50 protein-coding genes and 1 pseudogene (2 of these 51 cut by a window edge) are annotated in these 56672 nt (G+C 68.5%); 18 read left to right on the forward strand and 33 right to left on the reverse strand.

The window, feature by feature from the left end; genetic code table 11:
* The 4 genes from DIE22_RS17625 to DIE22_RS17640 form a co-directional block, all read right to left on the reverse strand.
* On the reverse strand, positions 1-437 hold the beginning of the coding sequence (locus DIE22_RS17625) for a porin (protein WP_124605684.1). Its footprint begins 655 nt before the window's first position; 437 of the gene's 1092 nt are visible here — the first part of the coding sequence; it begins with the start codon at positions 435-437; the stop codon falls past the left edge of the window.
* A gap of 159 nt (positions 438-596) precedes the next feature.
* Positions 597-1664, reverse strand: coding sequence for an ABC transporter ATP-binding protein (locus DIE22_RS17630; protein WP_124498014.1), 1068 nt, complete (start codon positions 1662-1664; stop codon positions 597-599).
* A complete protein-coding gene (locus DIE22_RS17635; RefSeq protein WP_124498015.1) occupies positions 1657-3429 on the reverse strand; it encodes an iron ABC transporter permease in 1773 nt (590 codons plus the stop codon). Before DIE22_RS17635 ends, DIE22_RS17630 begins: the two co-directional genes overlap by 8 nt.
* Positions 3430-3529: 100 nt before the next feature.
* On the reverse strand, positions 3530-4630 hold the full coding sequence (locus DIE22_RS17640; RefSeq protein ID WP_124498016.1) for an ABC transporter substrate-binding protein: 1101 nt from the start codon (positions 4628-4630) through the stop codon (positions 3530-3532).
* Positions 4631-4755: 125 nt separating this feature from the next.
* Between DIE22_RS17640 and DIE22_RS17645 the strand changes: the two genes are divergently transcribed.
* Positions 4756-5430 (forward strand): response regulator, encoded by a 675-nt coding sequence (locus tag DIE22_RS17645; RefSeq protein ID WP_124605685.1) that lies wholly within the window; start codon positions 4756-4758, stop codon positions 5428-5430.
* Positions 5427-6902 carry a sensor histidine kinase gene (locus tag DIE22_RS17650; RefSeq protein WP_260426703.1) on the forward strand — a complete coding sequence of 492 codons (1476 nt, stop codon included), beginning with the start codon at positions 5427-5429 and terminating at the stop codon, positions 6900-6902. The genes DIE22_RS17645 and DIE22_RS17650 overlap by 4 nt, the downstream gene beginning before the upstream one ends.
* Before the next feature lie 80 nt (positions 6903-6982).
* On the opposite strand, the gene DIE22_RS17655 is transcribed toward DIE22_RS17650, so the two are convergent.
* The 8 genes from DIE22_RS17655 to DIE22_RS17690 all read right to left on the reverse strand — a co-directional run bounded on the left by DIE22_RS17655 (position 6983) and on the right by DIE22_RS17690 (position 15127).
* The gene (locus tag DIE22_RS17655) at positions 6983-7849 is read right to left on the reverse strand and encodes an MOSC domain-containing protein (protein ID WP_124498018.1); all 867 of its coding nucleotides are present in this window, start codon (positions 7847-7849) and stop codon (positions 6983-6985) included.
* 92 nt (positions 7850-7941) lie between these two features.
* Positions 7942-8895, reverse strand: coding sequence for an ABC transporter substrate-binding protein (locus DIE22_RS17660; protein WP_124498019.1), 954 nt, complete (start codon positions 8893-8895; stop codon positions 7942-7944).
* 49 nt (positions 8896-8944) lie between these two features.
* Positions 8945-10126: a c-type cytochrome gene (locus tag DIE22_RS17665; protein WP_124605686.1), complete on the reverse strand. Its 1182-nt coding sequence runs from the start codon at positions 10124-10126 to the stop codon at positions 8945-8947.
* A 50-nt stretch (positions 10127-10176) separates the two neighbouring features.
* Positions 10177-11001 (reverse strand): ABC transporter ATP-binding protein, encoded by an 825-nt coding sequence (locus DIE22_RS17670; RefSeq protein WP_124498021.1) that lies wholly within the window; start codon positions 10999-11001, stop codon positions 10177-10179.
* Positions 10995-12101 carry an ABC transporter permease gene (locus DIE22_RS17675; RefSeq protein WP_124498022.1) on the reverse strand — a complete coding sequence of 369 codons (1107 nt, stop codon included), beginning with the start codon at positions 12099-12101 and terminating at the stop codon, positions 10995-10997. Before DIE22_RS17675 ends, DIE22_RS17670 begins: the two co-directional genes overlap by 7 nt.
* Positions 12102-12105: 4 nt before the next feature.
* A complete protein-coding gene (locus DIE22_RS17680; RefSeq protein WP_124498023.1) occupies positions 12106-13140 on the reverse strand; it encodes an ABC transporter substrate-binding protein in 1035 nt (344 codons plus the stop codon).
* 35 nt (positions 13141-13175) lie between these two features.
* Positions 13176-14021 carry a class II aldolase/adducin family protein gene (locus DIE22_RS17685; protein ID WP_124498024.1) on the reverse strand — a complete coding sequence of 282 codons (846 nt, stop codon included), beginning with the start codon at positions 14019-14021 and terminating at the stop codon, positions 13176-13178.
* A gap of 20 nt (positions 14022-14041) precedes the next feature.
* The gene (locus DIE22_RS17690; RefSeq protein WP_124498025.1) at positions 14042-15127 is read right to left on the reverse strand and encodes an LLM class flavin-dependent oxidoreductase; all 1086 of its coding nucleotides are present in this window, start codon (positions 15125-15127) and stop codon (positions 14042-14044) included.
* A 440-nt stretch (positions 15128-15567) separates the two neighbouring features.
* Between DIE22_RS17690 and DIE22_RS17695 the strand changes: the two genes are divergently transcribed.
* Positions 15568-16947 (forward strand): acyl-CoA dehydrogenase family protein, encoded by a 1380-nt coding sequence (locus tag DIE22_RS17695; protein WP_124498026.1) that lies wholly within the window; start codon positions 15568-15570, stop codon positions 16945-16947.
* A gap of 61 nt (positions 16948-17008) precedes the next feature.
* Here DIE22_RS17695 and DIE22_RS17700 read toward each other — a convergent pair whose 3' ends face one another.
* Positions 17009-17932: a LysR family transcriptional regulator gene (locus DIE22_RS17700; RefSeq protein WP_124498027.1), complete on the reverse strand. Its 924-nt coding sequence runs from the start codon at positions 17930-17932 to the stop codon at positions 17009-17011.
* A gap of 74 nt (positions 17933-18006) precedes the next feature.
* Between DIE22_RS17700 and DIE22_RS17705 the strand changes: the two genes are divergently transcribed.
* On the forward strand, positions 18007-18573 hold the full coding sequence (locus DIE22_RS17705; protein WP_124605687.1) for a cysteine dioxygenase: 567 nt from the start codon (positions 18007-18009) through the stop codon (positions 18571-18573).
* Between the two features lie 106 nt (positions 18574-18679).
* Positions 18680-20305, forward strand: a complete 1626-nt coding sequence (locus DIE22_RS17710; protein ID WP_124498029.1) for a rhodanese-related sulfurtransferase — start codon at positions 18680-18682, stop codon at positions 20303-20305.
* An 83-nt stretch (positions 20306-20388) separates the two neighbouring features.
* On the opposite strand, the gene DIE22_RS17715 is transcribed toward DIE22_RS17710, so the two are convergent.
* Positions 20389-21534, reverse strand: coding sequence for a glycerophosphodiester phosphodiesterase (locus DIE22_RS17715; protein WP_124498030.1), 1146 nt, complete (start codon positions 21532-21534; stop codon positions 20389-20391).
* 370 nt (positions 21535-21904) lie between these two features.
* Here DIE22_RS17715 and DIE22_RS17720 point away from each other — a divergent pair, with 370 nt between their 5' ends.
* Both DIE22_RS17720 and DIE22_RS17730 read left to right on the forward strand, forming a co-directional pair.
* Positions 21905-22969, forward strand: coding sequence for a phytoene/squalene synthase family protein (locus DIE22_RS17720; RefSeq protein WP_124498031.1), 1065 nt, complete (start codon positions 21905-21907; stop codon positions 22967-22969).
* A gap of 489 nt (positions 22970-23458) precedes the next feature.
* Complete coding sequence (locus tag DIE22_RS17730; RefSeq protein WP_124498033.1) at positions 23459-24673, forward strand: porin; 1215 nt, start codon at positions 23459-23461, stop codon at positions 24671-24673.
* Between the two features lie 156 nt (positions 24674-24829).
* On the opposite strand, the gene DIE22_RS17735 is transcribed toward DIE22_RS17730, so the two are convergent.
* The 8 genes from DIE22_RS17735 to DIE22_RS17770 form a co-directional block, all read right to left on the reverse strand.
* Entirely contained in the window at positions 24830-26323 is a 1494-nt protein-coding gene (locus tag DIE22_RS17735; RefSeq protein ID WP_124498034.1) for an efflux transporter outer membrane subunit, read from the reverse strand.
* Between the two features lie 10 nt (positions 26324-26333).
* Positions 26334-27488, reverse strand: coding sequence for an ABC transporter permease (locus DIE22_RS17740; RefSeq protein ID WP_124498035.1), 1155 nt, complete (start codon positions 27486-27488; stop codon positions 26334-26336).
* Positions 27485-28456, reverse strand: a complete 972-nt coding sequence (locus DIE22_RS17745) for an ABC transporter ATP-binding protein (RefSeq protein WP_124605688.1) — start codon at positions 28454-28456, stop codon at positions 27485-27487. Before DIE22_RS17745 ends, DIE22_RS17740 begins: the two co-directional genes overlap by 4 nt.
* Positions 28453-29418: an HlyD family secretion protein gene (locus DIE22_RS17750; protein ID WP_124605689.1), complete on the reverse strand. Its 966-nt coding sequence runs from the start codon at positions 29416-29418 to the stop codon at positions 28453-28455. Before DIE22_RS17750 ends, DIE22_RS17745 begins: the two co-directional genes overlap by 4 nt.
* A complete protein-coding gene (locus DIE22_RS17755) occupies positions 29415-30113 on the reverse strand; it encodes a TetR/AcrR family transcriptional regulator (protein ID WP_124498059.1) in 699 nt (232 codons plus the stop codon). Before DIE22_RS17755 ends, DIE22_RS17750 begins: the two co-directional genes overlap by 4 nt.
* A 296-nt stretch (positions 30114-30409) precedes the next feature.
* Positions 30410-30838, reverse strand: a complete 429-nt coding sequence (locus tag DIE22_RS17760; RefSeq protein WP_185640639.1) for a cupin domain-containing protein — start codon at positions 30836-30838, stop codon at positions 30410-30412.
* A 10-nt stretch (positions 30839-30848) separates the two neighbouring features.
* The gene (locus DIE22_RS17765) at positions 30849-31286 is read right to left on the reverse strand and encodes a carboxymuconolactone decarboxylase family protein (protein ID WP_124605690.1); all 438 of its coding nucleotides are present in this window, start codon (positions 31284-31286) and stop codon (positions 30849-30851) included.
* Between the two features lie 95 nt (positions 31287-31381).
* Positions 31382-32866 carry a PLP-dependent aminotransferase family protein gene (locus tag DIE22_RS17770; RefSeq protein WP_124605691.1) on the reverse strand — a complete coding sequence of 495 codons (1485 nt, stop codon included), beginning with the start codon at positions 32864-32866 and terminating at the stop codon, positions 31382-31384.
* 292 nt (positions 32867-33158) lie between these two features.
* Between DIE22_RS17770 and DIE22_RS17775 the strand changes: the two genes are divergently transcribed.
* Together DIE22_RS17775 and DIE22_RS17780 are read left to right on the forward strand one after the other, a co-directional pair.
* Positions 33159-34076, forward strand: a complete 918-nt coding sequence (locus DIE22_RS17775; protein ID WP_124605692.1) for a LysR family transcriptional regulator — start codon at positions 33159-33161, stop codon at positions 34074-34076.
* Positions 34077-34221: 145 nt separating this feature from the next.
* Positions 34222-34971: an SDR family oxidoreductase gene (locus DIE22_RS17780; RefSeq protein WP_124498041.1), complete on the forward strand. Its 750-nt coding sequence runs from the start codon at positions 34222-34224 to the stop codon at positions 34969-34971.
* A gap of 71 nt (positions 34972-35042) precedes the next feature.
* Here DIE22_RS17780 and DIE22_RS17785 read toward each other — a convergent pair whose 3' ends face one another.
* Positions 35043-36695, reverse strand: coding sequence for a glycoside hydrolase family 32 protein (locus DIE22_RS17785; protein WP_124605693.1), 1653 nt, complete (start codon positions 36693-36695; stop codon positions 35043-35045).
* A 154-nt stretch (positions 36696-36849) separates the two neighbouring features.
* Positions 36850-38427, reverse strand: coding sequence for a glycoside hydrolase family 68 protein (locus DIE22_RS17790; RefSeq protein ID WP_124605694.1), 1578 nt, complete (start codon positions 38425-38427; stop codon positions 36850-36852).
* Positions 38428-38614: 187 nt separating this feature from the next.
* Here DIE22_RS17790 and DIE22_RS17795 point away from each other — a divergent pair, with 187 nt between their 5' ends.
* The 5 genes from DIE22_RS17795 to DIE22_RS17815 all read left to right on the forward strand — a co-directional run bounded on the left by DIE22_RS17795 (position 38615) and on the right by DIE22_RS17815 (position 43814).
* Entirely contained in the window at positions 38615-39628 is a 1014-nt protein-coding gene (locus DIE22_RS17795; RefSeq protein WP_124498044.1) for a substrate-binding domain-containing protein, read from the forward strand.
* A gap of 415 nt (positions 39629-40043) precedes the next feature.
* The gene (locus DIE22_RS17800) at positions 40044-40730 is read left to right on the forward strand and encodes a type 1 glutamine amidotransferase domain-containing protein (RefSeq protein WP_124498045.1); all 687 of its coding nucleotides are present in this window, start codon (positions 40044-40046) and stop codon (positions 40728-40730) included.
* 144 nt (positions 40731-40874) lie between these two features.
* Positions 40875-41984 carry an NADH:flavin oxidoreductase/NADH oxidase gene (locus tag DIE22_RS17805; protein ID WP_124605695.1) on the forward strand — a complete coding sequence of 370 codons (1110 nt, stop codon included), beginning with the start codon at positions 40875-40877 and terminating at the stop codon, positions 41982-41984.
* Between the two features lie 161 nt (positions 41985-42145).
* The gene (locus tag DIE22_RS17810; RefSeq protein WP_124498047.1) at positions 42146-43216 is read left to right on the forward strand and encodes an AI-2E family transporter; all 1071 of its coding nucleotides are present in this window, start codon (positions 42146-42148) and stop codon (positions 43214-43216) included.
* 223 nt (positions 43217-43439) lie between these two features.
* The gene (locus DIE22_RS17815) at positions 43440-43814 is read left to right on the forward strand and encodes a hypothetical protein (protein ID WP_124498048.1); all 375 of its coding nucleotides are present in this window, start codon (positions 43440-43442) and stop codon (positions 43812-43814) included.
* A 54-nt stretch (positions 43815-43868) separates the two neighbouring features.
* On the opposite strand, the pseudogene DIE22_RS17820 reads toward DIE22_RS17815, so the two are convergent.
* Positions 43869-44063 (reverse strand): annotated as a pseudogene (locus tag DIE22_RS17820) (SDR family oxidoreductase); the annotation flags it as partial.
* Positions 44064-44262: 199 nt separating this feature from the next.
* Between DIE22_RS17820 and DIE22_RS17825 the strand changes: the two are divergent.
* Genes DIE22_RS17825 through DIE22_RS17835 form a run of 3 tightly spaced genes read left to right on the forward strand, consistent with a single transcriptional unit; the run spans position 44263 to position 47179 of the window.
* A complete protein-coding gene (locus DIE22_RS17825; RefSeq protein ID WP_260426704.1) occupies positions 44263-44469 on the forward strand; it encodes a DUF2345 domain-containing protein in 207 nt (68 codons plus the stop codon).
* A gap of 5 nt (positions 44470-44474) precedes the next feature.
* Positions 44475-46703, forward strand: coding sequence for a M23 family metallopeptidase (locus DIE22_RS17830; RefSeq protein WP_124605696.1), 2229 nt, complete (start codon positions 44475-44477; stop codon positions 46701-46703).
* Positions 46700-47179 (forward strand): hypothetical protein, encoded by a 480-nt coding sequence (locus tag DIE22_RS17835; RefSeq protein WP_124605697.1) that lies wholly within the window; start codon positions 46700-46702, stop codon positions 47177-47179. The genes DIE22_RS17830 and DIE22_RS17835 overlap by 4 nt, the downstream gene beginning before the upstream one ends.
* Before the next feature lie 68 nt (positions 47180-47247).
* On the opposite strand, the gene DIE22_RS17840 is transcribed toward DIE22_RS17835, so the two are convergent.
* Both DIE22_RS17840 and DIE22_RS17845 read right to left on the reverse strand, forming a co-directional pair.
* Complete coding sequence (locus tag DIE22_RS17840) at positions 47248-47472, reverse strand: hypothetical protein (RefSeq protein ID WP_124502178.1); 225 nt, start codon at positions 47470-47472, stop codon at positions 47248-47250.
* A gap of 299 nt (positions 47473-47771) precedes the next feature.
* The gene (locus tag DIE22_RS17845) at positions 47772-48566 is read right to left on the reverse strand and encodes an SDR family NAD(P)-dependent oxidoreductase (RefSeq protein ID WP_124605698.1); all 795 of its coding nucleotides are present in this window, start codon (positions 48564-48566) and stop codon (positions 47772-47774) included.
* 161 nt (positions 48567-48727) lie between these two features.
* On the opposite strand from DIE22_RS17845, the gene DIE22_RS17850 reads away from it, so the two are divergent.
* Positions 48728-49576: an AraC family transcriptional regulator gene (locus DIE22_RS17850; protein WP_124605699.1), complete on the forward strand. Its 849-nt coding sequence runs from the start codon at positions 48728-48730 to the stop codon at positions 49574-49576.
* Between the two features lie 92 nt (positions 49577-49668).
* Here the strand turns inward: DIE22_RS17850 and DIE22_RS17855 are convergent, their stop codons facing one another.
* The 6 genes from DIE22_RS17855 to DIE22_RS17880 all read right to left on the reverse strand — a co-directional run.
* Positions 49669-50274 carry a LysE family translocator gene (locus DIE22_RS17855; protein ID WP_124605700.1) on the reverse strand — a complete coding sequence of 202 codons (606 nt, stop codon included), beginning with the start codon at positions 50272-50274 and terminating at the stop codon, positions 49669-49671.
* Between the two features lie 95 nt (positions 50275-50369).
* Positions 50370-51818, reverse strand: a complete 1449-nt coding sequence (locus tag DIE22_RS17860; RefSeq protein WP_124605701.1) for a heavy metal sensor histidine kinase — start codon at positions 51816-51818, stop codon at positions 50370-50372.
* The gene (locus DIE22_RS17865; protein ID WP_057930191.1) at positions 51815-52510 is read right to left on the reverse strand and encodes a heavy metal response regulator transcription factor; all 696 of its coding nucleotides are present in this window, start codon (positions 52508-52510) and stop codon (positions 51815-51817) included. The genes DIE22_RS17860 and DIE22_RS17865 overlap by 4 nt, the downstream gene beginning before the upstream one ends.
* A 22-nt stretch (positions 52511-52532) precedes the next feature.
* A complete protein-coding gene (locus tag DIE22_RS17870; protein ID WP_124501302.1) occupies positions 52533-54038 on the reverse strand; it encodes an efflux transporter outer membrane subunit in 1506 nt (501 codons plus the stop codon).
* Between the two features lie 5 nt (positions 54039-54043).
* A complete protein-coding gene (locus DIE22_RS17875; RefSeq protein WP_124501297.1) occupies positions 54044-55276 on the reverse strand; it encodes an efflux RND transporter periplasmic adaptor subunit in 1233 nt (410 codons plus the stop codon).
* Positions 55277-55309: 33 nt separating this feature from the next.
* Positions 55310-56672, reverse strand: the 3' portion of a protein-coding gene (locus DIE22_RS17880; RefSeq protein WP_124605702.1) for an efflux RND transporter permease subunit. It continues 1805 nt past the right edge of the window; 1363 of the gene's 3168 nt are visible here — the last part of the coding sequence; its start codon lies off the right edge, out of view; it ends in the stop codon at positions 55310-55312.

Genomic DNA, 56672 nt, shown 5'->3' on the forward strand with positions numbered 1-56672 from the left:
TTCTGCGCGTAGCCCATCGGGTCGAACGGCAGCATGTAGTCGTAGGTGACGGTGAAGTTGCGGCCGAGCGAGACTTCGCCCCATTTGCCTTTCAGGCCGACCGTCGCGCGGCGCGCGAAGATCGAGTCGGGGCCGTCGTCGGACGCGCCGTTCGCGAGATCGATCCCGCTTTCGAGGCGGAACACGGCCTTCAGCCCGCCGCCGAGATCCTCGACGCCGCGCAGGCCCCAGCGCGACGTATTCTTGTTGCCGGATTTCAGCTTGAACGAATTGCCGCCTTCCGGCGCCGTATGGTTCGTGTATTCGATGCCGGCATCCATGATCCCGTACATCGTGACCGACGACTGCGCGTGCGCGGCGCCTGCCGCGAGGCCGGCTGCGACGGCGGATCCGGTGAGGATGGCGGTGCGAAGGGAACGTTCTGCGCGTGACTTCATTGACGGTGTCTCCTTGGTTTTTTGTGGGTGGGTGAAACAGGGTGAAGCGGATGCAGCGCGCAGTACGCCACGGCGGACGCCCGAAGACGTCCGCCGGACAGACCTGTCATCACCTGACGGAAAGCGCGCGAGCGGCGGGCGCGGTGCCCGCCGCGTGGGTCAGCTCGCCTTGGCGAACGCCCAGCAGTCGTTGGCCGGGAATTCGATCCAGTGCTTGCCGGCCGCGCGCGGCACGTGGCCGAACGCGCGCAGGCGCATCTCGCCGCAATGGAACAGGTATTCCCAGCGGTCGCCGAGATACATCGACGTGACGAGGTCGGCCTGCAGCCGGTTCGCGCCCGGGCCGTCGGCGACCTGCACGCGTTCGAGCCGGATCACGGCCTGCGCGTGCTGGCCCGGCGCGAACGTGTCGCGCGCGAGCGCCTGCAGTTCCCAGCCGTCGCCGGCGAGCGTCACGCGTTCGCCGTCGACGGCCGCGACGCGCGCGTCGATGCGGTTGTTGCTGCCCATGAATTCGGCCGTGTACAGCGAGCGCGGCGCGCCGTACAGCTCGGCCGGCGTGCCTTCCTGCTCGATGCGGCCGTTGCGCAGCAGCAGGATGCGATCGGACATCGCCATCGCCTCGGTCTGGTCGTGCGTCACGCAGAGCGCCGACAGCCCGAGCGACACGATCAGCTCGCGCAGCCATGCACGCGCTTCCTCGCGCAGCTTCGCGTCGAGGTTCGACAGCGGCTCGTCGAGCAGGATGACCGGCGGGTTGTAGACGAGCGCGCGCGCGATCGCGACGCGCTGCTGCTGGCCGCCCGACAATTGATGCGGAAAGCGTTCGGCGAGATGGCCGAGGCCGAGCTGGTCGAGCGCGGCCTGTACGCGGCGTTTCTGTTCGGCCGGCGCGACCCGCCGCAGCTTGAGCCCGTAGCCGACGTTGTCGGCGACGGTGCGATGCGGCCACAGCGCGTACGACTGGAACACGAGGCCGAGCGAACGCTGTTCGACGGGCAGGTCGACGTGTTTCGCGCCGTCGAAGAACACGCGGTCGTCGAGCTGGATGCGCCCGTCGGACGGCTGTTCGAGGCCGGCCACCGCGCGCAGCAGCGTGGTCTTGCCGCTGCCCGACGCGCCGAGCAGGCACACGACTTCGCCGGCCTTCAGTTCGAACGACACGCCCTTGAGGATCGGGTTGGCGCCGTAGCTGAGATGCAGGTCGTCGACGATGAGCTTATCCATGAAGTTTCACTCCGAAGCGCAGGGCCACGCCGAGACCGGCGCCGACCATCGCGATGTTGATGACAGAGAGCGCGGCAACCTGGTCGACGGCGCCGGTCGCCCACAGCGACACGAGCAGCGCGCCGATCACTTCGGTGCCGGGCGACAGCAGGTAGACGGCGGTCGAGTATTCGCGCTCGAAGATCATGAAGATCAGGAGCCACGCGGCGAGCAGGCCGAAGCGCACGAGCGGCAGCGTCACGTCGAGCGACACGCGGCTGCGCGTGGCGCCGACGCTGCGGCCGGCCTCCTCGAGCTCCGGGCCGACCTGCAGCAGCGCGCTCTGGATGAGCCGCATCCCGTATGCGAGCCATACGACCGTGTACGCGATCCAGATGCTCCACATCGAGTTCTTCAGCTCGCGCAGGCCCGGAACGAACAGGAAGATCCACAGGAACGCGAGACCGGCGAGCAGCCCCGGCACCGCGCGCGGCAGCAGCACGAGGTAGTCGAGCAGCTTGGTCGCCCAGTCGTGGCGGCGGTGGCCGGCGAACGCGACGAGCGAGTAGAAGCCGATCGCGAGCGCGCCGCCGATCACGCCGATGCCGAGCGTGTTGACGATTGCGCGCACGAGGTTGTCCTGCTCGAACAGCTCGACGAAGTTCGACAGCGTCAGCACTTCGGTGAGCGGCACGCCTTCGCCCCAGTTGGTCACGAACGCGCGCAGCACGATGCCGGAGATCGGCACGATCACGGTCAGCACGAGCCACAGCGCGACGATCGCGAGCGCGACCCAGCGCCACACGCCGAGCGGCAGCACGGTCGAGCGGCCGGCCTTGCCCTTCACGGTGACGAAGCGGTTCGCGGTCTTCAGCAGGCGGCGCTGCAGCAGCACGAGCGGGAACGTGATCGCGACGATGCACACCGCGACCGCGGCCATCAGGTGATACGACGGCACGCCGAGCTTGTTGGTCAGCTTGTACAGGTAGGTCGCGAGCACGAGATGGCCTTCCGGATCGCCGAGCACGAGCGGCAGCCCGAATACCTCGAAGCCGAGGAAGAACACGAGCACGCCGGCGAACAGCAGCGCGGGCATCGTCATCGGCAGGCTCACGTCGAGCGCGACGCGGAACGGCCGGGCGCCCGTCACGCGCGCGGCTTCCTCGACGTCCGAGCCGAGGTTGCGCAGCGCGGCCGACGAGTACAGGTACACGTGCGGCACGTGCGTGAGGCCGACGATCACCGTGATCGCGAAGATCGAGTAGACGTTCCAGGGCACGTTCTGCACCCCGAACAGTTCCTTGAACCACACCGAGTAGAATCCGACGGGGCCGGCCGCGACCACGTAGCCGAACGCGAGCACCATCGGCGACACGAACACGGGCGTGAGCAGCAGCGGTTCGAGCCAGCGGCGGCCGGGCAGGTCGGTGCGCACCATCAGGAACGCGAGGATGCCGCCGAGCGGGATCGAGATGAACAGCATCCCGCCGGCGATGATGAACGAGTTCTTCACGGCCGACCAGAAGTCCGGGTCGGTGAAGATGAAGCGGAAGCCCTCGATGCCGAGCGTCTTGTTCGCGTCGAAGAACGGCGCGGACAGCAGGCTCTGGAACAGGATGAAGCCGAGCGGCAGCGCGACCGCGATGGTCAGCACCGCGACGACGATCCAGCGCAGCATGCCGGCGAGCGGCTGCAGGCTGTTGGCCGGCAGCGCGGGGATCGCGCCGGCCTGGCCGGCGGTGGGTGGAACGGCCGACGCCGTTCCGCGTGTGCTGGTTGAAAGCATGAGTTCACCCCTGCGGCCATCCGGATGGCCGCCTCTAGGAAGTCGGTAAGGGGAAGGGGCCGTCCGCGCGGTGTGCGGCGGACGGCCGGAGGTCAGCGGATCAGCGCTTGATCGCCTGCTGCCATTGCTTCAGGAACGCGAGCCGCTTCGACTGGTCGAGATAGACGAGCAGGCCGGTGCCGATCTGGATCGGCTTCAGCGAATCGCCGAGTTCCTTCGTGAGGCTCGCGGCCGACGTCTCGCCGGTCACGTCCGCGCGGATCGCGTACAGGTTCGCCTGGTTCGCGATCAGCGTCTGGCCGCGCTTCGACAGCAGGTAGTCGACCCACAGCTTCGCGGCGTTCGGGTTCCTCGCCTTCCTCGAGATCGTCGCGAGGCGGCTCACGACCTGCGTGTAGTCCTTCGGAAACACGTAGCCGATCGACTTGTCCTTCTTCGCCTTCGCGTACGCATACGAGCCGATGATGTTGTAGCCGATCAGGTTCTCGCCGGACGAGATCCGCTCCATCATCGCGCCGGTGCTCGACTGCAGTTTCGGGTTGGTCGCACCGATCGCCTTCACGAGCTCCCAGGTGACCTGCTCGTTTACGTGTGCGTCCTGCGTCAGGTAGTTGAAGCCGACGCCCGACTTCTCGATGTCGTAGGTCGTGACCTTGCCCTTGAACTTGTCGGCTTGCGTGGTGAGCAGCTTGATCAGGTCGGCGCGCGTTTTCGGCACCTCGTTCTCGGGAATCAGGCGCTTGTTGTAGACGATCGCGAGCGGCTCGAACGTCGTGCCGTACGCCTGCTTCTGGTATTGCGCCCATTGCGGCACGTTCGCGCTTTCGGGCGAATCGTACGACGCCATCAGGCCGTCGTTGACGAGCTTGACCTGCAGGTCCATCGCCGAGCTCCACAGCACGTCGGCGCTGGTGCTGCTGGCCGCGTTCTCGCTGATGTAGCGGTTGTACAGCTCGGTGCTGTTCATGTCGTTGTACTCGACCTTCACGCCGTACAGGCTTTCGAAGTCCTTGATCAGCGGGCGCACGAGGCCCGTGTCGGTCGTCGAGTAGACGATCAGCTTGCCTTCCTTCTTCGCGGCGTCGACGACACCCTGGTAGTTACCCGGATATCCGGCCGGAACCTGCGCGACGGCGCCGGCGGCGGCGGTGCCCAGGACGATCGCCAGCGCGGCGGCGAGCTGCTTCGGTGCAAACGGCATGTCTTCCTCCAGTGATGCGTGTGTGTTGTTCGAGTGATGCGGATGTTAGTTGCGAGGCACTTTCAGCCTGCTTTCATTTCGGTTCACAATAGCGTTCTTTGTGTCATGGATTTCCCGAGGTCCCCATGCGTGTGCTGCTCGTCGAAGACAATCCGAACCTGGCCCAGTCGTTGAGCGACGCGCTGAGCGCCGCGCGCTTCGCGGTCGATCACATGGCGGACGGGGAGGCGGCGGATCACGTGCTGCGCACGCAGGACTACGCGTTGGTGATCCTCGATCTCGGGCTGCCGAAGCTCGACGGGCTCGAGGTGCTGCGGCGGCTGCGCGCGCGCCGCAATCCGGTGCCGGTGCTGATCCTCACCGCGCACGGCTCGGTCGAGGACCGCGTGAAGGGGCTCGATCTCGGCGCCGACGATTATCTGGCGAAGCCGTTCGAGCTGACCGAGCTGGAGGCGCGCGCCCGCGCGCTGATCCGGCGCAGCCTCGGCCACGAGCATTCGCGGGTCGCATGCGGGCCGCTTTCGTATGACAGTGTCGACCGCAGCTTTCACCTCGCGGGCGAACCGCTGCCGCTCACGCCGCGCGAGCGTTCGGTGCTCGAAGTGCTGATCCTGCGCAACGGCCGCGCGATCAACAAGGAGACGCTGTCGGAGAAGATCTTCGGGATCGACGAGTCGGTCAACGCGGATGCGATCGAGATCTACGTGTACCGGCTGCGCAAGAAGCTCGAGAACACCGGCGTCGCGATCGTCACGCTGCGCGGGCTCGGGTATCTGCTCGAAGCGAAGGCGGCCGGATGAGCCACCCCCGCGCCGACCTTCGTTCGCGGCCCCCCGAGGGGGCGCATGCCCATCTCGGGGCGGCCCGGCGGAGGGCATGGCACCGCCCGAACCTGCGCACGCAGGTCGCGCTGTGGCTGCTGCTGCCGCTGCTTGGGCTGCTCGCGCTCGACTCGTGGCTGACGTACCAGCGCGCGATGAGCGCCGCGCACGTCGCGTTCGACCGCACGCTGTCGTCGTCGCTGAAGTCGATCCGCGAAGGCGTGCGCCTCAACAAGGGCGAGATCGAGGTCGACCTGCCGTATCTCGCGCTCGAGATGTTCGAGTCGGGCGACGGCGGCAAGATCTACTACCTGATCCGCGAGGACAACGGCCACACGATCACCGGCTATCCGGACCTGCCGCTGCCGCAGGGTGACGGTGCGCTGTTCGTCACGCGCTACTACGACGTCGTCTATCGCGGCGATCAGTTGCGCATGGCCGCGCTGCGCGTGCCGGTGCACGACGTGCCGACCGCGCAGACGCGCATCGTATGGGTGATGGTCGGCGAGACGATCGAGGCGCGCCACGCGCTCGCGCGCGAGATCCTGGTGGGCTCGCTGCTGCAGGAAGGGCTGCTCGTCGTGCTCGCGCTCGGGATCGTGTGGCTCGGCGTCGGGCGCGGGCTGCGGCCGCTGAACCGGCTGTCGGCGACGGTCGCCGCGCGCAGCGACGGCGACCCGACGCCGCTCGGCACCGGCGGCATGCCGAGCGAGCTCGCGCCGCTCGTCGACTCGATCAACCAGTACATCGGCCGCACGCAGCGGATGCAGGTCGCGCGGCGGCGCTTCTTCGCGGATGCGGCCCATCAGCTGAAAACGCCGCTCGCGGCCGTGCAGGCCGGCGTCGAGCTCGCGCTGCGGCCGGACGAGCAGCCGCGCGTGAACGTGCATCTGCGGCGTGTGAACGGCGCGGTGCGGCAGGCGGCGAAGATCGTCCAGCAACTGCTGTCGCTGTCGCGGCTCGATTCGGACAGCGGCCATGCGATTGCGCACCAGCCGGTCGCGCTGCAGCGGCTCGCGCGCAGCGTGACGCTCGACTGGTCGCCCGTCGCGCGCGCGCGCGACATCGACCTGGGTTTCGAGCACGAGGCCGATGTCGACGTGCTCGGGCAGCCGGACCTGCTCGGCGAAATGATCGGAAACCTGATCGACAACGCGATCCGTTACTCGGGCGACCGCGCGGTGATCACGGTGCGCGTGTCGCGCGACGGCGACCATGCGCGGCTCGACGTGATCGACAACGGGCCGGGCATTCCGGCCGGCGAGCGCGACGCGGTGTTCGAGCGCTTTCATCGCGGCAGCAAGACGCAGACGGTCGAAGGCACGGGGCTCGGGCTGTCGATCGTGCGGGAGATCGCGCGCGTGCATCAGGGCAGCGTGACGCTGGACGATGCGACGGGCGGCGGATTGATCGTGACGGTGATGCTGCCGGCGGTTCAGGCAGCGCGGTAGACGGGCCGCCGCGATCGGCGCAGCCGCGGCGGCGGGTGGCGACGCAAGCGACGCGCCGCCCGCCGCTTCGGTGAGCCGGGTCAGTCGCCGAACCCGATCTCCGCTTCGACCGACTGCCCGACCTCGAGCCACGCGCCCGCGCCTTCGACGACGATCGCGTTGATGCCGAACGTCAGCGCATTGTCGTAGTTCGGGTTCGCGCGATAGGTCTGCATCGTGTCGGTCGGCTCGTGCGGCCAGTCCGGGTTCGGCGCGCCCGTCACCTGGTCGATCGTCGGCATCGGGCAGCGCGTGCACAGCTTCACGAGCCGCAGCCGCACGGGCGTCTCGCCGTCGGCGTCGAGATGCTCGAGGAAATCCTCTTCATACGCGTCGAGATCCGACACGACGATGTTCGGGCGGAAGCGGTTCATCGGGATCGCCGGCACGCCTTTCGCGACGAGCTTCGCGTTCAGGTCGTCGAGCGACGACTGGCCGATCACGAGCAGCGGATAGCCGTCCGCGAACTGCGTGTGCGTATCGATGTCGCCGGTCCATTTGCGGTTGCAGCCGCGGCGTGCGTCGGCGCCGAAGCGCGCGAGCTTCAACGGCGTGCCGAGGAATTCGGTGAGCCACGCGGCGGTTTCGGCGCCCGTGTCGATCGCGTCGACGGTGTCGCGCCAGACGGTCGCGGCCACCTTCGGCGTGGCGGGTGTCGCGTCGCCGTCGAGCGGCGTGCGGAGCTCGGCCATGCCCGGCGCGTTCAGCACGAGCGCATCGCTGTCGAGCGCGGTGCGGATCAGCGCGAGGCGCGGGTGCGTGCGCTGCGTGATCATCATCCCGTCCGGGGTGGTGATCAGCCAGTGGCGATCGTATGCGAGGCCCGTTTCGAGCAGCTGCGCGCGTGACAGCGCGATGCCGGCGCAGGATTTGATCGGGTAGACGAAGAGTTCGGAGATGGCTGGCATGACGCTGGCTGACAAAGGCGGGATGGTCGAATCGCGATTGTGCCAGATCGGGCGAAAGCCGTTTGGGCGGTTGCATGCCGCCGCGCGGCCGCTCACGCCAACGGAAAGCCGAGGTCGAAGGTCGTGCGCACGTCGAGCGGCTGGCGCAGCAGCCCGGCCTTCAGGTAGAAGTCGGCCGTGCGCTGCTGCCCGGCGATCACCGTCGCGTCGATCGGCAGCCAGCGCGTGTTGCGGCGCTCGAACTGCAGCTTCGCGGCCGCCGGCGGGATGCCGATGATGCGCGCGAGCGCCGCGGAATACGCGTCGACGTGCCGGTACGACCAGACCTGCGCGCGCACGACGCGTTGCAGGAAGTCGCGCAGCACGTCGTGCTTCGATGCGATCGCCGCGTCGGTCGCCGCGACGTAGCTGAGGCCCGACCACAGGCCGCGGCCGTTGACGAGCACGCGCGCGCGGCCGCTCGTCTCGGCGAGCGCGGTGTAGGGTTCCCACGTCGCCCACGCGTCGATCGAACCGGTTGCAAGTGCAAGCATCGTGTCGGCCGGCGGCAGGAAGCGGAACGACACGGCGTCGGGCGGCAGGCCGGCCGCGTCGAGCGCCTTCAGCGTGACGAAATGGCCGATCGAGCCGCGCGTGGTGCCGATGCGCTTGCCTTTCAGGTCGGCGGCGTCTTTCAGCGTCGCGTCGGGCCGCACGAGCAGCGCGGTGCCATATGGGTCGGAGCGATTCGCGCCGATCACCTTGATGCGGGCGCCCGACGCGAGCGCAAAGATCACCGGCGCGTCGCCGATCGGCCCGCAGTCGACGGCTGCCGCGTTCAGCGCTTCGGCGAGCGGCGCGGCGGCCGGGAATTCGGTCCACGCGATGTCGTACGCGAGGCCGTTCAGTTCGCCCGCCGCTTCGAGCAGCGCGCGCAGCCCGCCTTTCTGGTCGCCGGCACGCAGCAGCGGTCGCGCGCCCGATTGCGCATGAAGCGCGGCCGGCGCGGTTGCGGCGGCGGCGAGGGCGGTTGCTTGCGCGAGGAAGTGGCGTCGGGTCGGATTCATCGTGAGTTCGGTCGAGCGGGGAAACGGTTCAGGGATTCAGTTCGGGGATTCAGTGCGGGAGCCCGGCCTGCACGTCGCGCACGGGTTCGGCGTCCACGCGCAGCAGCAGCGCGGTCAGCGGATCGACGCTCGCGGCGGCCGCCGGTGGTCGCGCGGCGGCATCGGAGCGGCACAGCAGGTCGGATGCCGACCAGCCTGCACTGCCCGGCAACGCACGCGCCCGCAGCCAGCCGTGCCGGTCGGCGAGCAGTTGCGTGCCGCCGAACGCATCGGGCGGCACGCCCGCGATCGTCGCGAACGCCTGCCATGCATCGGGTGTCGCTGCGACGCAGTTCGCGCGCACGCCGGTGGCAAGCGGCGCGGGCGTGTCGCCGGCAACGACCAGCAGCGTCTGCCAGCGCGGGTCTTCCTGCGGCACCGTGCCGCCCGGCGCGAGCGCGACGACGTGCACGCGCTGGCCTTCGCGCCAGCGCTCCAGCGGTTGCGGCGCGGCGCTGCCGCAGCGCACGTCGAGCGCTGGCAGCGGGACGGGCACGGGCCACGCCCCTTCCGCCTGCGCGCCGCTGCCGGCCGACAGCGCTTTCAGGTAGTCGAGCACGGCCCAGGTTTCGGCCGGGCCGAGCGTTGCGGCAAAGCCCGGCATCGATGCCGCGCCGCGTGCGTCGCGTGTACCGTGCCGCACGCGCCAGTACAGTTCGCCGTCGAGCCGCCGGGCGAGCAGCGCGCCCGCGAAGGTCGGCGGCCAGTGCGCGAGCGTTGCCGCGAGCGGTCCTTCGCCGCGGCCGTCCGCGCCGTGACAGGCCGCGCAATGCTGCGCATACAGGTGCGCACCGCGCATCACGTTCGCGACGGAAAACGGCGCGGGATTGCGCTGGAAACTGGTCGCCACCGCAGGCGTGAGCCACAGCGACACCGGCGGCCACGGCGCTAACCACGCAAGCGCCAGCGCGGCGATTGCCGATGCCGCCCGCCACTTGCGCGACACGAGCGCGACGCAGCCGAGCGCTGCGGCGAGCGCGGTCGCCGCGCCGGCGAACGCGAGCTGGCGCGTGAGCCCCGCGTCGATGCGCAGCGTGTCGAGCGCGATCCGGTGCGCCCAGGGCCACGCGGCCTGTCCGTCGGCATCGCCGGTCAGGCCGGCCGCATGCAGCACGCGCGCCAACGCGATCTGCGCGCGATACAGCAGTTGCAGGAACAGGAGCGCCCAGTCGGCGAACGGCGGTGCATTCATCGGTGCGGCCTTTGCCGCGCACCGGCAATCCTGTGAACGACACCGCGCATCTACCAGCTCGCATCGAGTCCGAGATGCCGCAGCGCTTCATGGCGCAGCGCGGCGAGACGCGGGTCGCCGCGATGGCGCGGATAGGGCAGGTCGACGCGCAGTTCCGCGACGATGCGTGCGGGACGCGGCCCGAACACGATCACGCGCTGCGCGAGAAACAGCGCTTCCTCGACGTCGTGCGTGACGAGCAGCGCGGAGAACGCGTCGCGTTGCCACAGCGCGGTCAGCTCGGCCTGCATCGTCAACCGCGTCAGCGAATCGAGCTTGCCGAGCGGCTCGTCGAGGATCAGGAGGCGCGGATCGTTGACGAGCGCGCGGGCGAGTGCGACGCGCTGCGCCATCCCGCCCGACAGCTGATGTGGAAACACGTTCGAGAATTCCTGCAGCCCGACGCGCGCGAGCGCATCGTCGACACGATGCCGCGCGGTGCGCGCCACGCCGCGCGCTTCGAGTCCGAGCGCGACGTTCGCGCGCACGCGGCGCCACGGGTAGAGCGTCGGATCCTGGAACACGACGATGCGCGACGGATCGGGCCGTTCGATCGGCGCGCCGTCCTGCGCGATCGTGCCTTGCCGCGCGGCGTCGAGGCCCGCGACGAGCCGCAGCAGCGTCGATTTCCCGCAGCCGCTCGGGCCGAGCAGCGCGACGAATTCGCCGGCCGCGACCGACAGCGTGACGTCGTCGAGCACCGGCAGCGGGCCGCCGGGGCCGTCGAACGCGTGGCTTACGCGGCGGATGTCGATGCGCGCGCCGCGCGGCGCCGTGGCACTGGACGTGCCGGGCGGGGTGGCAACGGACGGTTCGAGAACGGCGGCGCTTACCATTTGACGGTTCCTTTCTGCCACGCGAGCACACGGTCGCGCACCGCGAACAGCAGCGCGATCAGCCCGGAAAACAGCAGCGCCATCACGATCAGCGCCGCATACATGTTCACGTACGATGCCCAGCCCTGCGCCCAGCTCAGGTACCAGCCGAGCCCCGACTTGACGCCCATCATCTCGGCGACGACGAGCACCGTGAACGACGCGCTCAGCCCCATGAAGATGCCGACGAACACATGCGGCAGCGCGGCCGGAATGGCGACGCGCAGCACGAGGAAGCGCGCGTTCGCGCCGAGCGTGCGCGCGACGTCGTAGTACTGCCGGTTCACGCTCGCGACGCCCGACCACGTCAGCACCGCGACCGGGAAGCCGGTCGACAGCGCGATCAGGAACGCCGCCGCCGAATAGCTGGTCGGAAAGAAGTAGAACGTGAGCGGCAGCAGCGCGGTGGCCGGCACGGGGCCGAGCACGCGCAGCACCGGATGCACCCAGTAGCCGATGCGGCGCGACCAGCCGATCGATACGCCGACCGCGAACCCGACCGCGACGCCGTAGGCAAACCCGAGCGAAAGCAGCTTCAGCGTATTGCCGGCGCTGCCGGCGAGGCGCGGCCAGTCGTCGACGTAGACCTCGATCAGCGCCTGCGGCGGCGCGAAGAACGGCGTCGGCAGCCAGCCGGTCTTCGCGGTGACGATTTCCCATGCGGCGAGCACGAGCGGCAGCGCGACGAGCCACGGCCCGGCCGGGCGCACGCGGGCGAGCCGGGCGCGCGTGGCCGGCACGCGATGGCCGAGCGTCGCGGCGATCAGCAGCAGCGCGGCGATGACCCACGCGGCGGTGCCGAACGTGTCGGTGTACGCCCAGTCGGTGAAGCCGACGACGCGGTTCGGCCACAGGTCGGTCACCGCACCGAGCGCGGCCCACGCAAGCGCTGCAACGACGCCGGTCGGCCAGGTACGCGCACGGCGTGCTTCGGCCGCGCGCGTTGCATCGCAGGCCGTGCAGGCAGCGCGGGACGCAGCGATCGCGGGAGCCGTCGCGATGACGGCACCGCCCGGCGCCGATGCGGTGCGCGCAGCGGGCGTGTGTTCGATCGTCGACATCGCGTCACCCCAGCACGTTCGCATAGACCTGCTGCGCGAAGCGCTGCGGGTCGGTGCTCTTCTTCAGCACGCTGATCCGGCGGAAATCGTCCGCATAGAACGCGATTTCCTGCTGCAGGTCGACGTTGGTCGGGTGATGCGTGTAGGTCAGCGTCGCGTACAGCTTGCGCAGGTCTTCCGGGTTGATCTTCGGCGAATACTTCGCGAACGCCTTCGCGGCTTCGTTCGGGTTGTCGTGCGTGTACTCGGTGGCCTGCACGATCGAGCGCGCGAGCGCGGCGGCCGCCGGCCGGTCGTTGCGCACGAGGTCGCCGCGCGCGCCGATCACGCAGCACACCTTGCGCGCGTATTCGCCGGACAGGTTCGTCGCGAGTTCGGTATACGCGCCGTTGCTGCGCTTCTCGAGCAGGTAGAGGTTCGGGTCGCCGTCGGCGATCGCCTGGATCTCGCCCTTGTCGACCGCCACGCCGAGCAGGTCGGCCGGATACTGCCGCCACGTGATGTCGCGCTCGGGATCGATGCCGTTCTTCGCGAGCAGGATCGAGAAGAAGTGCTTGCCGGGCGCGGCGAGATCGCTGACGCCGACCGTCTTGCCCTTCAGCGCCTGCAGCGTCGTGACGCCGGCCGTCCTCGAGCCGAGCAGCCGCACGCAGCCGCCATGCGAGCTGCCGATGATCTTCACGTCGAAGCCGGCTTCGAGCGGCTTCAGCCAGCGGTGGATCATCCCGACCGCCGCGTCGGCCTTGCCGGTCGCGATCGATTCGAGCAACTGGTCGGTCGACCCGCTGTAGTTGATCAGCTCGACCTTCAGCCCGTTCTTCTCGAAGAAGCCGTTCTCCTGCGCGACGACGATCGGCGTCAGGCAGAACGCATTCTGGTTCCACGCGAACGTGAGCTTCTTCAGCGGCGGCGCGGACCAGGCCTTGCGGCCGAGCGTGATCGCCGGTGCGGCGAGCGCGGCGGCGCCGGCCGCGCGCAGCAGCCGGCGGCGTGTGTCGTCAGGTGCGCCGGTCGGCGCGGGTGCGGTGGTATCGGTCATCGTGGGGTCTCCGGTTCCGGTGGTGCGGCAGGCGCTCAGTCGAGCAGGTCGGGTTCGTCGGCGACGACGCGCGCGAACAGGCTGTCGAACGCATGCAATGCGCCGTCGGGGCCGCCGATCTGGCCGTGCGTGTGTCGCGCGGTCGCGTGATCGATCGGTTGCGGCGTGCCGGCCGCTTCGGCCAGCAACTGCGTGTGCGCGGCGTTGTCGAGTGCGATGTACCACCACGCGGCGGCCTCGACCGTCGGGCCGGCCGTCAGGATGCCGTGGTTCTTCAGGATCACGCCCTTGTGCGTGCCGCCGTCGGGTTTCGCGAGCGCGTCCGCGATCCGCGCGCCTTCGCTCGTATCGACGACCATGCCCGTGAAATCGTCGAACAGCGCGTGGTCCTCGTAGAACACGCACGCGTCCTGCGTCAGCGGGTCGAGCGGGCGGCCGAGCGTCGACCAGGCCTTGCCGTAGGTCGAATGCGTATGCGCGGCCGCGACGATGTGCGGATGCGCGTCGTGAATCGCCGCATGGATCGCGAACGCGGCCTTGTTCAGCGGCCGGTTGCCGATCGCGGTTTCGCCGCGCGCGTTGACGAGCAGCAGGTCCGACACCTTGATCCGCGAGAAATGCACGCCGAGCGGATTCACCCAGAAGTGGTCGGGCAGTTCCGGATCGCGCGCGGTGATGTGGCCGGCGAGGCCCGATGCGAAGCCGAAGCGCGCGAACAGGCGGAACGCGGCCGCGAGCCGTTCCTGCCGGTGGCGGCGCTCGGCGGCGACGTCGATGCGCGGCGCGGGCGGATCGAACCAGAAATGCTGGCGCGGCGTGTCGGCGAGCACGAGGCCCGACGCGGTGCGCGCGGGCGCTGACGAAGACAGGACGGCGGACATGGCAGGCGTCTCCGTTGGCGTCAGGCTGCGCGGCGCGCCGCGTCGCGTGCCGCGACGGCGCCGCGCACGCGCGGAATCAGTTCGCGGCCGTAGTCGATCGCGTCTTCGAGCGGATCGAAGCCGCGGATCAGGAACGTCGTCACGCCGAGGTCGTAGTAGTCGAGCAGCGCGTCGGCGACCTGTTCGGGCGTGCCGACCAGCGCGGTCGAATTCGAGCGCGCGCCGGTGAGTTTCGCGATCTCGGTCCACAGCCGCTTGTCGACGCGCGAGCCGCGTTCGGCCGCGGCGAGCAGGCGCCGCGCGCCTTCGCTCTGCTGCGGGCCGCCGCTGCCGAGGCCGGCCGCTTCACGCAGCCGGCGGGTTTCGTCGAGGATCCGGTGCGCGCGCGCCCACGCTTCGTCTTCGGTCGCCGCGAGGATCGGCCGGAACGACACCGAGAAGCGCACCTGCCGGCCGTGCTTCGCGGCTTCGGCGCGCACGCGGGTCGTCAGGTCGCGCACCTGGTCGAGCGATTCGCCCCACAGCGCATAGACGTCCGCGTGCTTGCCGGCCACTTCCAGCGCCGCTTCCGAGGCGCCACCGAAGTAGATCGGCACGTGCGGCCGCTGGAACGGCTTGACTTCCGAAAAGCCCTGCGTGAAGCGGTAGTGCGCGCCGTCGTGATCGAACGGCTGCGTTTCGGTCCAGATGCGACGCAGGATGCCGAGGTATTCGTCGGTGCGTGCGTAACGTGCGTCGTGGCCGAGGAAGTCGCCGTCGCGCTGCTGCTCGCTGTCGGAGCCGCCCGAGATGAAGTGCACGGCGAGCCGGCCGCGGCTGAACTGGTCGAGCGTCGCGATCTGCCGGGCGGCGAGCGTCGGCGCGGTGAAGCCCGGACGATGCGCGAGCATGAAATGGATGCGTTCGGTCGCCGCGGCCGCGAACGCGATCGTCAGCGTCGCCGACGGGCCGGTCGAGTGGTGCGGGACGAGGATCCGGTCGAAGCCGGCCGTTTCGTGTGCGCGGGCGAAGTCGCGCACGTAGTCGGGGTCGACGACGGGGCCGGCAGGCGGATGGATTTCCGACTGCTTCTGGCTCTGGATCATGCCGATGAATTCGACGCTCATCTGGGTCTCCGATGCAAGGACGGCCCGGCGCGGCGAGCGATGGCCGGCGGGGGCGGGAATGGAGCGCAGATTACCGCCGGGATCATGCGAAACGGAAATAATCAATCCCGATTTGAATATCAGATTTGCATGGTTTGGGCGCGTGTGCGTTGCGCATACGCTGTGGGCTCGCAATCGAACCGGAAGGGCGCCGGCTGCATGTCGTGCGGCGTTTTCGTGCCGGGCATGAGCGGGATCGGCACGCGATTCGGAGTCTGCGGCCCGGTTGGCGTGCTGAAGGCGGATGCGTGCGCGAGCGGTCGCGACGAACGCCCGCGAAACCGCAGCCGGTCGCCGCCGGCTTCACGCGCCGCCGCGCCACTTGCCGATCGATCTCCGCTGTTATCGCTGTTACGTTACCCCGCTACCCCGCTACCCAGTCACCGAGGGAATCCGTACCGATGTCCGCCAGCCTTGCCGCTTCCTCGCCGCAACCGCCGCAGTCGTCGCTGCGCCATCTGCCCGCCGACGATGCACGCGTTGCCGTGCTGCTCGAGCGTCTCGCGCCCGACCTCGCCGCCGACGCGGCCCGCAACGATCTCGACGGCCGCTTCCCGCACGAGAACTTCGCGCGCCTGCATCGCGCGGGGCTGATCGCGCAGGTCGTGCCGCGCGAGCATGGCGGCGCGGGCGCGACGCTCGCGCAGGCGAGCCGCATCGTGGCCGCGGTCGCACGCGCCGATCCCGCGACCGCGCTGGTGCTGACGATGACGTATCTGCAGCATCGCGCGCTCGGCCGCGCGGACAACCGCTGGCCCGCGCGCCTGCGGCGTGCCGTGTTCGACAGCGCGGTCGACGAAGGCGCACTGATCAACGCGCTGCGCGTCGAGCCGGCGCTCGGGTCGCCGTCGCGCGGCGGCCTGCCCGAAACGGTTGCGCGTCGCGACGGCGACGGCTGGCGGCTGTCCGGCCACAAGCTGTACAGCACCGGCATTCCGGCGCTGCGCTGGCTCGCCGTGTGGGCCCGCACCGACGAGCCCGAGCCGCGCGTCGGCGTGTTCCTCGTGCCGCGCGAGCGTGACGCGGAGGACGACGCGCGCATCCGCGTGATCGAAAGCTGGAATCACCTGGGCCTGCGCGCGTCGGGCAGCCACGAGGTCGTGTTCGACGACGTGCGGCTGCCCGCCGATCATGCGGTGGACGTGCGCGCGCCCGATGCGTGGGCCGTGTCGGCCGCGAGTCATGCGGATGTCGACGCGCAGGCCGACCAGCAGGCCTGGATGGTCGCGCTGCTCGGCAGTCTCTACGATGCCGTGGCACGTGCGTCGCGCGACTGGCTGCTCGATTTCGCGGCGACGCGCGCGCCGAGCGGGCTCGGTGCGCCGCTCGCGACGCTGCCGCGCGTGCAGGAGGCCGTCGGCGAGATCGAAGGGTGGCTGCACACGAACCGCGTGCTGCTCGACGATCACATCGCGCGTGCCGATGCGGGCGATGCGCCGGCGTTGACGACGAGCGGCCTCGTCAAGCGAACCGTGACGGAACACGCGATCCGCACCGTCGAGCACGCGTTGAAGCTGTCGGGCAATCACGGGCTGAGCCGCCACAATCCGCTCGAACGTCACTATCGCGACGTGCTGTGCAGCCGCGTGCATACGCCGCAGGACGACGCGATCGCGGTCGCGGCCGGACGTGCGGCGCTCGAGGCGGCGGCGCGAAGCATCACGTCGAATGCGGATTCGGATGCGACGTCACGCAGCGTGCCGGCGCGAACCGCAACCACGAACGCGGACGCGGGCCGGACGTCGCACGATGCGCCGGCATCCGGTCGAAACGATGCGTGAGCAGGGCGGCGTGGTAGTCAACGCAAACGTGACGACGCCGTGCAGACGTCGCCCGCCCTGGTCAAGCGGCCTCGTCGTGCTCGCCGGCATCCGCGGGCAGCGCGAACGCGGTGCGTGCATGCGCGGCCACGGTCGCGAGCGGCGCCGCGAAGCGCGCGGCGTCCTGCCGGTGCAGCAGCCACAGATCGATCTGCGGCTTGAAATCGGCGAGCGGCACGATGTCGAGCGCGTTGCGCAGCGGGCTGCCTTCGAGCAGCGGCAGCGGCATCAGCCCGATGCCGAAACCGTTCGCGACGCTCTGCAATTGCAGGTCGCGGCCATACGTGTCGAGCGTGACCGGCATCGGCAGCCCCTGCGCGTCGAGCGCTCGGCGCAGGCCCGCGCGGAAGCCGCAGCCGTCGGGATTGAGCACCCAGCCGCGCGCATGGCAGTCGGCGAGCCGGTAGCTGCGGCGCGGCCAGTCACCCTTGCGGCCGACGGCGACGAGCCGCGTGGCCAGCAGCCGCTCGCCCTCGACCTGCGGCGGCACCACCATCTCGCGGGCCAGAAACACCAGCGCCGCGTCGAGCTCGCGGCGCGCGACCCGCTCGACGAGCATGCCGCCCCAGGCGGTCGTGACCTGCGTGGCGAGTGCCGGCCATTGCGCGGCGAGCCGCGCGATCAGGCCGGGCAGCATCAACTCGCCGAGCCCCTGCGTGAGGCCGACGCGGAATTCGCCGGCGGGCGGCCGCCGGCCGGCCGTCAGTTCGCGCAGCGCATCGACTTCGCGCAGGATCGCGCGGCACTGCTCGAACACCTGCCGGCCGATGTCGGTCGGGCGCGGCGGCTTCGTGTTGCGGTCGAGCAGCGTGACGCCGAGCGCTTCCTCGAGATTCTGGACGCGCCGCGTGATCGCGGGCTGCGTCATCCCGAGCTCGGCCGCGGCCTGGCTCAGCGACTGGCCGCGGACGACCGCTGCAAAAGCATCGATATCGCTAATTTTCATGTTTGTTCTGCATGGTATTTCGGGTGCATCATGACGATCCATCATATTCGGCATCATATTCGAGGAGGCAGCCGATGAGTACGCTTTCGTTGCGGCAGACGCCGCTGCGTCCGTTCGTCGACGGGCTCGGCGCACTGCTCGCGTCCGGCGCGAACGAGGCACGCATCCTCGACGAGGGCGGCGCGCTGCTCGCCGCACTCGTCGCGCAGGACGACTGGCTGCCCGACGCGTTCGCGCAGCCCGATCCCGAGCGCTACCGCCAGTACCTGCTGCATCTCGATCCCGACGAGCGGTTTTCCATCGTCAGCTTCGTATGGGGACCCGGCCAGACGACGCCGATCCATAACCATACGGTGTGGGGGCTGATCGGGATGCTGCGCGGCGGCGAGTTTTCGCAGCCGTACCGGTTCGATGAAACCGGCAAGCCGGTGCCGTCGGGCGACGCGGTGCGGCTGCAGCCGGGCGAGGTCGAGGCGGTGTCGCCGCGCATCGGCGACGTCCATCGCGTGACCAACGCATTCGCGGACCAGGTGTCGATCAGCATCCACGTGTACGGCGCCAACATCGGCAAGGTCGAACGCGCGGTGTTCCTCGACGACGGCACCGTGAAGCCGTTCGTGTCCGGCTATTCGAACGCGTGATCCCGTGTGTCGCCCGCGCCGTTGCGAGCACACGCCCGTGGGCCAAGATTCATCCGTTTTCCGTTTGTTTTCTTCTCCGACTTCAACCGATTCCGACAGAGACATCGTGACGCAATCCGCCGATTCCATTTCCCGTTTCCCCGTCGCGTCGTACCAGGACGTACGCGCGCGCCTGCTGGCCCGCGACGAGCTCGCGCTGATCGACGTGCGCGAGGAAGACCCGTACGCGCAGGGCCATCCGCTGTGGGCCGCGAACTTTCCGCTGTCGAAGCTCGAACTCGACGCGTGGACGCGCATGCCGCGCCGCGACACGCCGATCGTCGTGTTCGGCGAAGCCGGCGGCGAGGATCTCGCGCCGCGTGCGGCCGCGAAGCTCGCGCAGCTCGGCTATACCGACGTGCGCCTGCTCGACGGCGGCCTCGCGGGCTGGCTCGCCGCGGGCGGCGAGCTGTTCATCGACGTGAACGTGCCGAGCAAGTCGTTCGGCGAGTGGGTCGAGGCCGAGCGCCATACGCCGTCGCTGTCCGCGCAGGAAGTGCAGGCGCTGATCGACGCGCAGGCCGACGTCGTGATCGTCGATGCGCGCCGCTTCGACGAATACCGGACGATGAACATCCCGACGTCGACGAGCGTGCCGGGTGCGGAACTCGTGCTGCGCGTGCGCGCGCTCGCGCCGAATCCGGAAACCCGGGTGGTGGTGAACTGCGCGGGCCGCACGCGCAGCATCATCGGCACGCAGTCGCTGATCAACGCCGGGCTGCCGAACCCGGTCGCGGCACTGCGCAACGGCACGATCGGCTGGACGCTCGCCGGCCAGACGCTCGAGCACGGCGCCGCGCGACGGTTTCTGGACGACATCGATACCGCGCAACGCGAGGAAGCACGCCGCGCCGCGCGCGCGGTGGCCGAGCGCGCCGGCGTGCCGCGCATCGCGCTCGCGGAGGTCGCCGCGCTCGACGAGCCGGGCCGCACGCTGTACCGCTTCGACGTGCGCACGCCGGAGGAGTACGAGGCCGGCCACCTGCCGGGCTTCCTGAGCACGCCGGGCGGCCAGCTCGTGCAGGAGACCGACCATCACGCGGCCGTGCGCGGCGCGCGGATCGTGCTCGCCGACGACGACGGCGTGCGCGCGGACATGACCGCGTCGTGGCTCGCGCAGATGGGCTGGGATGTGCACGTGGTCGAACCGGCCGGCACGGCGGCGTTCGCGGAGCGCGGCCAGCCGCCGCGCGACGTGCCGGCGACGCCGCAGGCGACCGAGGTGTCGCCCGCGACGCTCGCGGGCTGGCTGAAGGAGGCGGCCGCGGGCGAGGTCGCGATCGTCGACGTGACGACCAGCGCGAACTACGTGAAGCGCCATATCCCCGGCGCATGGTTCGTCGTGCGCGCGCAATTGCGCGACGCGCTCGCCGCGATTCCGCCGGCGAAGCGCTACGTGTTCACGTGCGGCTCGAGCCTGCTCGCGCGGTTCGCGGCGGACGACGCGCGCGCGTTGCTGCCGGCTGCCGCGGCAATCTCGGTGCTGACGGGCGGCACGGCCGCGTGGATCGACGCGGGGCTGCCGCTCGAGCATGGCGAGACGCACCTGGCGTCGCCGCGTGTCGACCGCTACCGGCGCCCGTACGAAGGCACCGACAACGCGGCCGCCGCGATGCAGGCGTATCTCGACTGGGAATACGGGCTGGTCGACCAGCTGAAGCGGGACGGCACGCACCACTTCCGCGTGATCTGACCGCGGCGCGGCAACCGGCGCGCGGCACGGCGTGCGCCGCGCCCGGTTGTCGCGCGTTCAGCGGCTCGTCGGGTTCGGCGGGTTCAGCGCTTGAACGTGTCGACGGCCGTGCGGCCGACGGCCGGATCGTCGGTGAAGAAGCCGTCGATGCCCGCGCGCAGGTACGCCTGGATCTCGCGCACCGAGCCCGCGGTGTTGCGCGTGGCCGGCGTGCCGCCGTCCTTCAGCGATGCGGGCAGGAAGTTGTTCTCCGGGCGGAACGTGTACGGATGCACGACGAGGCCGGCCTCGTGCGCGTAGCGCACGTATGGCGTCGGCTGCTGCAGCGTGCCGTCCGCGGCGACCGCGATGATCGACGTCTTGTACGGGCCGACGCCGTTCGCATAGGACGCGATCTCGCGCATTCCGTCGCGCGTCGACAGGTCGCCATAGGTGCGCTTGTCGTTCGCCTTCACGAAGTCGTACGGACGCTGGCCGGCATCGTCCATCAACTGGACGAGCTTCCAGTTCGGCTGGCTCGACTTGATCCGGTTGCGGATCGTCTTCAGGTTCGCGACCTCGAACGACTGGATGTAGACGGTCGCCGTGCGCGCCGTGTACGGATCCTTCAGCAGCGCGTCGACGAGACGGTCCTCGAGCGGCAGGTTGATCGACTGGAAGTAGGTCGGGTGCTTGGTTTCCGGATACAGGTGGATCGTGCGGCCGGTCTGCGCGGACATCTGTTTCGCGAGCGCGACGATCTCGTCGAAGGTGGGGATCTCGAACTGGTCGTTGTACGCGGTATTCGCCGGGCGGATCTGCGGAATGCGCTCGCGGGCGCGCAGCGTCTTCAGTTCGGCGAGCGTGAAGTCCTCGGTGAACCAGCCGGTCAGCTGCGCGCCGTCGATCGTCTTGGTTGCCTTGCGGCTCGCGAACTGCGGCAGCGTCGACACGTTCGTCGTGCCCGAGATCTCGTTTTCGTGGCGTGCGACGAGCACGCCGTCCTGGGTCGAGACGAGGTCGGGCTCGATCACGTCCGCGCCGTCCTCGATCGCCTTGCGGTACGACGCGAGCGTGTGCTCGGGGCGCAGCGCGCTCGCGCCGCGATGGCCGACCACCTGGACCTTCGCGGAGAGCGGGCGCGTGGGATCGGCAGCCGATACATCGTCGCCGCCGCAGGCGGCAAGCAGGAGGGCGGCGGCACAGGCGAACGGGATGCAGCGCAGGGCGGTCGGGCGCGTGAAGAGCATGTCGGTGAACCTTCGAAACGGAAGTCGGTGAAAGGGCGGTCGATCCGGCGGCACGGCCTGGCGTGCCGGGCTGCGCGGGATCGAACGGGACGCGATCGTCGCTCCGGATAATTACATATGTATTACTTTCGTCTTTCTTTTCTGTTGTGGCGTGAGACGTGCGGGGCGGCCGGAAAGCGCAACCGCGCGCGCGGCGCGATCCGCCGTCGCCGGGAGCGGGCGCGCCGGATGCACTAAACTTGCGGGACTTTTGCATCGCCGCACCGGGCCGACGTCCTCCCGCGCACGACGATGCGGCGACTCGCGAGCCGGCGCGGGCGTCCGGCGCCGGTGTGCGTCCGGGGCCCGCGCCGGCCTATTTTTCCGACCCATGACGACTCGTACCGATCCCGCCTACCTGCTCGGCGACCTGCTGAAGAACGTTTCCCGCTCCTTCTACCTGACGCTGCGCGTGCTGCCAGACGGCATGCGCGACCCGGTCGGCCTGGCCTACCTGCTCGCGCGCGCAGCCGACACGATCGCCGACACCGCGCTCGTCGCGCCCGATCGCCGCGCGGCGCTGCTGACCGACCTGCGCGACGAGGTCGAGCGGCTCGGCGACGGCGCGGCGCTGTCGCGCGCGCTCGAGGACGTGATGCGGATGCAGGCGGATTCGCACGAGCACGTGCTGCTCGGCTCGATGCAGCCGATGCTCGCGTTGCTGCGCGCGCAGCCGGACGCGGACCGTGCATCGATCCGCAAGGTCGTCGCGACGCTGACGTCGGGGATGGAGTTCGACCTGCGCACGTTCCCCGACGAGCAGTCGGGGCAGGTCACGTCGCTGCCGGACCGCGACATGCTCGATCGCTACACGTACCTGGTCGCCGGCTGCGTCGGCGAATTCTGGACCGACATGACCGGCGCGCACACGCGGGCCGCGCGCGGCTGGAACTTGCCGGACATGCGCGAGAAGGGCATTCGTTTCGGCAAGGCGCTGCAGATGACGAACATCCTGCGCGACTGCGCGAAGGACCTGCGGATCGGCCGCTGCTACCTGCCCGACGACGTGCTGGCCGCGCACCGGCTCGGCGTCGCCGACCTGATGTCGCCCGACGCGTCGGCGCGCGCGCGCGGCGTGCTGGTCGACCTGCTGCGCGTGACGCTCGATCAATATCGCGACGCGTGCCGGTACACGCTGGCGATTCCGCGCCGCTTCGTGCGTCTGCGGCTCGCGTGCCTGTGGCCGATCATGATCGGCCTCGAAACGCTCGAACTGCTGGCCGGCCACGATGCGTGGCTCGATCCGGCGAGGCCGGCGAAAGTGCCGCGCAAGCGGATCTACCGGATCATGGCGTCGTCGCTCGCGCTCGTCGGCTCGAACGCGGCGATCCGTGCGCGCATGAACGCGCTCGTCGACGCGGTGAACGCGCGGATCGCGCAGCCGTCCGCGCGCTGAATCGCGCTGAACGATGCCGGCGCGACAGGCGCAGGCATCGCCCCTCGGCCCGCGTTCGCCGGGCCGCTCCCGTCCGGTCTCCCGCACACGGACTGAAACGTTTTCACGATTTCGTGTCCCGAAACGTGGGTGTCATGAATGTCAGCGATCCTGCGCGGCGGCGTGACTCGTGGCGCCAGCCGCGGTCGCGCATTTGTAGGAGGGTTGTTGCCGAAGGCGTCTGACGACATTGGACGGTCGCGATGCACCAGTAAAAATGTAAAGCTAGGGTTTTCACCGGGAAATGCCGGAAAGGCCCGCCATGCAAGCGTTTTCAGGTGTTATGTAACCGTTTGGTGAACCCGTGCGTTGCGTCGATCATACGATGACCGACCGAGCATATTGGGAAACGATGGGTAATCCGTCAGAATCGCACCGGCATGTACTCGCACATGTGTCAGTCATAAAACCACACCAGAAAAGAAATCATTCTTTGAGGACGGAGAATCAATGAAAAAGCGCGTCGCTTTCGCCATGACGGCAGTGGGTCTCGCAGCCGCTACCGCCGCACACGCCCAGAGCAGCGTGACCCTGTACGGTATCGTCGATAACGCTATCGCCTACCAGAACAACTCGTCGGCAGTCGGCGCGACCACGGGCGGTCACTCGAAGGTGCAGATGGCCACCGGCATTTGGGCGGGCAGCCGCTTCGGCCTGAAGGGCAGCGAAGACCTCGGTGGCGGCACGAAGGCGATCTTCCAGCTGGAAGCCGGCTTCAACGCGAACAACGGCTCGTCGCAATGGACGAACGGCATCTTCACGCGTCAGGCGTGGGTCGGCCTGTCCAACCAGGCGTACGGTACGCTGACGGCTGGCCGCCAGTACACCGCGTACTACACGCTGCTGTCGCCGTACAGCCCGACGACCTGGCTGACCGGCTACTACGGCGCGCACCCGGGCGATATCGACTCGCTGGATACCAGCTACCGCGCGAACAACTCGCTCGTCTACATGTCGCCGAAGTTCTACGGCTTCACGGTCGGCGGTTCGTACTCGTTCGGCGGCGTCGCAGGCAGCGTGAACCGCGGCTCGACGTGGAGCGCGGCGATCCAGTACCTGAACGGCCCGGCAGGCATCGCGGTCGGCTTCCAGCGCATCAACAACGCGACGCTCGGCGGCGGTGTGTGGGGTGCGAACTCGACCGCGCAGAACGGTCTGGACTCGAGCGGCAACGGCGCGGAGCAGGCCGTTTCGTCGATCAACAACGGCTACAAGACGGCACAGGCGCAACAGCGCGTCGCGGTGACGGCCGGTTACCAGTTCTCGCCGTCGTGGGACATTTCGGCGTCGTACTCGAACGTTCAGTACATCCCGGGCGTGGGCTCGTCGTTCCGCAACACGGCGATCTTCAACACGGCAGGCGCCGTGCTGCACTGGAAGGCAGCGCCGCAGTGGGACTTCGCGGCAGGCTACGCGTACACGCGTGCGACCGAGTCGAACGGCATCTCGAGCTCGGCCAAGTACCACCAGGTCACGCTGTCGCAGTACTACAGCCTGTCGAAGCGCACGGGCCTGTACGCGGTTGAGGCTTACCAGCACGCGACCGGCAACACGCTCAACGGCTCCTCGATCATCGCAGCTACGACGTCGATCGGCGACGGCGTGGGCGCGGGTTCGAAGCAGAACCAGATCGGCGTCGGCGTCGGCCTGATCCACCGCTTCTGATGTCGCGCGGCGCGCGAGCGCCGCTCACGGCATGCGGTATGAAGAAACCGGCCTTCGGGCCGGTTTTTTTTCGCGGGTGCGCGCCGCACGTATCGCGGGTCGTGCCGTGAGCGCTCAAGCAGCCTCCGACGACGCGTGTCCAGGCCATCCTGCCGGTCACCGGGTCGAATCGTCCGCCCAGGTCCCCGCCAGCGCCTGGAACAGTGCCGCCGTATCGGCCAGCCGGTCGGCCTGCGCGCGCGCGCGCTCGAGCGCGGTCTGCAGTGCCTGCCGCTGCGCGTCGAGCAGCGCGAACGTGCTGATCCCGCCTGCCGCATAGCGGTCGCCGGCAATCGCATTGCTTGCCGCTGCCGCTCGCGCGGCGGCGTCTCTCGCCTGCAGTTCGGCGGCATCGTGCTCGACCGCGCGCAGCGCGTCGGCGACCTGCTGGAGCGCCAGCAGCACGGTTTCCCGATAGCTCGCGAACGCGGCGTCGTACGCCGCTTCGGCCGCGCGCTTCCTCGCGCGCAGCTCGCCGCCATGAAAGAGCGGCTGCGTCAGGCCGAGACCGACGTTCCACACATTGAGCCCGCTGACGATATCCGCGATGCGCGTGCGTTCCGACCCGATTCCCGCCGAGATCGAAAACCGCGGATACAGGTTCGCGGTCGCCACGCCGACGTTCGCGCTCGCCTGGTGCAGCACGGCCTCCGCCGCGCGGATGTCGGGCCGTTCGCGCGCAAGCGTCGACGGCAGCGCGACCGGCAGCGTGCGCGGCAGCGCGAGTGCGTCGAGCGTGAGGTCGGGCAGCGCGGCGCCGGACGGCGGCGCGCCCAGCAGGATCGCGAGCCGGTGGCCGGCCTGCGCGTAGCGAGCCGCCAGCGGGGGCAGGGATGCCTGGGTCTGCGCGAGCAGCGCGCGCTGCGCATGCACGTCGGCCCGCGACACGCCGCCCGCCTCGAAGCGCGCTTCGACGATATGCAGCTGCCGCGTCTGCGCATCGACGAGCTGCCGTGTGAGCGCGACCTGTTGCGCAAGCGACGCGCGCAGGATCGCGGTCGCGACGATGTTGCCCGCGAGCGTCAGGCGCGCGGCGTCGAGCGTGTAGGCCTGATAGTCGACCTGGGCGCGCAGCGCTTCGAGCGCGCGCCGGTTGCCGCCGAACACGTCGAGTGCGTACGACACGCTCACCGACGCGTCGTACAGCGTGAACGGCCCGGGATTCGGCACGTTGGCGGGCAGCCCGAACGCGGCGATGTCGACCTGCTCGCGCGTGGCGGACAGGTTCGCGTCGACGCGCGGCAGCATCGTCGCGCCGGCTTGCGCCGCATGGTTCTGGCGCGCTTCGTCGAGCCGCGCGCGGGCCTCGGCGAGCGTCGGGCTGTTCTGCCAGGCGGTATCGACGAGCCGGTTCAGCGGTTCCGAGCCGAACTGCGTCCACCAGCGTTGCAGCGTGTGCGCTGACGGCGCGAACGTCTGCGCGGCGCCGGCCGGACCACCGGCGGCTGCCGTCGTCGTCGGTGCCGCATCGCGCGTGTAGCGCTGCGTGGCCGGCGCGTCCGGCGCGCGGAAATCCGGCCCGAGCGCGCATCCGGCGACGAGCAGCGCAGCGGCGGCCAGCGCACGGCCGCGGAGGACAGCGTGGGATGCGCGACGCAACGCGGGTTTCATCGCCGGGCCCCTAGTCGAGCGTGCGCCGGTAGAAGCGCAGCGCGACGCCCATCACGACGAGCGTGAACAGCGCGACGGGCCACACGGACGGCCACAGGTCGGCCCAGCCGTTGCCTTTCAGCAGGATGCCGCGCACGAGGCGGTTGAAGTAGGTGAGCGGCAGCAGGTCGCCGATGATCTGCGCCCACTTCGGCATCCCGGCGAACGGAAACATGAAGCCCGACAGCAGGATGTTCGGCAGGAAGTAGAACACCGCGAGCTGCATCGCCTGCAACTGGTTCTGCGCAAGCGACGACAGCGTGATGCCGACCGTCAGGTTCGCGGCGATGAAGAGCAGCGCGGACAGGTAGATCGCGAACACGCTGCCGACGAACGGCACCGCGAACACGTAGCGCGCGGCGGCGAGAATGATCGACACCTGGATCAGCCCGATGAACACGTACGGGACGATCTTGCCGGTCATCACCTCCAGCGGCCGCACCGGCGTCGCCAGCAGGTTCTCCATCGTGCCGCGCTCGCGTTCGCGGGTGATCGCGAGGCCCGTCATCATCACCATCGTCATCGTCAGGATCACGCCCATCAGGCCCGGCACGACGTTGTACTGCGTGATGCCTTCGGGGTTGTACAGGCGGTGCAGCACGACGTCGAACGCGGCCGGGCGGCCGTTCAGGTGCGCGAGCGCGCCCATCAGGTCCTTGTCGGCGACGGGCTTCACGAGCCCCGGCAGCGCGCCGATCGCCGACGCGGTCGCGACGGGATCGGTCGCGTCCGCCTCGACGAGCAGCGACGGACGCTCGCCGCGCAGCAGCCGCCTCGAGAAATCGGCCGGCACGCTCAGCACGAACTGCACGTCGCCGCGTGCGAGCGCATGGCGGCCGGCCGCCTCGTCGGGCAGCGTCGCGACGATGTCGAAGTACGCGGAATTGCGCATCGCGGCGATGAAGCTGCGCGCGAACGGGCTCGGGTCGGCGACGATCACCGCGGTCGGCAGGTGCTTCGGATCGGTGTTGATCGCGAAGCCGAACAGCGCGAGCTGGATGATCGGCACGCCGACGATCATCGCGAACGTCACGCGGTCGCGGCGCAGCTGCAGGAATTCCTTCAGCACGATGCTCCACCAGCGCGCGACCGAGAACGACTCGCGCAGGCTCGTCCACGCGCTCATGTCGCCGCTCCGCCGGGCGGCCGGGACGCGCGGCCCATCATGTAGATGAAGACGTCTTCGAGCCCGGTGTCGATCGGCGCGACCTGCAGCGGTGCGTGACCGTCCGTCTGCGCATCGGCTTGCGCCGCGACCTGCGCGAGCGTCGCGTCGAGCAGCGCGCGATCGCGGCCGCTCACGTGCAGCGCGGAACCGAACACGACCGTCTGGTCGACGCCCGGCATCGTGCGCAAGCGCGCGGACAGTTCGGTCAGGTGCCCGCCGGTGACCGCGCGCGTCGACAGGTGCTGCGACGCGACGATCTCCGCCGACGTGCCCTGCGCGAGCAGCTCGCCGGACGCGATGTACGCGAGTTTGTGGCAGCGCTCGGCTTCGTCCATGTAGTGCGTGCTGACGAGTACCGAGATGCCTTGCGCGGCCAGCCGGTGCAGTTCTTCCCAGAAGTCGCGGCGCGCGGCCGGATCGACGCCGGCCGTCGGTTCGTCGAGCAGCAGCAGCTCCGGCTCGTGCAGCATGCACGCGGCGAGCGCGAGGCGCTGCTTCCAGCCGCCGGACAGCGCGCCGGTGAGCTGGTCGGCACGGCTCGCGAGGCCGAGCCCGTCGAGCGCGCGCGCGACGGCCGCGCGGCGATCGGGCATCCCGTACACGCGCGCGACGAAGTCGAGGTTCTCGCGGATCGACAGGTCTTCCCAGTACGAGAAGCGCTGCGTCATGTAGCCGACGCGCCGCTTGATCTGCGCGCTGTCGCGCACGATGTCGTAGCCGAGGCAGGTGCCGCTGCCCGAGTCGGGCGTGAGCAGGCCGCACATCATGCGGATCGATGTGGTCTTGCCGCTGCCGTTCGGCCCGAGAAAGCCGAAGATCTCGCCGCGCGCGACGCGCAGCGAGACGTCCTTCACGACGTGCTTGTCGCCGAAGCGCTTGTTCAGGCGGTCGACGTCGATCGCGTACGGAGCGGGCGGCGCGTTCATCGCATCCTCACGGCGACGGGCTGGCCCGGATGCAGCTTCGGCGCGTCGGCGAGCGCCGGGCGCGCCTCGACCATGAACACGAGCTTGGTCCGGCTTTCGTTGCTGTAGATCACGGGCGGCGTGTACTCGGCCTCGCGCGACACGTAGGTGATGCGCGCCGGCACGTCGGCCGCGCAGCCGTCGCAGTGGATGGCGACCGCCCGCCCCGGGGCGAGCGACGCAATGGCGGCCTCCGGCACGAAGAAGCGCACCTTCAGGTTCTGCGGCGGCAGCATCTGCACGACCGGATTGCCGGCCTGCACCCATTCGCCGACGCGGTACAGCGTGTCGTACACGCGCCCGGCGGCGGGCGCGGCGATGCGCTTCTGGTCGAGCTTCCATTGCGCCTCGGCCACTGCCGCCTGCGCGGCATCGACCTGCGCGGCCTGGGCGGCCACCTGCTGCGCGCGGCCCGGCAGGCGCGCGACGTCGACCTGGTTCTGCAACTCGCGCACCTGCGCGGCGGTGGTCTGCGCGGACGTGCGCGAATCGTCGAGCTGCTGTTTCGACAGGCCGCCGGCCGCGTACTGGCGTTCGTCGCGCGCGCGTTGCGCGGCGGCCCGCGCGGCCTGTGCCGTGGCCTGCGCGAGCTGGGCCCGCGTGACCGCGACTTCCGGCGGGCGCTTGCCGGTCTGCAGGTCGGCAAGCTGCGCGCGTGCGGCCGCGAGTTGATGTTGCGCCTGTTGCAGCGCAGCCGTTTCGTTGATGGCTTCGAGCGAGAACGCCGGCATACCGGCCGCGACGGCCTGGCCGCGCTCGACCGACAGTTGCGTCAGCGTGCCCGCCTGCGACGACGACAGGTACACGAATTCGCCTTCGACATAGCCCTGGTAGGTCGGGACCTCGTCCGCGGGCCGTCCGCAACCGGCGAGCAGCGCGACGGCGGTGGCCAGCGCGAGCGGCAGCGGGCGGACCGCGTTCACGACGGCCTCCGTCGCGGCCGCGCGCGAGCATCCGGCGCGGCGGCGGGCGGTTGCAGGCCGGAGCCGAGCAGCGCGCGGACGTGGCGATGCAACACGTCGCGATCGATCGGCGGCAGGCCGCGCGCGCTTTGCCACAGCTTCGCGGTCGCGAGCGGCAGCATCACGAGCGCGATGATCGAATGGAACAGGAACGCGGGCTCGAGCGCGGGATTCAGCGTGCCGGCCTGCTGCGCGGCGCGGATGCGCTCGGCGAAGCGCCCGACATGCTCGAGCGGCATCCGCCGGAGCATCCGCTCGCGCAGCAGGCCGCCTTCATGGACGATCTCGCGCAGCCAGATCGACGGCAGCCAGGGCATCCGATGCGTGACGTCGAAGAAGCGGTCGACGAGTTCGGCGACGAGCGCGAACGGATCGTTTTCGACCTGCGGGGCGGTCGGCCGCCACACGAACGCGATGACCTGCGCGAGCCGCTCCTCGACGATCGCGTCGAGCAGCTGCTCGCGATTCGTGAAGTAGTAGTGGACCATCGCCGACGTGACGCCGGCGGCCGCGGCGATCTGTGCGACCGTCGTCGCTGCGATGCCGCGCTCGGCGAACAGCTGGATCGCAACGTCGAGCATGTGATCGCGCAGGTCGAAGTCGTCCACCGACGGGCGGCGCCCGCGCGGCCTGGCGACGGTGGATTTCGCGTTCATGCGGATGACGCTAATTGATGAGTTAGTTAATTTCAAGGAAGGGTTTTCGCCCGCGTTGATCGCGATCAAGCGTGCGCCGAATGGTGGTGCGGACGAGCGCGCGGCGGCGCGGTGAAGGGCCGTGTGCCGGCGGCGGAATGTAGGGAGCGGCTAATGAGGAAGCGGCGGGGAAACGGTGGAGAAAACGGCGGAGCGGAGGCGCCCGAAACCGGCGAGGAAGCCGCGTGGCACGGGCCGGGAAACCGGGCCGTGCCGCCCGGGCGCGTGCCCGGCACGGCACGCCCCCTGAATCGTCGTCATTGATCGATCGGCGACTTCAGCGGATCGTGCTCGCCCGTCAGCCCGAACACGACGAGCTGCGCGGGTTCGGTCGCGCTCGCATTGCGCGACACCGGATGGCGCGAACCGGGCGCCTCATACCAGCCTTCGCCGGCGCGGTAGCGGCGCACCGGGCCGCCGTTCACCTGCGACAGCACGGCGCCTTTCGACACGACCGCGAACACCGAACCGAGGTGCTGGTGCGCCTCGGACGCCTGGCCGGGCGCATAGTCGACGGTCGCGACGACGACGAGCTTGCCGGGCGCTTCGGGCACGGCCTGCCGCATGATCGCGTGCACGTTGTCGCCGGCATCGTGTGCGTGGACGGCGGCCGGCAGTGCGGCGCCGAGCGCGAGCGCCGTGCACCGAAGAAGCGCGCGGCGGCGCCTGGAGCGGGAATGCATCATCGCCGCCTCGTTACTCGGGCATCTTGCGGAACGCGATCGCGAAGCGGTTCCACGTGTTGATCGTCGCGATCAGCATCGACAGCTCGAACAGTTCCGTGTCGCTGAAGTGCGGCTTCACGGCTTCCCAGACGGAATCGGGCACGTGGTCGTCGGCGATCAGCGTCAGCGCTTCGGTCCATTCGAGCGCCGCGCGTTCGCGGTCGGTGAAGAACGGCGTTTCGCGCCAGACGACCACCGTCGCCAGGCGTCGATCGGTCTCGCCGCCCTTGCGCGCGTCGGTGGTGTGCATGTCGACGCAGAACGCACAGCCGTTGATCTGCGACGCGCGCAGCCGGACGAGTTCGGCGAGCGGCTTCTCGATCGAGCTCTTCGCGATGAATTCCTCGGCGTTGCGCATCACCTTGATCGCGTTCGGGCTGGCGGTATAGAAGTTCAGGCGCGGTTGCATGGCGGGTCCTTGTTTCGGTTGGTGCGCACGGTGGCGCGACAGAACCCACTTTAAGCGTGCCACTGGCCTGCTTGAATGGCCAATTCCGGGAAAAATCAGGTAACCAGCTGCGCGCTGCCGAAACTGCCCGAATCCAGCAGCGCGGCCAGTTTTGCGAGCGCGGCGTCGATGCGCAGCGCGTCGATCCCGCCATAGCCGAACAGCAGCCCCGCGCGCGCCGCCGAGCCGACGTGGAACGCCGAGATTCCGTACAGGCCGATGTCGTGCTGACGGGCGGCGCGGACCAGAGCGGCTTCGTCGAGCCCCGGTTTCAGGTGCGCGGCGAGGTGGATGCCGGCGGTCGGCACGATCGGTTCGAACCACGGCGCGAGTCCGCCGCGCAGATGCGCGAGCAGCATCGTGCGGCGCGCGTCGTAGTGCTTCCGCACGCGCCGCAGGTGCCGCGCGAAATCGCCTTCGAGCATGAAGCGCGCGAGCGCCGCCTGCGTCAGCGTGCAGGTGTGCCAGTCGACGATCTGCTTTGCCTTGGCGAGCGCGCCGCGCAGCGCGCGCGGCGGAATCGCGTAGCCGATCCGCAGTTCCGGAAAGATCGTCTTCGAGAACGTGCCGACGTACGCGACGAGGCCCGTGCGGTCGAGGCTCTTCAGCGACTCCACCGGCCGGCCCTCGAAGCGGAACTCGCCGTCGTAGTCGTCCTCGATGATCACCGCGCGGCGGCGCTGCGCCCATTCGAGCAGCGCGACGCGCCGGTCCAGCGTCATCGGCATCCCGAGCGGGAACTGGTGCGACGGCGTCACGTAGACGAGCCGTGCATCGTCGGGCAGCCGCTCGGTGACGAGGCCGTGTGCATCGACCGGCACGCCGGTCACCGTCGCCCCGAGCGATGCGAATGCCGCGCGGGCCGGCGGATAGCCGGGATTCTCGACCGCGACGACGTCGCCCGGCCGGACGACCACGCGCGCGATCAGGTCGAGTGCCTGTTGCGCGCCTTGCGTGACGAGCACGTCGTCCCAGCCGCACGCGACCGCGCGGCTGAACGCGACGTAGCGCGCGATCGCGCCGCGCAACTGCGGATCGCCGGCCGGGTCGTGGTACTGGCCGGGGCCGCGCGCCTGCTGGCGCAATGCGTGATGCAGGCAGCGGCGCCACGCATCGAACGGAAACAGCGTCTTGTCGGTCACGCCGCCGCGGAAGTCGAAGGCGGGCGCGTCCTGCGGCGCGGGCATCGCGAGCGCGTCCGGCAGGTCGTCCCACAGGGCGCGTGCATCGACCGCGTGGATGCGCGGCGTGTCCTCGACGAGCGACGGTGTCGACGCGACGGGCGCATGCGGAACCCGCGCGAGGCCGTCGGCGACGAACGTGCCGTCGCCTGCGCGCGTGTTCAGGTAGCCCTCGGCGACGAGACGCTCGAAGGCATCGAGCGTCGTCTTGCGCGACACGCCGAGCTGCTTCGCGAGATCGCGCGTCGACGGCAGCCGGGCGCCGCCCTCGAGCCGCCCGTCGATGATCGCGGTGCGCAATTGCCGGAAGATTTGCCCGGTCAGGTCGTGACGGCCTTCGATGCGGATCGCGATGTCCATCGCAGTGGTTACCTCGGGTGCCGGAATCTGATGCCGATCAGCATACCGGAAGTGCGTTGCCTGAATGGCCTCCGGGAACACGCGAGCGGCTTCGTGCGGCCCGGGACGGCGCGTGCCGTGGCGGCAACGATGAGCACCGCCCGCAAGCCCCGTCCGGATCCGTGAGATCGTGCTTCATGATGAATACCGGCGGGCCCGGCCTCCACCACACCCCGCGCACGGCGTCATTCGATTGGACCACCGCCCGCCGCTGCCTTACGATCCACCACAATCCCCGACCGGAGTGCTCCTCATGCTGTCCGAAGACGAACTCGCGCTGCTCGATGCGATCCGCACCACCGGCAGCCTGTCGCGGGCGGCCGCGCGGCTCGGCAAGGCGCCGTCGACGGTGTCGCACGCCGCGCGGCAGCTCGAAACGCGCTTCGACGCGCTGCTGTTCGACCGCCGCGGCTACCGGCTGCAGCTCACGCCGGCCGGCCAGTTGCTGACCGACGAGGCGGCGCGCCTCGCGCTGGACGTCGCGCGGCTCACGCAGCGCGTGCGGCAGGTCGCGAGCGGCTGGGAGGACCGGCTGTGGATCGTCAGCGACGAGGTGCTGGAGTTCGACACGCTGCTGCCGGTCGTTCGCGCGTTCGATACGCTCGATTCGGGCGTGTCGCTGCGCTTCACGCACGAAGTGCTCGGCGGCACCTGGGAAGCGCTGCGCGACGGTCGCGCGGATCTGGTCGTCGGCGCGACCAACGAGCCGCCGGCGATTCCGGGCTTCAAGTGGTTCGAGCTCGGCGCGATGGAATGGGTGTTCGCGGTGTCGCCGCGCCACGCGCTTGCGTCGGCGGGCGAGCGGCTGACCCGGGACGCGATCGGCGCGCACCGCGCGGTCGTCGTCGCCGATTCGTCGCGGCGGGCCGTCGGCCGCGCGTATGGATTGCTCGGCGGCCAGGCGGTGCTCGCGGTGCCGTCGATGCGCGCGAAGATCCTCGCGCAGCGCGACGGGCTCGGCGTCGGCTGGGTGCCGCGCCGGCGGGTCGCGTCGTTGCTCGCGCGCGGCGAGCTCGTGGAGAAGGAAACGGCCGACCCGCGCGAACCGAACGTGCTGTATGTCGCCTGGCGCGGCGAGCGCGACGGCCGCGCGCTGCGATGGTGGCTGGAGCAACTGCGCGAACCGCGGCTCGCGCAGCGCCTGCTCGACGGGATCGACGTGTCGGGCTGAGGGGCAGGCGGGCACGCGACGGACCGGCCGCCGGCAAACACGTTCGAAGATTTCGAACATGTCTGCCGCGCCGGCCGTACGGCAACGCCGGGCGCCGCGCGCATCCTGTGTTCACGGTCAACTCACCGGTTCACAGGAGAACATCATGCAACGCTTCGAAGGAAAGACGGTACTCGTCACGGGCGGCAACAGCGGCATCGGCCTGGCGGCCGCACGGGCATTCGCGGCCGAAGGCGCGCGGGTCATCATCACCGGCCGCGACGAGCAGACGCTCGCCGCCGCGCGCGAGACGCTCGGCGACGGCGCGCTCGCGATCCGCAACGAGGCCGGCAGCGTCGCGTCGGCGCGGGCGCTGGCGGACGCGATCGAAGCGTCCGGCGCGCGGCTCGACGCCGTGTTCATCAATGCGGGCGTCGCGAAACTCGCGCCGTTCGCGGATAGCGACGAGGCGATGTGGGACCTCGTGTTCAACACCAACGTGAAGGGCGCGTACTTCCAGATCCAGGCGCTCGTCCCGCTGCTGAACCGCGGTGCGTCGATCGTGATCAACGGTTCGATCAACGCGCACATCGGGATGCCGGGTTCGTCCGTGTATGCGGCGAGCAAGGCGGCCGTCAATTCGTTCGCGAAGACGCTGTCGACGGAACTGCTGGCGCACGGCGTGCGGGTGAACGTGGTGAGCCCCGGGCCGGTCCAGACGCCGCTGTACGGCAAGCTCGGCCTCGATGCCGCGACGCTCGACGAGACGGCCGACAAGATCAAGGGCCTCGTCCCGATCGGCCGGTTCGGCACGCCGGACGAAATCGCGTCGACGGTGCTGCACCTGAGCGCGCCCGAGTCCGCGTTCATCGTCGGCGCGGAAATCATCGCATCGGGTGGAATGGGCTTGCTCTGAGCGCGAACCCGGCGGGGCGGCACCACATGACGCGATGTCGGGTGGCGCGGCCCCGCCGTCGGATCACATGGCTAGCGCGATGCACAGGCGTCACGGGTCTCGTCGGCCCGATCGCGCGCGTGGAGCTGGGTCACCGTCAGCCCCGAGAACGTCGCGCTTCCCTGCTCGGCGAACACGGCGACGCGGTCCGCATCGAGCGGCGGAAAGATCAGGTCAGTGAGCGCGACGCGACCGCCGTTCGCGAACACTTCGACCGAGCCGCGATCGACGACGATCTCGAGCTGCAAGCGTCCGTGCTCGAGCGGCAGATCGACGATGTGCTCGCGGCTGAACGTGCCGGCGAAATCCGTCGTGCCGGATCGGGAGCGGTCGAGCGTCAGCGTGCGCCTCGCGGTGTCGTACACGATCCGGGTGCCGATCGCGCCGTCCGCCGAGCCGCGGACGATCAAGCCCGCGCGGGCCGCGCCCCGCGGCGTGATCGTCACCGTGATGCGCTGCACGACCCCGCGCGTCGCGGCCGACAGCGCGCGCGTGGCGGATTCGACGTTCAGGTCGCCTTCATGCACGGCGGGCCGTGTGTCGGCCCACGCATCGAACGCAGCGGCCGGCGTCGCGACGAGCGTCGGTTCGCCGCCGATCGTCTTCAGCGCAAGTTCGCGCGGCAACGCCGTCGCGCCGCGCCAGGGTGCCGTCGGCACTTTCGCCGCATAGTCCCAGTTGCTCATCCATGCAATCGCGACAGGGCGCGCGCCCGGCGCGCCGGAGAACGTCCCGGCCGCATAGAAGTCGGCGCCATGATCGACCCAGCGGAATTGCGCGGGATCGGAACCGGCCGGCGCGACGCGATCGGGCACGAACGTGCGGCCGTCGAAGTCGCCGACGAAATACATCGCGCCGGAACCGCCGGCGATCGACCACGGGTTGACGTTGACGATCATCACCCACTTGATGTGCCGGGGATCGTCGTCGACGGGCAGCGGCACGAGGTCGGGCATTTCCCACAGCACGCCCGCATGGGGCACGGCCGGCAGCGTGAAGTCGCTCAGGAACGACCAGTGGATCAGGTCGTCGGAACGGTAGAGCTTCACGACCTGCGCGTCGGCGACGACGGTCGTCATCAGCCAGTAGCGTCCCGGCGCATACCACGACACCTTCGGGTCGCGGAACTGCTTCGATTCCGGATCGAGCGTGAGCACCGGATTGTGCGCGTAGGGCTGCCACGTCGCGCCGTGGTCGAGGCTGTACGCGAGCGACTGCGCCTGCGTGCCGGGTGCGTGACCGGAACCGGCCTTGTAGACGCTCGTATAAAGCGCGACGAGCGGCGTTGCGCCCGGCGCGCCGAGGCCGGACGTGTTGTGCGTGTCGGCGACGATCGAGCCGGAGAAGATTTCCTCCGTGGCATTCGCGCGCATCGCGACGGGCTGCTCGCGCCAGTGGACGAGGTCGGTGCTGACCGCATGGCCCCACGACATGTTGCCCCAGTCGTGGCCGAGCGGGTTGTACTGGTAGAACAGGTGATAGCGGCCGTTTTCGTAAACGAGGCCGTTCGGGTCGTTCATCCAGTTGCGTTGCGGCGTGTAATGGATGGCGGGGCGCCATTGCGGCGTCGCGCTCGCGCTCGCGGGCGATGCGGCGCAAGCCGCGTGTGCGGTCTGCATGCCGGCCGCAACGGCGAGCAGCATCCCGGCGAGCCGGAAGGAAAAGCGGAAAAACGTCGATCTCATGCGGGGTTCCGTGCTCCGCTGCGCGAAGCGGGAAAAATGGGCGCATGCCGCGAACAACGGCGGCATGCGCGGTCTGCGGAACAAAAGGGACAGGCGCACACGCGACACGCGCGATGCGCGCCTGCTGAACCGGCCGGCTACGCGGCCACGGCCGTTACGGCCGGGTGCCCGGGCCGTCGTTGTGACCGGCGCCCGTTGCCGGCAGGTTCGACGGGATGTCGCCGTAACCGCCGAGGCCGCCGCGCCCGTAGGTGCGGTCGACCGTGGTCGACGTGCCGTTGATGTTGACCTTCACCGTCGGCGCGAGCGTGCCGCCGCGGCGCGGGCCGATCGCATCGATGAACGACTCGACGAGCCCGCCCGGCATCACGAAGTGCGAATACGACTGGAACTCGCGCGGGTTCTGGTTCGGGTCCTGCGAATACGGCGCCCCGGCCGGTGCGGAGAAGTCGGTCGGGTTGCCGAGCACGAGGCCGCTGCCGCCGTTCAGCGGCAGGAAGTCGCTGCGGATGCCGTTGCCGACGAAGCCGTACACGCCGTCCGGGCCGTCGACACCGGCCGCCATCGTCGTGCGGTGGCTGATCGTGAACAGGTAGTACTTGCCGTCCTTCAGGTAGATCTGCGGACGCTCGGTCTGGTCGTCGACGCAGTTCGCCGACAGGATCGGCGGCAGGAACTTCCATTCGGTGAGCTGCGGGTTCGTCGCGACCGCCAGGCCGACGTTGGCCTTTTGATACACTGCGCCCGAGTTCATCACGGCGTTGAGGTCTTCCTTGTACGGATCGTTCGGCGCGTAGCCGAGGTCGGCCTCGGTACAGGTCCGGGCGCCGCGCTGGCCGCCCGTGTTGCCTTCGAACACCATGTAGGTCTTGCCCGGATGCGCGGGATCGGTGAACACGAACGGATCGCGGAACGAGAAGTAGGTGTTCTGCTGGCCGCTCTGGTAGTAGTTGCCGTCCGGCTGCAGCAGCGCCTTGTGATTGTCGAAGCCGGTGAACCACACGTGCTTGTCGTCGGCCTGGATGTGGCCGTCGGCGCGCGTGATGATCGCCTGCGGCGCCGTGATGTCGGCCCCGCCCGGCGCCGAGCGGTTGAACGACGTCGCGGTGTAGTAGAGGCTGACGTTGTCGCCGTGCGTGAGGCGCGCCGAGCCCGACCATTCGGCGTTGTTGGTCATCGGCGACGTGCCGAACACCTTGGCGCTCGCGCCGTCCGGGAACAGATGGCCGCCCCAGGTCCAGCCGCCGTTCGCGGGCCGCTGCGACGCGGGAATGCCGGCGCGGCGATAGAAGAAGCCGATGCGCGCGTGGACGTGGCGGTCATCGAACGTGTAGCCCGCGTGCGGATCGGCGGTGAGCGAGAAGATCACTTCCCAGCCCTTGTAGCTGAGCTGGTTCGCGCGCAGGTCGGCCAGCGGCCAGGTGTCCCACACCCACACGTTCGAGTTGATCAGCGGGAAATCCTGCGGGATGTCGGGCATCGTCAGCGCTTGCGGCAGCGAATTCTTGTCGGCGCCGGCCGTGTGCGACTGCGCGACGATCTGACGGATGTCCGCGCGGGTCCAGCGCATCGTGAAGTTGCCTTCGGGGTCGTATGCCTGCTGCGTGTGAGGCGTCGGCGTGGGAGCGCCGGCGGTCTGCGCATGCGCAGCGGACGCGAAGGCGGCCAGTGCGGCGCCGGCGAACAGCAAACGTTTGGCCGCGGTCGAACGGCAAAAAGGAAAATAGGTCATCTCGGCGTTGTTTCCATTGACGGTGAAAAGGAACGGCTGAAGTGGTGTCGACATCCAAACCGGTTTGGATGCTATTTCAAACCGGTTTGGACGTCAAAAGATAAATATTTGACGGTAATAACTACCATTCGGAAATAATTGCCTCAAAACGGCATGGACCGATGGAAAACACAATGCGAGGAGCGACGTGAAGGTGAATCTGAAGGCGTTGTCGGACGCGCTCGGGCTGTCGCGCACGACGGTCAGCCGTGCGCTGAACGGCTATGACGACGTGAGCGAGGCGACCCGCGAGCGCGTGATGAAGGCCGCGCGCGAACTCGGCTATGTCGCGGATCCGACCGCGCGGCGGCTGGCGACGGGGCGCTCGGATGCGATCGGCATCGTGTACCCGTTCGGCGTGGGCGATCTCGGTGATCCGCGCTTCGGCGAAGTCGTCGCGGGCATCACCGAGCGGCTCGCCGAACGCAATCTCGACTTCATCATCGCGGCCGCGCGGCCGAACGCCGAGCTGGACACGTATCGACGGCTCGTCGACGGCAAGCTCGTCGACGGGCTGATCGTCGCGCGCACGCAGGTCGACGATCCGCGCCTCGCGTACCTGCGGTCGAGCGCGTTTCCATACGTCGCGTATGGCCGCACGCAGGCCGCCGAGCCTTACGCATGGTTCGATTTCGACAACGAGGCGGGCGCACGCGATGCCGTGCGGCGCCTGATCGGCTTCGGTCATCGCCGCATCGCGATGATCAGTGCGCCGCTGTCGCTCAATTTCGCGATGCAGCGTCGCGCCGGCTATCTCGCGGCGCTGCGCGAAGCCGGCATCGAACCCGATCCGGCGCTGCTGGTCGAGTGTCCGTTTACGTGCGACGGCGGACAGCAGGGCGCGCAGGCGCTGCTCGCGCGGGCCGAACGGCCGACGGCGCTGCTCGTCGACAACAATATCGCGGGCGGCGGCGCGTTCCGCGCGCTGGTCGACAGCGGCTTGCGCCTGGGGCGGGACATCTCGTTGATCGTCTATGACGGCGTGCCGTCGGACGTTGCGCATCCGTACCGGGTGACGGCAGTGGTGCAGCCGACCGGACACGCGACCGGACGTGCGCTGGCGGACTTGATGCTGGGGCTGCTCGCGGACGGCGCGCGCGGCCAGCGGCTCGAAATGCCGGTGATCGAGGCCGGCGATACGGACGGACCGCCGCACGGCTAGCCGATGCGGTGGCGCGAACGGAGCGCGAGCGGCGACGAACGTTGCGCGGCGCGCCGCCGCCGCAAAAGCCATGACGCCGACAGGGCCGAATGCGGCGTCACTAGACGACCGGTCTAATCCGGGGATATCATCCGGTCTCAATGAATGCGACGCCGCTCCTGACGCGCAACCCGGACGCGAAAATGCCATCTCGCGCCGCCATGCTGGTCGTGCAGGAGACGTCGTCTTTTTTCGAGCGTCTTCTAGACGACTGGTCTAATAGGCGCGAGCAACATTTTCGATCCGTGGCCGGCACGTTGACGCGTGCCAGCGGACTAACCGGCAGGCGCGTCGTCGTCGCCGGCACGCGGCGTGCGTCACGCTGGCTGCCGCCCGCGACGCGGCCCGTTCCCCCATTTCGAAGGAGTGTCTGATCATGAAGATTCTGGTTGTCCTGACCTCGCACGACACGCTCGGCGACACCGGCAAGAAAACCGGCTTCTGGCTCGAGGAACTGGCCGCGCCGTACTACGCGTTCAAGGATGCGGGCGTCGAACTGACGCTCGCGTCGCCGAAGGGCGGCCAGCCGCCGCTCGACCCGAAAAGCAGCGATCCGGCCGCGCAAACCGACGCGACGCGCCGCTTCGACGCGGATCCGGCCGCCAAGGCCGAGCTCGCCGCCACGCGCAAGCTCGCCGACGTGTCGGTCGACGAGTACGACGCGGTGTTCTATCCGGGCGGACATGGCCCGCTGTGGGATCTCGCCGAGGATCTGCATTCGATCGGCCTGATCGAGCGCGCGCTGTCGGCCGGCAAGCCGGTCGCGGCCGTGTGCCACGCGCCGGGCGTGCTGCGCCACGTGAAGGAGCCGAACACCGGCGAGTCGGTCGTGCGCGGCAAGCGCGTGACGGGCTTCACCAACAGCGAGGAAGCGGCCGTCGAGCTGACGGAAGTGGTGCCGTTCCTCGTCGAGGACATGCTGAAGACCAACGGCGCGCAGTTCGAGCGCAGCGCCGACTGGGCGCCGCATGTCGTCACCGACGGGCTGCTGATCACGGGGCAGAACCCCGCGTCGTCGGAGCCCGCGGCCGCGGCGCTGCTCGCGAAGCTCGGCCGTCAGTAAGCCGCCCCGGCGCCGGCACGACCGGCGCCAGGCCGTTTCCGTCGTCGGGCGCGACCCGTCCGGCGCCGATCCGAATCGTTTCGCCGTGCACACCGCACGGCGGGTCATCCCGTCGTTTCGCAGAACCAAGCAAAGGAGTGGTGGATGTCTGCCCTGTTCGAACCGTTCAAACTCAAGGACGTCACGCTGCGCAACCGCATCGCGGTGCCGCCGATGTGCCAGTATGTCGCCGAAGACGGCGTCGTCAACGACTGGCATCACGTGCATCTGGCCGGCATCGCGCGCGGCGGCGCGGGCCTCGTGATCGCGGAGGCGACGGCCGTGTCGCCGGAAGGCCGCATCACGCCGGGCTGCGCCGGGCTGTGGACCGACGCGCAGGCCGAGGCGTTCGCGCCGTCGGTCGCGGCGATCAAGGCGGCCGGTTCCGTGCCGGGCATCCAGATCGCGCATGCGGGCCGCAAGGCGAGCGCGAACCGTCCGTGGGAAGGCGACGACCATATCGCCGACGGCGACCCGCGCGGCTGGCAGACCATCGCACCGTCGGCGGTACCGTTCGGCGCGCACCTGCCGAAGACGCCGCGCGCGATGACGCACGACGACATCGCCCGCGTGCAGGCCGACTTCGTCGCGTCGGCGAAGCGCGCCCGCGACCTCGGCTTCGAATGGCTCGAACTGCACTTCGCGCACGGCTATCTCGGCCAGAGCTTTTTCTCCGTGCATTCGAACCAGCGCGACGACGAGTACGGCGGTTCGGCGGAAAACCGCGGCCGGTTCCTTGTCGATACGCTGAAGGCCGTCCGTCAGGTCTGGCCGGAGCACCTGCCGCTGACCGCGCGCCTCGGCGTGCTCGAATACGACGGCCGCGATGAAGAAACGCTGGCCGAATCGATCGCGCTCACACAGCGGATGAAGCAGGAAGGCCTCGACATGCTGAGCGTGTCGGTCGGCTTTTCGACGCCTGAAGCGCGGATTCCGTGGGGCCCGGCGTTCCTCGCGCCGATCGCGGAACGCGTGCGCCGCGAGGCTGGCCTGCCGGTGTCGTCCGCGTGGGGGATCGATACGCCGCAACTGGCCGAGCGCGTCGTCGCCGAACAGCAGCTCGACCTCGTGATGGTCGGCCGCGCGCATCTGGCCGATCCGCACTGGCCGTACTACGCGGCCAAGCAGCTCGGTGTCGAGCGTCCGTCGTGGACGCTGCCCGCGCCGTACGCGCACTGGCTCGAACGCTACCGCGTCGCCGACAAGGTGGCCTGAGCCACGCGTTGCACCGCACGGCGGTGCCGCGTTCGCGGCATGGATTTGACGATGCTTGGCAGTGCGTGCGCATGCCGTTGCGGCGCCGATGGATAGAATGGCGGTTCGTACAGGTTTCCGGCCTGCACGAACCGCCATTTTTTCATTTCGACCGAGGTGCCATGCGCGCACATGTCTCGCCCTCCCAGGATTCCGCCGTGCGGCCGCGCGCGCAGCAGATCGCCCGCGCCGTGCTGTATGCGGCGCTGCTGGTGCTCGCGCTGTGGGTGATCCGCGATTTCCTTCCCGCCGTCGCGTGGGCATGCGTGATTGCGATCGCGTTGTGGCCGTTGCTGAAACGCTTCGAATCCCGTCGCTGGTTTCGCGACCGGCCGACCCTGATCGCGACCGCGATCACCGCGAGCGTGTCGCTGCTGGTCGTGCTGCCGGTCGCGATCGCGCTGGGGCAGGCGATCGCGCAGGCGCACGACCTGCGCATCTGGCTGCAATCGATCCAGGACAACGGCATTCCGCTGCCGGACGTCGTCAGCCGGTTGCCGTACGGTGCCGCGCAGGTCACCGAGTGGTGGCAGGCCAATCTCGGTCATCCGCTGCACGCGGGCACCGCGATGCATGGCGCGAGCGGCGAGAAGTTCATCGCGTTCGGCCGGCAGTTCGGCACGAAGCTCGCGCATGCGCTGTTCGAGTTCGGCTTCATGCTGGTCACGCTGTTCGTGATCATGCGGGCCGGCCACAAGTTGTCGGGCGCGTTGCTGCAGGGCGCAGGGCGCGCGTTCGGCCGCGGCGGCGCGGATCTGATCGAACGGATGGTCGCGGCCGTGTACGGCACGGTGACGGGGCTGGTCGTCGTCGGGTTGGGCGAGGGCGCCTTGCTCGGCGTCGCGTACGCGCTCGCGGGCGTCCCGCATGCGGCGCTGCTCGGTCTCGTCACGGCCGTCGCCGCGATGCTGCCGTTCTGCGCGCCGATCGTGTTCTGCGGCGCGGCGCTGTGGCTGTTCGTGCAGGGCGCGACCGCGTGGGCCGTCGTGGTGCTGGTGCTCGGCTTCGTGGTCGTGTTCGTCGCCGAGCATTTCGTGCGGCCGGTGTTGATCGGCAGCTCGACCCGCCTGCCGTTCCTGCTCGTGCTGTTCGGTATCCTCGGCGGCGCGGAGACGTTCGGCCTGATCGGGTTGTTCGTCGGCCCGGCGCTGATGACCGTGCTGACGATGCTGTGGACCGAATGGGTCGCTTGACGGCCATGCGCGTTTCGCCGATTCGGAACATCGGCGCGGCGCCATTGACGCGTGTGCGGGCCCGCACGGGGCTGCAACGGTTCGCGACGATCGGGCGGGTGGCGGATTGCGTAGAGCAGGGCGTCGGACACAAGTCTCTACATTTCTTTTCGATCCGGACCCAAAGGTCTAGTAGCATGGGGCTTTCGATCACGCCGGCATGGCGCAGCAGATTTCACCAAGCATGCGATTGATTCCGATGTCCCGCCCCGCCGTGACGCTGTCCCTGGCCGCCAGCTGCCTGATGCTGCATGGCTGCGCGTGGTTCGACTCGTGGCTGCCGTTCTCGTATTCGCGCACGCCGCTGGCGAGGGCCGCGTCGCGGCACGGCGCGACGCGCGCCGACGTCGTCCGTGCCGGCGGCAACCCGCGCAGCGTGTGGATGGTCCGCAACGGCAGCGGCGTCTGCTACAACTACTTCATCGAGCACGGCAACGATCACCGTACTTTCTTCGTCGTGTTCGACAACGCCGGTGCCGTCACGCAACACGGCTTCGATACCTGCATGGACGCCGACCGCAAGGGCACGCTCCAGCCGGGCAAGAGCGCGTCCCGATAGCGCGGCGGCGGGCCGCCGCGGCTGCCGTGCCCGTCGTCCGGGCCATCCGCGCCGTCAAGCGATCGTGTCGAGCACGCCGCCGTCGGCGCGCAGCGCCGCGCCCGTCGTCGCCGAAGCCTGCGGCGAGCATACGTACACCACCAGATTCGCGATTTCCTTCCGCTGCGCCGGCCGCCGGATGATCGACGTCGCGTGCACGCTGCGCATGAAATCCATCGACGCGTCTACAGACTTCGCGTTTGATCCCGCGTGCCGCGGCCACCGCTTTGCGGTGGCCGCGATCATTCTGAAACCTTCTATAACGATTGCCCATATACGTATGACCGGCTGCTCGCGGACGGCATGGGAGCGTCGCGTCATATCGGCGTCCGGCCCATAGGCGTTTCTCTGCCGGTGTGTTTCACTCGCGAACATCCGACGGCACGGTTTTCCCGATATGGATGTGCTCGTGAACGCCAAAACTAGTGCGGTGGTGACCAGCGGCGGCGCATCGATGACCATCGAGAACGGCAATGTCGTCTTCAACTGTCGGGGTGAATTCCGTATCCGGGCGGCTTCGTTCACGTTCGAAGGGCCCGGCAAGACGTCCATCAGCCTGCCGCAACTGCCGGTGAGCGACTACCAGCCCAGCGCCAAATACAGCCACACACAGTAACGATCATGATCATCAGCCCCCCGTTTCTGCCCGAAGCCGGTCTTGCGGCCCCGACCGGGATGAACCCCGATCCGATGATGGATGCGGTAGACAAGTTCGAATGCGACCACGGCGTCTATCCGATTGCCTTCGATCGCCGCTGGCATTGCGGCGTGCATCTTCAGCCCGATACGAAGGGCAAGGTGCACGCGATTGCCGACGGCGAGGTCGTCGCCTATCGCGTCTGTCAGCATGGGATTGACGGCGGCGTGAGCCATACGGGATTTGTGTTGCTCAAGCATACGACCGAGACTGGAGAAGGCCGCACGCTGACGTTTTATTCACTCTACATGCATCTGCTGCCGCTGGCGGAGTATCTGCAGCACAGTGCGAACGCCAAGGATATGCCTGAGTTCCTGCAGATGCCGACCGGTTCGGTGAACAAGGGGGCGGTGACGCCGGCGGTCTCGGGGGAGGGCAAGAAGGTCCGGCGCAAGGACGTGTTGGGGTGGCGTGGCGAATATGAGGGTATGCCGCATTTGCATTTCGAAATTTTCATGTTGCCGGCGGATTTCGATGCGTATTTCGGGCGCACGCAACTGGGTAACAGTACGCCCACCCCGCCAACCGGAACGGACTGGTGGGGGCATGCGTATTTCGTCATTCCGGCAGGTAGCCGGTTTCGCCGTTTGCCTGAGAAGGCCGATGCCCGCAACAAGTTGCATGGGATTGAATTCAAGCCAGGTCAAGAGGGCTCGAACTCCCTGCCGTTGCTCGTTGAGACCTACTTCAGCGTCGGCTCGAAATACACCAATGTCTGGAGCCTGGCGCAAGACGGCACTCGCACGCTGCTCACGCCGCAACCCGTCGAGGAAAAGGACTACGAATACGACCTGTACAAGCGTGCGACGGCGCTTTATCCGTCTTGTCCAAGCGACGGCTACGAGCTGCTGCGTTTTGGTCGCATCCTGTCTCCATCCCAAACTCTGGCGGCAAATGCGCGCGCGACGTGGATGCAGGTCAACTGGGCGGCAGACAAGGTTGGCTACATCGATATCAATGATTCAAGTATCCACAAGTTCTCCGATGCGGACTTCCTGTCTTCCGTGGGTTGGCAGAAAGTCAGTGAGGGCAATACGCCGTTCAGCAGTGACGGACTGTGCGATGTGGACGCGCTGAAGAAGATGCTCAACGATGCTGCTTCGCACGAAGTGTCAGCGGTGACAGGGGAGACGCCGGAAGATCACAAGACGAGAGTGCTGTCTGCGTATGTAAAGGGTCATGCGCAGGTACGGCGGCAGTTGCGCGGCCTTGTCTGTCACGCGCCGAGCGAGTGGGATAGTACGAACAACGGGGGACGCTATGTGAGGCTGCTTGACGAGGGCGGCTTCTACCACGGTAATGAGAAGGGCTACAAGGATTTCATGAAGTACCTGAAGGAGGTTCAGTTTTGGGACAGAACGGGACTTCCTGCGGGGCAGAAGCTGTGGTTTTTCCATCCGCTTGAGTTCATTCGGAATTTTAGAAGGTGCGGTTGGTTGGGTAAAGATGAGTTTTCGCAAATCTATTCTGAGTCTAATTACATATCGGTACGGAAGGCTGGTGAGCAATATCGAGAGCTGTATAGAGGTTCGGTAAGCCGGGTCGCGAGAAAGTATGGTATTGTAAATTCAATTCGCATCTCTCATTTTTTAGGGCAGGTCGCAGTCGAGTCATATTATATGATGGCGGTTCGTGAGGCCAGCATTGCGGTCCCTGTTGCTGTTAGGGATAGTCACGAATCGATTGCGATAGAGTTGGGTGGCTATTTGAATGCACCGGCGAGATTTGTTTCGTATTTTCATGGTTATGAAAATAGCATTAGATTGGGGAATACTGGTTCTGGTGATGGGGTTAAGTTTCGAGGGCGAGGATTCAAGCAGCTTACTGGGCGATATAACTATTCCGAATATTGGGTGTTTAGGGGTTGGCTTGATGGGAATTCATATGATCGTGCATGGTTCAGTAAAAAGCCGCCCGGCGATGGTCCGGTTATAACAAATCCCGAGCGGGTAGGGAATGATAGCTACTCTTGCGTAGATACTGCTGGCTTCTTTTGCGTCCGATATCCAGTCGAAAAGACCGCAGACATCGGAATGTCAAAATTGGCATCGCGCGCTGTAAGCAGGATTATTAACCCATACGACATTAATAGTCTGCCGTTGCGTTGGGCTGAGACGCAAATGGCGTATCAGATATTGGGGGATAAGGTATGAGGAAATGTGTTGCGTTTATTTTGTTTGCACTTTTATTGTCGGATGCATGTGCGAAGGTTGTTAGGTCTTGCGATGGAAGGTATTCGGCACAGATCCTCGGTCCGTCCGAATTGGTCGTTAAGCGAGGTGGAAGGAAAGTTGGAATAGTTAAAATCGATCATCATATTGAGGGCGGTGCTTTTTCTTTGGATGGGAGAAGTTTGATTGTTTATGGAATGCCAAACAAGGTGGATCTTCGCGGCCCTCAGGCTACATTTATTTCAATTTATATTTTAAAGCCGACGCTGCGCGCGATTATGAAGAGAACGTATGGTGGTGGAATATATGATGTTGCGATTGGTTCTGATCAAAAATCGATATTTGTGTCTAGTCGTTTTGGGTTTGATGTTATAGATATAAGGAATATGAAAATTAGCTCGTTTGATCCGATTTCGGAGCCACAGTTTTCAAGGCAGAAATGTAAGTTTGGCGACTGACTTTGAGGCAGTTGCAAAATTTCTCGTCCGCGCCAGCGAAGCCACCTGCAGCTTAACATGGGCGATATTCATGAGCGGGTCGCGTGCTCCGCAAGGGCGACGATGCGACTTGTGCCCTTTCTGCCATCATCGACGAAGGCGTCGCCAAGTTTCCTGATCGCGACAATAAACCATTCGCGCTGGACGGACTTTCTTGCGTATGTGGCGGTCAGCTGATCTTGTTTCTGCCGAATTTTCAATTCGGCTAATGCGGGTCGACCTATCACAGATTTCAGCGGCCAGGAGCGATCCATAACAAAGAGGTTGCTGGCGAGAATATACAGTTGCCTAATGGTCCTCGTTTCGGTAGCCCTGGGTTAATTCACCAACTTCGAGAAAGGGTTCGAAAGGTGCTTAAGAATAAATATCCTATCAGTCCGCAGATAAAATGAATGATGTGGCGGGGCAGCGCAACCAACCATTGCCGATTGAGCGGTGGCGTGCCGCCCGGTTTGACGCCCGCGACTTGGCAGGCGTTCGGGGGGAACTGAATGGCAAACGCAATCCGTAGACTGACCCGCCCTCCCGACGTCACCGTAAGCGCCCGCCGTGCCTAGGCGATCGTGTCAACCACCCCGCCGTCGACGCGCAACGCCGCGCCTGTCGTCGCCGACGCCTGCGGCGAGCAGACGTACACGACGAGATTCGCAACTTCCTCCGTCGTCGCCGGCCGCTGGATGATCGAGCTCGCGCGCTCGCTGCGCACGAAATCCACCGCGACATCGTCGATGCTGCGGCCCGTTTCCTCGGCTGTCGCCTTCAGCATCGCCCGCACGCCTTCCGACATCGTCGGCCCCGGCAGCACCGAATTGACGGTCACGTTGGTGCCGGCCGCGACCTTCGCGAGGCCGCGCGCGATCGCCAGTTGCGCGGTCTTCGTGAACCCGTAGTGAATCATGTCGACCGGGATGTTCAGGCCCGATTCCGACGAAATGAACACGATGCGGCCCGTGTTGCGCTCGAGCATGCCCTTCAGGTAGTGACGCGCGAGACGCACGCCGGACATCACGTTCATCTGGAAGTAGTGCGTCCATTCGTCGTCGTCGATGTCGAAGAACGCCTTCAGCCCGTAGATGCCCGCATTGTTGACGAGGATGTCGGCCTCCGGCGTGTGCTGCGTGATGCGCGCGGCGCCGGCGGCGTCGGACAGGTCGGCGGCGACGCCGTCGACGTCCGCGTCGGGTACCGCGGTGCGCAGCAGCCCGAGCGCGGCTTCGACCGACTTGTCGCTGCGTCCGTTGACGACGACGCGGGCGCCCGCGTGCGCGAGCCCTTCGGCGATCGCCAGCCCGATGCCGGCGGTGGAAGCGGTGACGACCGCGGTCTTGCCTGTCAGATCGATGTGCATGAGCGTACCGGTTGGAAGAGGGAACGGAACCCGCCGCGTGTGCCGCGGCGGCCGAATTCAAAGCTTAGGCGATCCGGCCGCGAAGCGTCGGCACGCGGTTGCATCGCGCCGCGCAGTCTTGTACGGTGTGCGTTCGCCGTCCGTTTCCGGGAGCCTGTCGCGTGAGCCGTTCCGCCCACACCATCGCCGTGCCGTCGCCGTTCTGGCGGGATGCCGCGCTGCCGTTCATCGAGGCGCGCACCGTCGACGACGGGCGGACGATCTGCTACGCGAAGCACACGCACGACACGTTTTCGCTCGGCGCGATCGTCGGCGGCACGAGCACCTACCTGAACGGCGCGACGAAGGAGCAGGTCGGGCGCGGCGTGCTCGTGATCATCGATCCGGAGCAGGTGCATGCGTGCAATCCGTACGGCCCCGACGCGTGGGCATACCGGATGGTCTACGTGGACGTGCCGTGGCTCACGCGTCTGCAGCATTCGCTCGGGCGCGATCCGAACAGCGATTTTCACGGGTTTTCGCCGAAGTTGACGCAACGGCTCGACCTGTTCGCGCAGTTCGGCGGCTTTTACCGCACGCTGGTGGCGCCCGGCGTCGATCCGCTCGGCAAGGAAAGCGCGGCGGTCGAATTCTTCACGCGGCTGCACGGCGCGCTCGATCGCGAACTGCCCGGCGCCGCGCGGCGCGGGGCCGACAACGCGAAGCTCGCGCGGGCGGCCGACTACATCGCCGCGCATTGCCGTCAGGCCGTCACGCTCGATGCGATCTGCGCGGCCGCCGACCTGTCGCCGTCCTACCTGATCCGCGCGTTCAACGCCCGCTACGGGATGACGCCGCACGCGTTCCTGATCGACCGCCGCGTGCAGTACGGCCGCGCGGAGTTGCGCCGCGGCCGGCCGATCGCCGATGTCGCGCTCGATGCGGGCTTCGCGGACCAGGCGCATTTCCAGCGCGCGTTCCGGCGCATCGCGGCCGCCACGCCCGGGCAATATCGAAGCGCCGCGAGCTGACTGCGGGAAGGGCGGGCCGGTGCCGAAGACGGCCTGCATCATCGGTCATTTGCGCGTCATCCGCCGCAATCACCCGTGTCGAATTGCCGACGCTAGATATCGAGCAGATAAAGCGCGCTGCCCGCGAGCAGCAGTGCCATCGCGCGGTTGAACAGCCGCATCCGCCGCGCATTCGCGAGCCGATGCCGCAGCGACGCACCCGCATACGCCCAGCATGCGATCGACGCAAAGCAGATCACCAGATACAGCGCCGCGAATTGCCAGACCTGCGCGCGGTCGCCGTCGGCCGCATACGCGCCCATCGCGGCCACGCACGCAAGCCATGCCTTCGGATTCAGCCACTGCATCGCCGCGCCGGCCGCCGCCGACGGGCCGGCGGCGGCCGGCGCGTCCGGGTCGGCCGGGTCGGCCGACAGCCGGCCGTCGTCGAGCGCGAGCCGCAGCGCGAGATAAAGCAGGAACGCGATGCCCGACCATTGGGCGGCGGTCGTCAGCATCGGCCAGCGCGCGAGCGCCGCGTGCAGCCCGAGGCCGATCAGCAGGAACAGCGCGACGAAGCCGAGCGTGGCGCCGGCCGCATAGCGCAGGCTTGCGCCGAGACCGTGGCGCGCGCCCGCGCTGAGCGCGACGATGTTGACGGGACCGGGTGTGATCGACGACGCCAGCGCGAACGCGGCCATCGAAACCAGCATGCTCATCAGGTGTCTCCATGCGAATGTCAAAGTCGCATCGAGACTAAAGAAGCCGCGCGTCCCCGTATTGAAGAAAACTGCCCTCGGCGGCGCGGCCGCCGTCAGTGCAATGCGCGCGGTGCGGACGCGGGCTGCAGTGCGTGCGGGTCGTTGGCGTCGGCCGGGCGCGGCGGGCCGCCGCTGCACGGTTGCGTCGACACCGAGAAGCCGAACGTATTGATGCCGCCCGAACACGCGACGAACACGCTGCCGCCGTGCATCTCCGCGACCGCCTTGACGATCGACAGCCCGAGCCCGTGGTTCTCCTTGCTGTTCGCGCGCGCTTCCTCGAGCCGGTAGAAGCGCTCGAACACGTGCGCGCGCTGCACGGGATCGATCGGCTCGCCGGGGTTCGCGACCGACACGTCGACGAGCGTGTCGCGCGGCGTGATCGTCACGTTCAGTGTCGCGCCGGGCGCCGAATGCTGGATCGCGTTGATCAGCAGGTTGGTCATCGCGCGGCGGAACAGCGACGGATCGACGGCCGCGCGCGCATCGCCGTGCAGTTCGGCGTGCAGTTGCGCTTCGTCGAGCGGAATCTCGAGGAAGTCGAGCATGCGCCGCACTTCGTCGGCGAGCGACACGTGCTTCAGGTCGGTCGCGCGTTCGCCGCGATCGCTGCGCGACAGGAACAGCATGTCGTTGATGATCACGCGCAGCCGTTCGAACTCTTCGAGGTTCGACTGCAGCGTCTGGCGCATCCGGTCGACCGAGCGGTCGCGGCTCGTCAGCGCGACCTGGGTCTGGCCGATCAGGATGCTGATCGGCGTGCGCAACTCGTGCGCGACGTCCGCATTGAATGCCTCGAGCCGCGCATAGGTCTGCTGGATGCGCTCGAGTGCGCCGTTGAACGATGCGGCGAGATCGCGCAGCTCGGTCGGCAGCGCGTCGGTCTGCAGCCGCTGGCGGCGGTTGGTGGCGCTGACGGCCGTCGCGTCCTGCGACAGCCGTTCGAGCGGCGCGAGCCCGAAGCGCGCGACCGCGCGGCTCAGCAGCAGCGTGATGACGGTGGCGATCGCGATCAGCGCGGCGAGCGTCCACACGAAACGGCGCAGCATCCGCTGCGTGCGCTCGCACGACGACGCGACGATCAGCTTCAGGTCGGGCCGCTCGCCGCTGCCGGCGATCGGGACGGTCTTCGTCATCACGTCGTAGCTGCTGTGATTGAGCGCGTACTGCTGGAACGCACCGAACGGTTCGCCGACGGGCACGCCGTCGACCGGGTGGCCGAAGCGGAAGTCGGCGTCGGGGCTGTCGACCTGGTAGCGCGTCGACCCGTCGGGCGGTTCGAGGTCGGCGAGCTTCTCCTGCATCAGGCGGCCGCGCGCGGCCGTGGTCGCGTGCGACACGATCATCTGCGCGACCTTGGCGCGCGTGTCGATCGTCGCGCGCAGTTCGGCGAACAGCTGGCGCTCCATCATCACGAACAGCCCGCAGCCGACCAGCGTGAACACGAGCAGCGACACGATGCCGAACATCGCCGACAGGCGCAGGGTGATCGAGCGTTTCATGCGTGCCTCTCGCTGTCGGCGTCCTCGCGCGCCTCGAGCACGTAGCCCATCCCGCGGATCGTGTGCAGCAGCTTCTCCGCGAACGGGCCGTCGAGCTTCGCGCGCAGGCGCTTGATCGCCGTCTCGACGACGTTCGCGTTGCTGTCGAAGTTCACGTCCCATACGAGTTCGGCGATGGTCGTTTTCGACAGCACCTCGCCGCTGCGCCGCGCGAGCACGCCGAGCAGCTGGAATTCCTGCGCGGTCAGGTCGAGGCGCGTGCCGTCGCGGGTCGCGCGGCGGCCGATCAGGTCGACGCGCAGGTCGCCGATCGAGATCAGCGTCGATTCCTGCACGCGCGCGCGGCGCGTGAGCGCGCGCAGCCGCTCGATCAGCTCGAGGAACGAGAAAGGCTTGGTCAGGTAGTCGTCGGCGCCGCCGCGCAGCCCGCGCACGCGGTCGTCGACGCGGTCGCGCGCGGTCAGCATGATCACGGGCGTCTGCTTCTGCGCGCGCAACGCGCGCAGCACGCCGAAGCCGTCGAGTTTCGGCAGCATCACGTCGAGCACGACCACGTCGTAGTCGAATTCGACGGCTTTCCACGCGCCGTCCTCGCCGTCGAGCGCGGTGTCGACGACCCAGCCTTCCTCGGTCAGGCCGCTCTTCAGGTATTCGACGACTTTCGGTTCGTCTTCGACGATCAGGACTTTCATAGGCTTGGTTCGCGTAACCGGGTTAGGGGGCGACGCCCGCGGCGGGCTGCGGGCCGGCCGCCGCGACGTCGGCCGGCGCGGTGCCGCCGGTCGCACCGGCGTCCCAGCCGCCGCCGAGCGCCTTGGCGAGAAACACGACGAGTGCCGCGCGCTGGCCCTGGATCTGCACGGCCTGACGCTCGCTCGTCAGCAACTGCTGCTGGGCCGTCAGCACGTCGATGAACGGCGTCAGGCCGCCAGCGTAGCGGTCCTGCGCGAGCGATACCAGCTTGCGCGCGTCGTCGACGGCCGCCGACGCCTGCCGTGCGGCTTGCGCCAGCACCGACAGGCCCGTCACCGCATTCTGCACCTCCTGGAATGCGGTGAGCACGGTCTGCCGGTAATTGGCCTGCGCGGCCACGTAGCCTGCCTGCGCGAAATCGACGCCGGCCTTCAGCTTGCCGCCTTCGAACAGCGGCTGGCTGACCGACGCGCCGACCGACCACAGCAGCGCCGGCACGGTGAACAGGCCCGAGAAGCGCGTCGCGTCCCAGCCGATGTCCGGCGACAGCGCGATGCGCGGGAAATAGGCGGCGCGCGCGACGCCGATCTGCGCGTTCGCGGCGGCCATCGCGCGCTCGGCCGACGCGACGTCAGGGCGCCGCTGCAGCAGGTCGCTCGGCATCCCGGCCGGCAGCGCGGGCGCGTTGATCGGCACCACGCGCGGCGGCAGCGAGAACGCGGGAGCCGGCGTGCCGACCAGCGTCGCGATCGCCGTCTCGACCTGCGCGCGCTGCTGGATCAGCAACTGCGCCTGCGTGCGCGTCGCATCGAGCTGCGCGCGTTGCTGCAGCAGGTCGAGGCCGGACACCGCGCCGAGGTCGTGGCGCGCGCTCACGTAGTCGAGCGCCTTCTGCTGCAGGTCGATCGAGCGCTTGACGACGTCGATCTCGGCGTCGAGCTCGCGCAGCGCGAAGTAGCTGGACGCGAGATCGGCGCTCAGCACGAGGCGTGCGTTCGCGAAATCGTCGCGCGCCTGCTCGGAACTGGCCTGCGCGGATTCGACGCTGCGCCGCACGCGGCCGAACAGGTCGAGTTCGTAGCTGACGCTCGCGCCGACCTGGATATCGTTCTGCACGGTCGACATGCTCTTCGTCGCGTAGTTGGTCTGCGGCCGGTCGGCGGAGATCTTGAAGCGCTGGCCGCTCGCGTTCAGGCCGACGGCCGGATACTGCGCCGACGCGACCGACGCGAGCGTCGCCTTCGCCTGGTCGTAGCGCGCGGCGACGGCCTTCAGGTTCTGGTTGTTGCGCAGCGCGTCGGCTTCCAGCGCGTCGAGCTGCGCGTCGCCGAACGCGCTCCACCAGGCCGGATCGAGCGGCGCACGGGCCGGTGCGGCCGGGTGCCAGTATGCGTCGGCCGGGTCGAGCCGCCACGCGGCCGGCGTCTCGACGGCCGGGCGCCGGTAGTCGGGGCCGACCGTGCAGCCGGCGAGGGCCGCGATCGCGACGATGGTTGCGACGGCCGCGGGGCGCAGGCGGGCGCGCATCGCGCTCACGACTTCGCTCCCGCGGCCGCGGAGGCCGGCTTCACGGCGGGCGGCGCCTGCACGACGACCGCGTCGCCGTTCGCGAGCGCGTCGCCCGGGTTCGCGACGAGGCGGTCGTTCGGCGTGAGCGGGCCGTCGACTTCGAGCGTCTGCCCGATCGTGCGCACGACCGTCACCGCTTTCAGGCGCACCCGGCCGTTCGTGTCGACGGTCGCGACCGTCGGCCCTTCGGCGCGGAACAGCAGCGTGTTGGCCGGAATCTGCAGGCGGCCGACCGGCGTCATCGGCAGCGTCGCCTGCACGTAGGCACCGGGCAGCAGCCGGCCGTCCGGGTTCGGCAGCGTGATCTCGATCTGCAGCGAGCGGGTCGCGACGTCGATCGCCCGGGACGTGCGCGTGACCGTGCCGTCGAAGGTCTGGCCGGGCAATTCGGCCTGAGCGACGCTCACGTGCTGGTCGACTTTCACCTGCTGCGCATAGGCCTGCGGCACCTGCACGTACAGGCGCAGCCGGTCGGCCTGCACGACCGTGAACAGCGAGCGGCCCGCGTTGCCGGAATTGACGAGGTCGCCGACGTCGACGTTGCGCTGCGTGACGATCCCGTCGATCGGCGCGACGATGCGCTGGAAGCCCTTCAGTTCGGTGAGCCGGCGCATGTTCGCATCGGCCGCCGCGAGGTTCGCGGTGCCCTGGTTGAACGCGCCTTGCCGGTCGTCGAGTTCCTGCTGCGACACCGCATCGCGCTGGCGCAGCTGCTGCGCGCGGTCGAACGACGTCTTCGCGAGCGCGAGCGCGGCCTGCGCCTGCTGGCGCTGCGCGGTGGCCTGCGCGAGTTCCTGGTTCAGCTCGGGCGTGTCGAGTTCGGCGAGCAGCTGGCCTTGCTTCACGTGCGCGCCGATGTCGGCCTGCCAGCGCAGCACGTAGCCGCTCGCACGCGCATAGATGGGGGCCTCGACGAAGCCGCGCAGCGTGCCGGGCAGCGTCAGCTTGCCGCCGGTGGCCGCGTCGACCGGATGCACGACGTTCACGTACTGGCGCGTGTTCTGCTCGGCCACCGCGTCGAGCCGGCCGCGGTTCAGCACGTCGACGACGATCGTGCGCGCGGCGCCCGCGGCCAGCAGCACGCCGATCACGATCAGCACGACCCGCCCGCGCCGCGACACCGACGTGCGCGTCGGCAGGTGCATGCCGTGTTCGTCCACCTGGATGCCGACGGCGCTGTGATGTTTCTCTTCCATGAGTTGACCGGGTCTATAGGCTAGGGGCGAAAGTCAATGTCCGGCCTGGCGCGCGCGCCGGCGAGCCAGCCGCGCATGCACGCCGCCGAACACGAGCGGCACGAACAGCAGCGTCGAAACGGTGGCGAACAGCAGGCCGCCGATCACCGCGCGGCCGAGCGGCGCGTTCTGCTCGGCGCCTTCGCCGAGACCGAGCGCCATCGGCACCATCCCGATGATCATCGCGAGCGCCGTCATCAGCACCGGGCGGATCCGTGTCGCGCCGGCCTCCAGCGCGGCCGTGAGCGGCGGCGCGCCGGCCGCGAGGCGCTGGCGCGCGAACGACACGACCAGGATGCTGTTCGCGGTCGCGACGCCCACCGTCATGATCGCGCCCGTCAGCGCGGGCACGCTCAGGTGCGTGCCGGTGATGAACAGCATCCACGCGATGCCGGCGAGCGCGGCCGGCATCGCGCTGATGATGATCAGCGGATCGAGCCACGACTGGAAATTCACGACGATCAGCAGGTAGACGAGCACGATCGCCATCGCGACACCCGCGCCGAGGCCGAGATACGACGTGCGCATCGTCTCGACCTGGCCGCGCATCGTCAGGTCGGTGCCGCGCGGCAGCGTCGCGCGCGCGTCGGACACGATCCGGTCGATCTCGCCCGCGACCGCGCCGAGGTCGCGGCCCTCGACGCTCACGTACAGGTCGATCGCCGGGCGGATGTTGTAGTGCGTGATCACGGCCGGGCTCGCGACGGGATGGATCTGCACGAGGTTGCCGAGCAGTTGCAGCGGCATGCCCGTGCGGCCGCTCGCGGAAATCGGCGTGCCGAGCAGGTCGTCGATCGACGAGATGTCGTATTGCGGGGTCTGGATCTGCAGCGGGTACTGGACGCCCGTGCGCGGGTTGATCCAGAACGACGGTGTCGTCTGGGAACTGCCGGACAGCGAGATCAGCATGTTCTGCGCGACGTTCTGCGCGGAAAGGCTGAGCTGCTGCATGCGCGTACGGTCCATGTCGGCCACCAGGGTCGGTTCGTCGTTGCGCTGCAGCACGTGCACGTCGACGGCGCCGGGGATTTGCCTGATCTTCTTCATCAGGCTGCTCGCGATAGCCATGTTACTCGCGAGATCGTTGCCGAGCACCTGCACGTCGATCGCGGCCGGCTGACCGAAGTTGAGGATCTGCGTGATGATGTCCGACGGCTGGAAGAAGAATTCGACGCCCGGGAAGCGCTGCGGCAGCAGCGTGCGCAGCATCCGCACGTAGTGCTGGGTCGAGCGGTGGCCCGGCTTCAACGCGATCATCAGTTCGCCGTCGAGCGTGCCGATCGTGCCGCTGTTGCTGTACGACAGGTTGATGCCGCTCACCGGCAGCCCGAGGTTGTCGACGATCGCACCGAGCTCG

It is taken from the genome of Burkholderia sp. Bp9142, assembly GCF_003853415.1.
Lineage (GTDB): Bacteria > Pseudomonadota > Gammaproteobacteria > Burkholderiales > Burkholderiaceae > Burkholderia.

Bases quoted from the DNA above. Each gene is read 5' to 3' on its own strand.
- DIE22_RS17630 (WP_124498014.1), bottom strand. From the start codon at position 1,664: ATGGATAAGCTCATCGTCGACGACCTGCATCTCAGCTACGGCGCCAAC.
- DIE22_RS17635 (WP_124498015.1), bottom strand. From the start codon at position 3,429: ATGCTTTCAACCAGCACACGCGGAACGGCGTCGGCCGTTCCACCCACC.
- DIE22_RS17640 (WP_124498016.1), bottom strand. From the start codon at position 4,630: ATGCCGTTTGCACCGAAGCAGCTCGCCGCCGCGCTGGCGATCGTCCTG.
- DIE22_RS17645 (WP_124605685.1), top strand. From the start codon at position 4,756: ATGCGTGTGCTGCTCGTCGAAGACAATCCGAACCTGGCCCAGTCGTTG.
- DIE22_RS17650 (WP_260426703.1), top strand. From the start codon at position 5,427: ATGAGCCACCCCCGCGCCGACCTTCGTTCGCGGCCCCCCGAGGGGGCG.
- DIE22_RS17655 (WP_124498018.1), bottom strand. From the start codon at position 7,849: ATGCCAGCCATCTCCGAACTCTTCGTCTACCCGATCAAATCCTGCGCC.
- DIE22_RS17660 (WP_124498019.1), bottom strand. From the start codon at position 8,895: ATGAATCCGACCCGACGCCACTTCCTCGCGCAAGCAACCGCCCTCGCC.
- DIE22_RS17665 (WP_124605686.1), bottom strand. From the start codon at position 10,126: ATGAATGCACCGCCGTTCGCCGACTGGGCGCTCCTGTTCCTGCAACTG.
- DIE22_RS17670 (WP_124498021.1), bottom strand. From the start codon at position 11,001: ATGGTAAGCGCCGCCGTTCTCGAACCGTCCGTTGCCACCCCGCCCGGC.
- DIE22_RS17675 (WP_124498022.1), bottom strand. From the start codon at position 12,101: ATGTCGACGATCGAACACACGCCCGCTGCGCGCACCGCATCGGCGCCG.
- DIE22_RS17680 (WP_124498023.1), bottom strand. From the start codon at position 13,140: ATGACCGATACCACCGCACCCGCGCCGACCGGCGCACCTGACGACACA.
- DIE22_RS17685 (WP_124498024.1), bottom strand. From the start codon at position 14,021: ATGTCCGCCGTCCTGTCTTCGTCAGCGCCCGCGCGCACCGCGTCGGGC.
- DIE22_RS17690 (WP_124498025.1), bottom strand. From the start codon at position 15,127: ATGAGCGTCGAATTCATCGGCATGATCCAGAGCCAGAAGCAGTCGGAA.
- DIE22_RS17695 (WP_124498026.1), top strand. From the start codon at position 15,568: ATGTCCGCCAGCCTTGCCGCTTCCTCGCCGCAACCGCCGCAGTCGTCG.
- DIE22_RS17700 (WP_124498027.1), bottom strand. From the start codon at position 17,932: ATGAAAATTAGCGATATCGATGCTTTTGCAGCGGTCGTCCGCGGCCAG.
- DIE22_RS17705 (WP_124605687.1), top strand. From the start codon at position 18,007: ATGAGTACGCTTTCGTTGCGGCAGACGCCGCTGCGTCCGTTCGTCGAC.
- DIE22_RS17715 (WP_124498030.1), bottom strand. From the start codon at position 21,534: ATGCTCTTCACGCGCCCGACCGCCCTGCGCTGCATCCCGTTCGCCTGT.
- DIE22_RS17720 (WP_124498031.1), top strand. From the start codon at position 21,905: ATGACGACTCGTACCGATCCCGCCTACCTGCTCGGCGACCTGCTGAAG.
- DIE22_RS17730 (WP_124498033.1), top strand. From the start codon at position 23,459: ATGAAAAAGCGCGTCGCTTTCGCCATGACGGCAGTGGGTCTCGCAGCC.
- DIE22_RS17735 (WP_124498034.1), bottom strand. From the start codon at position 26,323: ATGAAACCCGCGTTGCGTCGCGCATCCCACGCTGTCCTCCGCGGCCGT.
- DIE22_RS17740 (WP_124498035.1), bottom strand. From the start codon at position 27,488: ATGAGCGCGTGGACGAGCCTGCGCGAGTCGTTCTCGGTCGCGCGCTGG.
- DIE22_RS17745 (WP_124605688.1), bottom strand. From the start codon at position 28,456: ATGAACGCGCCGCCCGCTCCGTACGCGATCGACGTCGACCGCCTGAAC.
- DIE22_RS17755 (WP_124498059.1), bottom strand. From the start codon at position 30,113: ATGAACGCGAAATCCACCGTCGCCAGGCCGCGCGGGCGCCGCCCGTCG.
- DIE22_RS17760 (WP_185640639.1), bottom strand. From the start codon at position 30,838: ATGATGCATTCCCGCTCCAGGCGCCGCCGCGCGCTTCTTCGGTGCACG.
- DIE22_RS17765 (WP_124605690.1), bottom strand. From the start codon at position 31,286: ATGCAACCGCGCCTGAACTTCTATACCGCCAGCCCGAACGCGATCAAG.
- DIE22_RS17770 (WP_124605691.1), bottom strand. From the start codon at position 32,866: ATGGACATCGCGATCCGCATCGAAGGCCGTCACGACCTGACCGGGCAA.
- DIE22_RS17775 (WP_124605692.1), top strand. From the start codon at position 33,159: ATGCTGTCCGAAGACGAACTCGCGCTGCTCGATGCGATCCGCACCACC.
- DIE22_RS17780 (WP_124498041.1), top strand. From the start codon at position 34,222: ATGCAACGCTTCGAAGGAAAGACGGTACTCGTCACGGGCGGCAACAGC.
- DIE22_RS17785 (WP_124605693.1), bottom strand. From the start codon at position 36,695: ATGAGATCGACGTTTTTCCGCTTTTCCTTCCGGCTCGCCGGGATGCTG.
- DIE22_RS17790 (WP_124605694.1), bottom strand. From the start codon at position 38,427: ATGACCTATTTTCCTTTTTGCCGTTCGACCGCGGCCAAACGTTTGCTG.
- DIE22_RS17800 (WP_124498045.1), top strand. From the start codon at position 40,044: ATGAAGATTCTGGTTGTCCTGACCTCGCACGACACGCTCGGCGACACC.
- DIE22_RS17805 (WP_124605695.1), top strand. From the start codon at position 40,875: ATGTCTGCCCTGTTCGAACCGTTCAAACTCAAGGACGTCACGCTGCGC.
- DIE22_RS17810 (WP_124498047.1), top strand. From the start codon at position 42,146: ATGCGCGCACATGTCTCGCCCTCCCAGGATTCCGCCGTGCGGCCGCGC.
- DIE22_RS17815 (WP_124498048.1), top strand. From the start codon at position 43,440: ATGCGATTGATTCCGATGTCCCGCCCCGCCGTGACGCTGTCCCTGGCC.
- DIE22_RS17830 (WP_124605696.1), top strand. From the start codon at position 44,475: ATGATCATCAGCCCCCCGTTTCTGCCCGAAGCCGGTCTTGCGGCCCCG.
- DIE22_RS17835 (WP_124605697.1), top strand. From the start codon at position 46,700: ATGAGGAAATGTGTTGCGTTTATTTTGTTTGCACTTTTATTGTCGGAT.
- DIE22_RS17840 (WP_124502178.1), bottom strand. From the start codon at position 47,472: ATGGATCGCTCCTGGCCGCTGAAATCTGTGATAGGTCGACCCGCATTA.
- DIE22_RS17845 (WP_124605698.1), bottom strand. From the start codon at position 48,566: ATGCACATCGATCTGACAGGCAAGACCGCGGTCGTCACCGCTTCCACC.
- DIE22_RS17855 (WP_124605700.1), bottom strand. From the start codon at position 50,274: ATGAGCATGCTGGTTTCGATGGCCGCGTTCGCGCTGGCGTCGTCGATC.
- DIE22_RS17860 (WP_124605701.1), bottom strand. From the start codon at position 51,818: ATGAAACGCTCGATCACCCTGCGCCTGTCGGCGATGTTCGGCATCGTG.
- DIE22_RS17865 (WP_057930191.1), bottom strand. From the start codon at position 52,510: ATGAAAGTCCTGATCGTCGAAGACGAACCGAAAGTCGTCGAATACCTG.
- DIE22_RS17870 (WP_124501302.1), bottom strand. From the start codon at position 54,038: ATGCGCGCCCGCCTGCGCCCCGCGGCCGTCGCAACCATCGTCGCGATC.
- DIE22_RS17875 (WP_124501297.1), bottom strand. From the start codon at position 55,276: ATGGAAGAGAAACATCACAGCGCCGTCGGCATCCAGGTGGACGAACAC.